This is a genomic window from Nitrobacter sp., assembly GCF_051535215.1.
Classification (GTDB): Bacteria; Pseudomonadota; Alphaproteobacteria; order Rhizobiales; family Xanthobacteraceae; genus Nitrobacter.
The window spans coordinates 1-55,709 of record NZ_JBPPLY010000003.1 but is presented as its reverse complement, the minus strand read 5'-3'; the positions used below and the strand labels follow the sequence as shown (position 1 = coordinate 55,709).

The following is a 55,709-nucleotide window of genomic DNA, read 5'->3' as shown; positions in this document are numbered from 1 at the left end:
CGCAGCCGCGCACGATCTGCATCTTCTTGAAGAACAGTGAGCGCCGCTGTCGAAACATGTCCTCGCCCTGTGACATCTTTCCCTTGAAATGGATCGGCCCGATCTGACGGCAGGATAGGGAAATATCCGAGACTTCTTCGGCCACTCCCAACCAACCCTTGATGCCGCCCTTTTCCGGCACGGTGAAATGACACGCAACGCCTTCGACTTCCGGATCGTCGACGCCGTATGTCGCAAGTTTGTCATTCGGAGTCAGCAAGTTGAATACCGTCGAGCGGCGAAAGATCAGGTCGGGTTCGTCGGCCGCATGGGCCTGCGATCCGGCAATCATCGCGATCGCAAGAACGGCGAAGGCCCGAAAGTTCCAGGCTCGGCGGTGGTTGCCATCAGTTTGACCTCGAAATGTCATCATTTGCTCCGTTTGCTGGTCCCCGCCAATGTATGATCGCAGGGTTCCCGCGGAAAGATGCCGGGCGCGTAAAACGGCGGCATTAGATTCGTGTGAACACATTCACACTAGTTTTGATCGAAGCAAGACTGCCAATTGCGCGCGAGGAACGTGACAAGCGGCGGGCGGCGCTTACGACCGAACCAGGATTCGAGGAACGACGGCGTGAACGAATATTGGTCTCAACTTTCGACGGCAGGATGGTTCCAGGCTGCCGCTGCCCGGCTTGGCTCGGCGCGCCTCGGATTTGGACTGGTCGTCGTTCTCCTGATCGGCTTGGAATCGCCCGCGCACAGCCAGATATTCTGGCAGGACGATTATGACTATCCGGACATCTATATCGAAGACTCTCCTCCACCTCCCGGCATGAGACCGCAATCGCATCGCGCCAAGCATCATCGTTCCGCAAAGCCCGAACAGGCCGCCAAAAGTGCGCGCAAGCCCAAAGGACCGATCATCATCGCCATTTCAATCCGCCGGCAAACGCTCAAGCTCTATGACGCCAACGGCCTTTTCGCCGAAACGCCGGTGTCGACAGGAATGCCAGGCCACTCGACTCCGATGGGTGTTTTCAGCGTCATCCAGAAGCAGAAGTGGCACCGCTCGAATATCTACAGCGACGCGCCGATGCCCTACATGCAACGCATTACCTGGTCCGGCATTGCGATGCACGCAGGCGTGCTTCCGGGTTATCCCGCCTCGCACGGATGTATCCGAATGCCGACGAGTTTCGCGGTGAAGATGTGGGGCTGGACCAGAACCGGCGCACGGGTGATCATCACTCCGGGCGAAGTGACGCCTGCGCCGTTCTCGCATCCGCTGCTGATGACCCATCGGCCCGAGCCCCCTCCCGCTTCTGAAATGGTCACCGCCACCGCAGATGGCGACGCGAAAAACACCGATGTCGCGTTAGCCGCTATCAAGCGTGATGCGGACACGGTCGGGAGCGACGAGGAGCAGAGAAGCGTTGGCCCCGACGCCGGGGCGCAGGATCAGCCTCAACCCTCGCTCCCCGATGCTGTGAAAACCGAGCCCGAAGCGATTCCTGCTCTCAAGCGGAGCAGTCGCATCGCGGTCCTGGTCAGCCGCAAGGATAGCAAGATTTATGTGCGGCAGAACTTTGAACCAATGTTCGATGCTCCTATCACCATCACCGCGAGCGACCGGCCGCTGGGAACACACGTCTTCACGGCCGAAGTCGACAAACATAGCGAGGGCGACTTCCGCTGGTCGGTCGTATCACTCCCGACGCTGGCGGCGCACACGGAACGGGTTCAGGCCCACGACCGGTCGCGTTCACGAACGGCCGGCGTCGACGCAACGTCGAAGCCGGCTGCCGTTTCTGACAGCGCCACCGAGGCTCTCGACCGCATTTCCATTCCCGAAAACGTGATGACGAAAATCGCCGATGCGCTATCCACCGGCGATTCCATCATCGTCTCCGATCAGGGCGTCGTCTCAAGCGGTGAGACCGGCGAAGGCACCGACTTCATCGTCAAGCTGCGCTAGATTTCCGCCACTCCGGGCGTCAGTGCGACCAGGGCACGTTGACGATGTTGCCCTTGCCGTCCGTCGCGGAGATGCCCTGCCCGCTGACTGAGAGTCCGCCGACGCCTTCGATGGAGACGGACACACCCATGAATTCGGCACTCGCTCGAAGCGTGACGCCGAAGGCGCTGACCTTGAAGCCGCCGGAAACGTCATTCAATTCGTCGACGGTCAGTTCGCGTATATTGCCAGCATTGTGAGCCGAGGTCATTGAAATCTCCATGCATTGCCGGTTAGGGGCTCATTCCCGAAACCATCGCCGCAATATTGTCGAACGACCGGCCCAAGACAGTGATAGTTGTCACATAAGGAAGGAGACGACAGATCCCCGCTGGCCGCGCTCCATGGGAACAGCTAACTGGCTGGGGGATAAATGCTATTTTCGTGGGAGGTCGGCTATTGCTACGTTAAGATGTCGACGAGGCGCGGGTGATTCAACGCGCAACGAACGTTGGGGTTATGATATGCGCATCGCGACGGGACTGATTTTTGCAGGCGCGGTTTCATTATGTGCAACGACAGCCGCTTGGTCACAGACGCCCAGGGCGGCCCAACCCGCGCCCGCGGCCGTTCCAACTCCCGCGACGGCGAGCGGACCGAAGGTTGCCTGCAACGGCAGCCCGGACGCGCTCGGCGTCGCGCGCGTGGTGCAGGTCGATACCACCGGCGGCCCGGGATTCGGCTTTGAACATTTCAAGCAGCTCGATTTCCTGCGTGACAAGGAAGTGGTGCTGACGTTCGATGACGGCCCATGGCCCGGACATACGCCCGCGGTGCTGAAGGCGCTCGCCGATCAGTGCACCACCGGCATCTTTTTCTCGATCGGCAAGCACGCGACATACCATCCGGAGATCCTCCGGCAGGTCGCCGCCGCCGGGCATACCGTCGGCGGACATACATGGTCACACGCCAATCTCAACAACAAGAAGCTGTCCGAGGCGCAGCGCAAGGACGAGATCGAGAAAGGGTTCAGCGCCGTCAAGTGGGCGCTCGAGGCGGCCCCTGCCCCGTTCTTCCGCTTTCCGGCGCTTCAGCATCCGCCGGAGATGGTGACCTACCTCGGCGAGCGCAACATCGCGATCTTCTCCTGCGACGTCGACTCGTTCGACTTCAAGGCGCGCAAGGCCGAACAGGTGGTCGACAACATCTTCAAGAAACTCGACAAGGTCGGCAAGGGCATCATTCTGATGCACGATTTCCAGAAGCATACTGCCGAAGCACTGCCGGAGATTCTGCGCAGGCTGAAGGCCGGCGGATACAAGGTCGTGCAGATGAAGGCCAAGGCCCCGGTCGAGACGCTCGCGCAATACGACGAGGAACTGAAGAAGGACACCAAGCTGCCGACCGTGAGTTCCCGTCCCGTCAACAGCGTCATCCAGACGATCTCCGAATAGCTCGCCGCGATCTGGAACGGATATGCTTCGTATCGAAGGCTACGTCATCGTGTCGGCGGAGGGAATGCTCGCCGATGCAAACCGTGTGATGCCGCAGGCGCTGAAATTCAAAGGCGATCTTGAGTTCTTCACCGCTGGGCTGGATCGCGCGGACCTCGTCGTGCATGGTCGTAATTCGTACGAAGACCAACCCAACTCACCGCTCCGCAAGCGGATCATACTGACCCATCGCGTCACGAATCTCGCCGCCGACCCCAACAACCCGAAAGCGACTTTGTGGAATCCAGCCGGTGCCTCGTTCGAGGACGCCTGCAATCGCGCCGGAGTGCGCGACGGAACGGTCGCGATTATCGGCGGGCCGTCCGTCTTCGAAATGTTTCTCGACCGATACGATACGTTCTGGCTGTCCGAAGCTCCCCATGTGACGCTGCCCGGGGGCGAAGGCTGTTTCCCGCGCGTTCCCGACGAGTCTCCGCAAGCCGTGCTGACGTCGCATGTACTGCAGCCCCGCGAGACCAGAATACTCGACGCGGCGAATGACGTTCGCGTCACTGCGTGGCGCCGCGGGCCATAGAGCTTCCGCTTCATGGACAGAAGCGGACCTGCGGCGGCGATCAGACTTCGCTGCCGGCCGTATCGGCCGTTTGCGGACGACGGCCGATCCCGGCGATGATGAACAATGCTCCGATCAGCGACAGGTTTTTCAACGCCTGAATCATGCTGTTCTTCGACTCAGGTCCGGTCTGGTTCCAGAAGTCGTGATAATAGAACGTAGCCGCGACAACGAATGCGGCCAGCACCAGTGAAAAGAATCGCGCGCCGAGGTTGAGCGCGATGAACGCGCCGCAGATGAGTTCGAGCGCGCCGACCGCGATGGCCAGCACATGAGCGGTCGGCATGCCGGTCAAGCCTTCGAGCTGTGTCGTCAAGCTCGTGAGCGCAGCCGGAATGACCACCCGGGATGCGATCCCTTCCGCTGTCCCCGCGATATCGAACAGCTTTGATACGCCCGAAACGATAAACAACGCCGAAAACAAAACTCGTCCCACAATGATGAACACCGGCATGATCGGCCCCCACAAATTCAGGTGGACGTGGATCGTCCTTCAGAAATTCAAGTATGAACGCTTCACGCGATGTTTTGAAAGGTCAAAAAAACATCGTCCGTCATATTTCAGCCGAACAAGGCAGGTTGCTGCCGACTCGTGTTTTCCTGCGCCTCGACGACCGCCACGGCCGTCATGTTGAGGATGCCACGGGCCGTCACCGACGGCGTCAGGATGTGCGCGGGCCGCGCGGGGCCGATCAGAATAGGACCGACCTGCAACCCTCCGCCTATCACCTTGATCATCTGATAGGCCGCGTTCGCCGCATCGAGATTCGGCAGGATCAGGACATTGGCGACACCGGTCAGCCGCGAATGCGGCAGGATCAATTGCCGCGCCGACTCCGACAGCGCTGTATCGCCCTGCATCTCGCCGTCGGACTCGATGTCGGGGTGACGTTCATGGAACAGATTGGCGGCGCGGCGCACCTTGCACGACGACTCTGTATGATAGCTGCCGAAATCGGAGTGCGACACGAACGCAATCTTCGGCTTGATGTTGAAGCGCTGCACATGCACCGCCGCCCGCGCCGCGATGTCGGCCAGTTCCTCCGCCGATGGGTTCGGGCGAACCTGCGTGTCCGCAATGAAATAAGCGCCCTTGCTTGTGATCATCAAGGACAGCGCGGCGAAATCGCTCGCGCCGGGCATGTATCCGATGATTTCCCGAACGTGCCGGAGGTGCCGCATGTAGCTGCCCTCGACGCCGCACAGCATGGCGTCGGCCTCGCCGCGCACCACCGCAAGCGCGGCGATCACCGTCGCGTTGGTACGGATCGTGGTGCGGGCGACGTCGGGCGTCGCGCCGAAGCGGCCGGCGGCGTCGATGTAGGACTGCACGTATGAACGGTAGCGGGGGTCGTCCTCCGGATTGATAAGGTCGAAATCCTTGCCGACCTTGATGGCGAGACGCAGACGCCTGATCCGCGTTTCCACCACCGACGGACGACCAACCAGAATCGGACGCGCCAGTCGCTCCTCGAGCACCTGCTGCGTTGCCCGCAGCACCCGCATGTCCTCGCCCTCGGCATAGATCACCCGGACCGGCTGGGTTTTCGCCTTGGTGAAGACGGGCTTCATGACGAGGCCGGAGCGAAACGCGAAGCGCTCGAGCCGCCCCTGGTATTCGTCGAAATTCGCGATCGGCCGCGTTGCGACGCCGGACGCCATGGCGGCTTTCGCAACCGCGGGCGCGATGCGCAGGATCAACCGGGGATCGAACGGACTCGGAATCAGCGAACCCGGTCCAAACCCTTCGGTCTCTCCATCGAACCGGATCGCCGCGTCCGACGGCGGCTCGCGCGCGAGCCGCGCGATGGCATCGGCGGCGGCGTGCTTCATATCCTCGTTGATCGCGGTCGCGCCGACGTCGAGCGCGCCGCGGAAAATGAAGGGAAAGCATAGGACATTGTTCACCTGATTGGGGAAGTCGGAACGACCGGTGCAGATCATGGCATCGGGGCGCACCTTGCGCGCCTCGTCCGGCATGATCTCAGGGTTGGGATTGGCCAGCGCCATCACCAGCGGCTTGTCCGCCATCTGCGCGACCATCTCCGGCTTCAGCACGCCGCCGGCCGAAACCCCGAGAAACACGTCCGCGCCCGCGATCACATCGGCCAGCGTGCGTTTGTCGGTCTTCTGCGCATAGGCCGCCTTCCACTTGTCCATCAGCCGTTCGCGGCCCTGATAGACCAGGCCGTCAATATCGCAGACCCAGATGTTCTTGCGTTGCGCGCCCATCGACACCAAAAGATCGAGGCAGGCGATGGCGGCGGCCCCTGCACCCGAGGCAACGATCTTGAGGTCCGCGAGCGCCTTGCCGTTCAGGAGCAGCCCGTTGGTGATGGCGGCTGCGACGATGATCGCGGTGCCGTGCTGATCGTCGTGGAACACCGGAATCTTCATCCGGGCCTTCAACTGCTCCTCGATCTCGAAGCACTCCGGACCCTTGATGTCCTCAAGGTTGATCCCGCCGAAAGTCGGTTCCAGCGCCGCGACCGTCTCGACCACGCGCTCGATGGTGTCGGCGGCGATTTCGATATCGAACACGTCGATGCCGGCGAACTTCTTGAACAGGACCGCCTTGCCTTCCATCACGGGCTTGGCAGCGAGTGGGCCGATATTGCCGAGGCCAAGCACGGCCGTGCCGTTCGACACCACCGCGACCAGATTGGCCCGCCCGGTGAGCGACGCCGCTTCCGCGGGATCGGCGACGATCTCCTCGCAGGCAGCGGCCACCCCCGGGGAATAGGCCAGCGCGAGATCGCGCTGGTTGGCGAGCGGCTTGGTGGCCTGGATTTCGAGTTTGCCCGGCCGCGGGTTGCGGTGGAAGGACAGCGCCGCGGAGCGGAGATCCTCGGAATACGACACGATAAACGCTCCCCGCAGCTTTTGGTCAGCCCGTTGGCGGAGCGGATTTGACAATGGCGCGCCACCGGCGCCAGTCCTGAACAAGAATGTCCAATCCGAAGTCACGCCAGCAATTTACAAGCAATTCCTTGATTCAGCATTCGCAGAAATGGCTGCAATAAAGCAGATGCAGTGCCAGAATCGAACCGCTAGTCGTGCGGCAGATTGAGCCGGATATGAAGCTCGCGCAACTGCTTCGGTGTGACGTCGGACGGCGCGCCCATCAGCAGGTCCTCGGCCCGCTGGTTCATCGGAAACAGCGAAATCTCGCGCAGGTTGGTGGTGCCGCAGAGCAGCATGACGATGCGATCCACGCCCGCGGCCATGCCGCCATGCGGCGGCGCGCCGTATTGAAACGCACGGTACATGCCGCCGAACCGCTCGACCACCTCGGCCTCACCGTAGCCTGCGATCTCGAAGGCCTTCACCATCGCTTCCGGCCTGTGATTGCGGATGCCGCCGGAAGCGATCTCGTAGCCGTTGCAGGTGATGTCGTACTGGAAAGCGTTGATGGTCAGCGGGTCCTGATTGTTCAGCGCCTCCAGCCCGCCCTGTGGCATCGAGAACGGGTTGTGGGAGAAGTCGACCTTCTTCTCTTCTTCGTTGTACTCGTACATCGGAAAGTCGACGACCCAGGCGAGTTCGAACCTGTCCTTATCGATCAGGTTCAGTTCCTCCCCGAGCCTGGTGCGCGCGAGCCCTGCGAACTTCCAGAATTTCGCTGGGTCGCCGGCGACGAAGAACGCCGCATCGCCGGCCTTCAACCCGAGTTGAACGCGGATCGCCTCGGTGCGCTCGGCTCCGATGTTGTTGGCGAGCGGCCCCGCGCCTTCATCTCCTTCACGCCACATGATGTAGCCGAGTCCCGGCTGGCCTTCGCCCTGCGCCCATGAGTTCATACGGTCGCAGAACGCCCGGCTTCCGCCACCCGGCCCCGGTATCGCCCAGACCTGATTCTTCGAATTCTCCAGCATCCGCGCGAATACCTTGAAGCCGGAGCCGCGGAAGTGCTCGGAGACGTCCTGCATGAGAAGCGGATTGCGCAGGTCCGGCTTGTCGCTGCCGTATTTGCGGATCGCTTCGGCAAACGGAATCCGCGGCCAGTTCCTGGTCACCGGCTTGCCCTTGGCAAACTCCTCGAACACGCCGGTAATGACCGGTTCAACCGCAGCAAAAACATCGTCCTGTTCGACAAAACTCATCTCGAGGTCGAGCTGGTAGAACTCGCCCGGCAGGCGGTCGGCGCGCGGATCCTCGTCCCGAAAGCACGGCGCGATCTGAAAGTAGCGGTCGAAGCCCGACATCATCAGCAGCTGCTTGTACTGCTGCGGCGCTTGCGGCAGCGCGTAGAACTTGCCGGGATGGATGCGGCTCGGCACCAGGAAGTCGCGCGCGCCCTCCGGTGAGGATGCCGTCAGGATCGGGGTCTGGAACTCGAAGAACCCCTGCTCCTTCATGCGCCTGCGCATCGAATCGACGATGGCGCCGCGGGTCATGATGTTTTGGTGCAGCTTCTCCCGACGAAGGTCGAGGAAGCGGTACTTAAGCCTTATGTCTTCTGGATATTCCTGCTCGCCGAATACCGGCAGCGGCAGCTCGCCGGCTGGGCCCAGCACCTCGATCTCAGTGACATAGATCTCGACGTCACCTGTCGGCAGCTCCGGATTCTCGGTGCCGGCCGGGCGCCGGCGCGCCTTGCCGTCGATCCGAACCACCCATTCCGAACGCAGCTTCTCGGCCTGCGCGAAGGCGGGCGAATCCGGATCGGCCACGCACTGGGTCAGCCCGTAGTGGTCACGCAGGTCGATGAACAGCACCCCACCGTGGTCGCGGATACGGTGGCACCAGCCGGACAGGCGGACCGTCTGGTCGATGTGGCTGTCGCGGAGCGCGCCGCAGGTATGGGACCGATAGCGATGCATGGAAATCCTGCAAGAATGCGTCAGAGGCGGAATCAGAGGCCCGGCCAGGTGGGAGAGCGTCAGCGGTTTACCCGAGCGGGGGGAGCGCGGCAACCGAATGACGGAACCTGCGATGGCGGCCCAGCACGTCGTTCTTGACCGGAAAAGTTGGAGAAAAACAAGATCGTGCCTGCCGAATGCGGGGCGACAAGGGCAAAAAGACGGGCTATGGAGCGCTCATGGACCTTATCACGACCAGCGCCGGATTGGCATCCGTCTGCGCTCGACTCGCCAGCCACCCGGTCATCACGGTCGATACGGAATTCCTCCGCGAGACCACCTACTATCCGCTGCTTTGCGTGCTCCAGATGGCGAGCCCCGACGAGGCCGTGGTGGTCGATGCGCTTGCCGAGGGGATCGACCTGAAGCCCTTTTTCGAGCTGATGTCGAACGAGCGTGTGCTGAAGGTATTCCACGCCGCCCGTCAGGACATCGAAATCGTCTGGCACCAGGCCAGCATCATTCCCCACCCGGTCTTCGACACGCAAGTGGCGGCCATGGTGCTCGGCTATGGCGATTCCATCGCTTACGACGCGCTGGTCGAGCGCGTCACCGGACATCGGCCGGACAAGACCCACCGCTTCACCGACTGGTCGCGCCGGCCACTGACCAGAAACCAGCTCGAATACGCCTTGGCGGACGTCACCCATCTGCGCGACGTGTTTGCCGCCCTTGACGCCGACCTCAAGAAACGCGGCCGCAGCGACTGGGTCAGCGAGGAGATGGAGGTTCTGACCTCGCCGAAAACCTATGACTTCCATCCTGAACGTGCATGGGAGCGATTGAAGACGCGGGTACGCAAGCCGAAGGATCTCGCCGTGCTGATGGAAGTGGCGGCCTGGCGCGAACAGGAAGCCCAGAGCCGCAACGTTCCGCGGTCCCGGGTCCTGAAAGACGATGCGGTCGGCGATATCGTGACCCATGCACCCGCAAGCGCGGAGCGGCTGGCGGCGCTGCGCTCGCTACCGAAAGGTTTCGAAAAATCGCAGTGGGGCGCCGATATCGTCGCGGCCGTCCAGCGCGGTCTCGCGCGAGACCCGCGCACGCTTCCGAAGATGGAAAAGCCGCGCAACAACTCCAACGGCGCCGCCACGGTAGAGCTTCTCAAGGTTCTCCTGCGCATGACGTCCGAGCGTCATGCCGTCGCCAGCAAGGTGATCGCCACCGTGGACGATCTGGAGCAGATCGCGGCGGACGACGAGGCCGATGTCGGTGCGCTGCACGGCTGGCGGCGCGAACTGTTCGGCGAAGCCGCGCTCGCGCTGAAGCATGGCCGGCTGGCATTGGCGATAGAAAAAGGTCGGGTGGTGCGCGTGGAGCGGGACTGAGGTCCCCTCGTATTCCATCAGATTTGCCGAATGCTCGCGAAATCAAAATGCGAGTTCGGCGGATTTTCTCCGATCCGGATCATATGATCATTCACAAAACGATAGGGCGGCACCGGCAGATTGTACGGCGCCGGCACGCCGCTGAACACGCGCCCTGCAAGATCGTATTTCGAACCGTGACAAGGACAGAAGTACCCGCCGAGCCAGTCGGCCGCCGGCGCGCTCGCACTTGGATCGGGATAATAAAGCGGAATGCACCCGAGATGGGTGCAGATGCCGACGAATACGCCGTAATTCGGATTAGCCGAACGGTGCCAATTTTGGGCGTATTCCGGCTGCTGCATCTCGTCGGACTGGGGATCGGAGAGCCGCTCGATCAGCTTTGAACTCTGAAGCGTCTTGAGCGCCGCGGCAGGACGGTTGATGACAAAGATCGGATGATCGCGCCAGCGGACGATGACCTGTTGGCCGGGCTGCATCTTGCTGAGATCGAGTTCGACCGGACCACCGGCTGCGAGCGTCGCTTTGTCCGGCTCCAACTGCGCCACCATCGGTACGATCGTCGCTGCAACTCCAACGGTGCCCATGGCGGCGGTGGCGACATAGAGGAAATCGCGGCGGCTTGGACGAGCGCCTGAAGGTTCTGTTATGCGCGCGTAGGGAGAGCTTTCGGTCATGGCTTGCTCCACGAAATACTGGAGCCCCCAATGCCGGCTGATGCCTCGACGACAGAACACACCGGCAACACGATAACGAGCCCGACGCGATTTCGAACAGCCGATGCGGTTCACAATGACGGGATCAGAAAAAGCGCGAGACCATCAGCGCAGCACGATCGACCCCGAGCGGCCAACAAGGCGGGCCAGTTGCTTGAACCGGCCCCCGACGCGATCCGCAACTAGATCGACCAGCCGGTGTTCGAACACAAGTTTCAGCTTGCGGCCGCTGCTTCTGAAATGCGTCGCAGACAATACACCGGGCCTGGCGGCCGAAATCAGATAAGCGACGCGGAAGGCCGCGCCGAGAATACGCGCTCTCTCGTCCATGGCAGGTGTCACCAGGTCATGCACGGACGACGGTGCGTTGATCTTGTTCGGCCCGACGTACCGGTAAAACACCGACAGTGCGATGAAAGTCCGTCCCTGATGGTCGATATCGCCAAAATTGCCGTTCATGATCAGATTGAGCGTCTGCTCACCACGATAGTCCGGATGGATGCGCCAGCCGATGTCCGAGAGCAGACAGGCGGCGTGCCGCAGCCGCCGATCCTCTTCGGTCTCCGGTAGTTTTGCAATCCGGACCAATCGATCCGTCCATCCGATCAATTCGTCAGCATGACGCGCCGAACGTGACATCAAGCCGTTCAACGTCTGCGCAGCGCAAATCAATCCATCCCTGGAGCGTTCGGCAGCGGGCAATAGCGAATAAAGCAGGCCTTCGCGGACGCCGTAGGTCGAAAACATGATGGTCTTCGGCTTCGCGATCCGGATGATGTATTCCAGCACGAGAGCGGCATAAGCCAGCAGCGGCTGTCGTGCATCGGCGACCACCTCGACGTCCGCCAGCGTTTGGGACGCCGCAAGACGTCGCAGTCGTCGAAGAAAATCGAGCGCGTCGTCGGCTGGAATGGAATAGCCGTGCATGACGCGAAGCGGATAGCCGCTCTGGATGATGTGAATCCGTGCCAGCGCCCGCCATGTTCCGCCGACGGCGTAGAAGGTACGGCTTTTACCGGACTTGAGCGGCGCAACGGTGGAAAGTGCATCTTTCACGATGCGCTCGGCGCGCTTCAACGACGTCTTGGATACGTCCTGTAATGCGAGACTGCCTAGCGGCAGCGTCACGCCGCGGTGGACGCGATGGCCGCGCACGTCGGTCAATTCCAGCGAGCCGCCACCGAGATCTCCGACGATGCCGTTCGGCTTGTGAACACTGGAAACCACGCCCAGCGCCGCCAGATGCGCTTCCCGCGGTCCTGAAAGAACGTCGATCGGCACGCGACAGATTCGTTCCGCCTGGGCGATGAAATCCGCGCCGTTCGTGGCGTCGCGGCAGGCGGCCGTTGCGATGGCATAAACGCGGCCAACCTTCATCACCTTACATAGCGCGTAAAAGCGCCGCAGCGATGTCAGCGCCTTGTTGATCGCATCGGGCGCCAACAGGCCGGTGGACTGCACTTCGCGGCCCAGCCCGCACAACGCTTTCTCGTTGAAGATCGAGACGAGGCTGCGCTCCAACGCTTCGTAAACAACGAGGCGGACGGAGTTGGACCCGATGTCGATAACGGCGACGCTCGCACCCGCCTTGCGCGACCGCGGATATTTCGGCACAGGCCCCCTACGGAGGAGGCTGCCGCTCTGCGCGACGCGTAAGGCGGCGCGGCGAAGATTCCTTGAGCGACTTTCCACGGCCGGACAGACTCGGATTGGTCATGAAATAGTTGTGCAGGTTGAAAGGCTCTTCACCCTTCGCGGCCTTCATACGCGTTGACGACCCATCCGGCAACAACCGCCAGCTCTGTTCGGTATCCTTCAGGTTCGCAACCATGATCTGCTCGAGAACCTGCTGATGCACGGTCGCATTCTGCAGCGGACACAAAATCTCGACGCGCCGGTCGAGGTTGCGCGGCATCATGTCGGCGGACGAGATATACACAGCCGCTTTCGGACCCGGCATGTTGTGCCCCATGCCGAAACAGTAAATCCGGCCGTGTTCCAGAAACCGCCCGATCACGGACTTAACACGAATGTTCTCCGACAATCCGGGAACTCCGGGCCGCAAGCAGCAAATGCCGCGTACGATCAGCTCCACAGAAACGCCGGCTTGCGATGCTTCATACAGCGCATCGATGATATCGGGGTCGACCAGCGCATTCATCTTCATCCAGATCGCAGCCGGCTTGCCTTGGCGGGCGAAAGCGGTCTCTCCACGAATGTGATCGAGAATGCGGTTGCGCAAGGTCAGCGGCGACACCGCCATCTTCTCGATGTCGCTCGGCTCGGCGTAGCCTGTGATGTAATTGAAGACGCGGGCGGCATCGCGGCCGATGGCCGGATCCGACGTGAAGTACGACAAATCAGTATAGATGCGCGCCGTCACCGGGTGATAATTGCCAGTCCCGGTGTGAACGTAGGTCGTGAGACCTCCGCCCTCCCGACGCACCACCATCGACAACTTGGCATGCGTCTTCAGTTCGATGAAACCGTAAACCACCTGCACACCGGCGCGTTCCAGATCGCGCGCCCAGCGGATGTTGGCTTCTTCATCGAACCGCGCCTTGAGTTCGACGAGCGCCGTAACCGACTTGCCCGCCTCCGCCGCCTCCGCCAAGGCCCGTACAATCGGCGAGTTGTTTGAGGTGCGATAGAGCGTCTGCTTGATCGCGACGACATCAGGATCGCGCGCGGCCTGCTGCAAGAACTGCACGACAACGTCGAACGATTCATAAGGATGATGAACGATCAGATCCTTCTGCCGGATCGCGGCGAACACGTCGCCACCGTGATCGCGCACGCGTTCCGGGTGGCGCGGGACGTAGGGCACGAATTCGAGATCGGGCCGGTCGAGCCGCGTCAGTTGCGACAGCTCGTTCATGGCCAGGACGCCGTCCACCAGCAACACTTCGTCGTCGGTGGCCGATAGCGCCCGCTGCACGAATGCGCGCAGCTCGGCCGGCATCGCGGCTTCGATCTCAAGCCGGATGACCGAGCCGCGGCGGCGGCGCTTCAATGCGGTCTCGAACAGGCGAACCAGATCTTCCGCTTCTTCCTCGATTTCCAGTTCGGAGTCCCGGATGATGCGGAACGCCCCCTGCCCCTTGACCGTGTAGCCCGGGAACAGCCGGTTGATGAACAGGCTGGTGGCGCCTTCAAGCGTGATCAGCCTGACGGGGTCGTCCTTGGCTGCCGGCGGCAGCCGCAAAAATCTGTCGATCTTGCCGGGCATGCGGATCAGCGCATTCATCGGCTTGCCGTCGGAGGAGCGCGCGAGTTGTAGCGCGATGGTGAAGCCGAGGCTCGGAATGAACGGAAACGGGTGCGCCGGATCGATGGCGAGCGGCGTCAGCAAGGGGAAGATATTGTGGAGAAAGTGATCTGCGATCCATGACCGCTCGGCCTTGGTCACGTCCTTGCCGTCGATCAGGACAATGCCAACTTCGGTCAGCACGTTGCGCAGATCCCGCCAGATCGCCTGCTGGTCGTTTGCGAGGTTGGAGACGGTCTCGTTGATGAGCGCGAGTTGTTCCGACGGGGTCAACCCGTCCGGACTGCGCTCCGTGATTCCTTCCCGCACCTGCGCCTTGATGCCGGCGACCCGGACCATAAAGAACTCGTCAAGGTTATTGGCGGAAATCGACAGGAAGCGGACGCGCTCGAGCGCGGGATGGCCCGGATTGACCGACTCCTCGAGCACCCGGCGATTGAAATGCAGCCAGGACAGCTCCCGATTAATGAACCGCTCCGGGCTGGTCCGGATCGCGGAGCCCTGCTCCGGTTCTGCTTTTTTACCTTCAACTACAATAGCTTGAACGGAATCCATGGAGGTATTGGTCCATATCGCATCGAGTCGGGCCGCAGGCCGCGCAAACAGCGCCGAACCATGGGCCAGCTCAATGACGTTTCAATGACATTGACGTTCCGGAACGCTGGCGCGTCAAGATCGTCCAACCGGGACCACATGACCGAGGATCCGGTTTTCAGTTTCGATCGCGCAGCAATTCGGCGGCGAGCGCGCGCGTCACCGGCCGGCCGAGTCGCAAGGATTCCGCATCGAGCTGGTCGACAGCGTGGCGGACCGCGGCGAACGACCGCTCGGTCCGCGTGGCGATGAAGTTGACGACGGTCTCGTCGATATTCATCTGGCGGTCCGCACAGAACTTGACGATCAGCGCCCGAAGCAAGTGATCGTCGGGCGGCTGCAGCGTAACCACAGGCACGGCGCGCAGCCGAGACCGCAGGTCCCGCAATCCGATGTCGAGCGAGGCGGGAGGCTCCCGCGCCGTCAGCAGGACGAAGGCGCCGTCCTCGCGGGCAAGATTCATCAAGTGAAACAGGGCCGGCTCGTCGAAGGCAGGCGGGTTGATATCCTCGACCACGAGCGCACCCGTCGCCAGCGCCCCCGGCACCGCCGCAGCGGTCAGGCCATGCGCGGACATCGAGCGTGCGCCCGCCTGCTCCGCCCAGATCGCGGCAAGATGGCTCTTGCCGCAGCCTTCGGGGCCGGCAAGCAGCATGATCCGGTTCGGCCATTCCGGCCAGCTCTCGATCAGCGACAGTGCCGCCGCGTTCGCTGATCCTTCAAGAAAATCGTCCCGCGAAAGGCTTTCCGCATGCGGTAGCGCGAATGCGAGCTGACGGGGTCCGGGGCGGCCTGCCACGCATCTCCTCCATGCCAAATCCAACGCACCATTGAGCGATCCTCATTTCTGCTCGATGGTGCTCATGTGGCGTCCCCACTCCACGAGATAGAGGGAGACCGAAACCAGGGTCAAGATCGCGATGGCGGCCATCAGAACGCCCTCGTAGGGCGAGGAATCGAACCCGAAACCCAGCGCGGCCAACACCAGCGCGGCGAACGCAACCTGTACTCCCGTGTTGAGCTTCGAGACCATCAGCGGCTTCATGGGTATCGGCTTGTTGAACAGCCACGACACGATCACGGCCCCGACAATCATGATATCGCGCGAAACGACGAGGATCACGAGCCAGCGGGGAACGGCGCCCAGGATGCCCAGTGTCACGAAGATCGAGACCAGCAGCGCCTTGTCGGCCAGGGGATCCAGGAGCGCACCCAGTTCGCTCGCCATGTTGAAACGCTTGGCGAGAAACCCGTCCACCGCATCGCTGACACCGGCGACCACAAAGATCGCGAAAGCGATTTCCATCTGATTGGAGGCGATAGCCCAGATAATGATCGGCACCAGCAGAATGCGACCGAGTGTAATAATATTCGGAATACTCACGCGACGCTTCCCGCCCTCCGGCCCGTTTCCGCGCAAACTGGCGCGGGGTTTGAGGTTTCCGCGGCCCGGAACTGCCTCTTGTTTACATAGTATATTCTGGGAAGACTTTGCGAGCCATTGCGCGGGTCCGCAATCCCACGTAACCAGCCGGGAAATTCTGGATACAATTGCATGACCGACCGCAAGAACGGCCTGACCTATGCCGAGGCGGGCGTCGACATCGACGCCGGCAACCGGCTGGTCGACCTCATCAAACCGATGGTGCGCGCCACCGCCCGTGCAGGCGCCGATGCCGAAATCGGCGGCTTCGGCGGACTGTTCGACCTCAAGGCGGCCGGATTTACGGACCCGGTTCTGGTCGCCGCCAATGACGGCGTGGGGACGAAGGTCAAGGTCGCGATCGAAACCGGGATACACGACACCATCGGGATCGACCTCGTCGCCATGTCCGTCAACGATCTCGTCGTGCAGGGCGCGGAGCCGCTGTTCTTCCTCGACTATTTTGCCTGCGGCAAACTCGATCCCGAAGCTGCGGCGGCGGTCGTGGCCGGTATCGCGGAAGGTTGCCGGGAAGCCGGTTGCGCTTTGATCGGCGGCGAAACGGCCGAAATGCCGGGCCTCTACAACGAAGGAGACTACGATCTGGCGGGTTTCGCGGTCGGTGCGGCCGAACGCGGCACCCTGCTGCCGGGCCGAGACATCGCCGCCGGCGACGCCGTGATCGGGCTCGCGTCGTCCGGGCTGCATTCCAACGGATATTCACTGGTCCGGAAAATTCTGGAGATTTCGGGCCTCGGTCTCGCGGCTCCCGCGCCGTTTGCGCCGGTCACGACGCTCGGCGCTGCCTTGCTTACGCCTACCCGTCTCTACGTCAAATCCTGCCTACGGGCGATCCGCGAAACCGGCGCGGTAAAGGGGCTTGCCCACATCACCGGCGGCGGCTTTACCGACAACATCCCCCGCGTGCTGCCCAAGCATCTCGGTGTGCGCATCGACCTCGCTCAGATGACGGTGCTGCCGGTATTCAAATGGCTGGCGCAGCAGGGCGGCATCGCCGAGCTTGAGCTGCTGCGAACCTTCAACTGCGGCGTCGGAATGATCGCGATCGTGCGGCGCGAGGCGGTCGACGAGGTCGCGGACGTGCTGACGCAGGCCGGCGAACGCGTTGCGCTGCTCGGTGAGGTAATCGTTGCCGGCGACGACAGCCGCGTCGCTTACGACAACCACCTCGATCTCGTGATCTGAGACGATCCGGCAGGATGAAAAGCATGAAACGCCGTGTCGCAATCCTGATTTCCGGGCGCGGGTCGAACATGACCGCGCTGGTGGAAGCCGCGAAGGCCGAAGATTTCCCGGCTGAAATTGCCCTCGTTATTTCCAACAAGGCTGCGGCGGAGGGCATCGCCAGAGCCAAGGCGGCCGGCATTCCAACGCTCGTCATCGAGAGCAAACCATTCGGCCAGGACCGCGCGGCATTTGAAGCCAAACTGCAATCGGCGCTGGACGACAACCGCATCGATCTCATCTGTCTCGGCGGTTTCATGCGGCTGTTCACCGCCGATTTCGTCCAGCGCTGGCAGGGACGAATGCTCAACATCCATCCGTCGCTGCTTCCGTCGTTTCGTGGCCTCGATCCTCACGGCCAGGCGTTGCGGGCCGGCGTGAAGATTTCCGGCGCGACTGTCCACTTCGTCATTCCGGAGACCGATGCCGGCCCCATTATCATCCAGGGCGCGGTCGCGATACGCGACGATGACACGGCGGAGACGCTAGCCGCACGCGTGCTGGAGATCGAGCACCGCATCTACCCGGATGCGCTGCGGCTCGTCGCGAGCGGCGGCACGCGACTGGAGGGCGACATCTGCAAGACGTCGGCCAACGCCAGTCCGGACGACACCCTGATCTCGCCGTCGGTGATCTGACCGGGCTCGGCCCGGAAAAGGACAAGCCCCCCGGTCGCGAATTGGAGGCACGCCGCAGCGGCTTGTGCCAACCACCCGAAACGTAATGGAGTTATGAGACCTTCAGATTTTCAGCCGAGGTCTTGCCGCGATTTTCGACCAGATCGAATTCGATCACCTGATCCTCATTGAGGGTGCTGAGGCCAGCCCGCTCTACGGCTGAGATGTGAACGAAGACGTCCTTGTCGCCGGTCGTCGGCTTGATGAACCCGTACCCCTTGGTCGGATTGAACCATTTGACGGTGCCCTTCTGCATCGTCTGTCTCCCTGTCTGGGTATAAAAAAGACGCGGCCGCGCATCGCGCCACCACGTTACAAACGACCCCTCCTGATCTCTGCTGAACCTTCGAATTCGCGAAACGCACAGACGAACGGACCAAGATCCGATTGTGCACAGATTGCAACACGAAAATTACCTCTTAGCAAGCCACGACCGATGATCGTGAAACTGACCGAGGCATCGGTTTCGAAACGTTGGCGGGAGACCGCATCCGGCTAGAGCCGGATTCAACTGCGTTGAATCAGACCTCGTCGCTTATCTTTTTGTTTGAGCATGATCTTTTCCGAAAACCGGTTTCCACTTCTCGAGATCATGCATCTAAGGATGCGCGTTTCAACGGATCATTGCGGAACGACGCGGCGGCGGCACCGACCTCGCTTTGCCGGCGATATCCCGGCTATCCACATGTTTGACCGGTGGGTGAAATGCGCGGCGCGACGGACAAATCTCGTTCTACAAGCGCTCGGCGGAGACCTGCATCCGCCTGCGCCAGAGCGAACCGGCGATCAGCACGATGATCGCTCCCAAAACGGCACAAAGAATTTCCCCTCCGGTCCCGCCATCAACGGCAAATTGCGGCGCAAGGCCGAACCGCGCCAGCATTTTATCCAGAAAGGCGCCCGCGCCAGCGTCGAACAGCGTGTGCAATCGCGGCGCGACCGCCGGATCGGTCGCGATGACTTCCCCTGCGATCCAACCCAGCAGCGCCGCTCCGGCCCACACCAGAAAAGGCAGGCGATTGAGCAGCAGCATGATCAGCGCGGCGCCGGCCACGATCAGCGGCACGCTGACGGCCAATCCAATGATCAACAGCGGCAAACTGCCATTCGCGGCCGCGGCAACCGCGATCACATTGTCGAGACTCATCACGATGTCCGCGACGACCACCACCTGGACGGCGGCCCACAGATGCCGGGCCGCCGCAACCCCCTCCTCGTCCTCCTTCTCCGGCACCAGCAATTTGGCGGCAATCACGAGCAGCGCGATGCCCCCCGCCAGCTTGAGGTAGGGCAACTCCATCAGGGTTGCGACAATCCCCGTAAAGACAATGCGGAGAACGACCGCGGCGGCGGCTCCGAGGACCATGCCCCAAAGCCGCTGTGGCGGCGCCAGCCCGCGACAGGCAAGCGCAATGACCAGCGCGTTGTCGCCGGACAACAGCACGTTGATCCAGATGATCTTGCCGACGGCAAGCCAGAACGCCGAATGATGCGACTCGCTTCGAAATTCGGCGAAGACCGATGTGATCGTCGCCAGATCGAAGATGTGCAACAGCGAATCCAATGGCGTCCTTTACCTCATCGTCCAGTGCCCTGAATCTGAAGGTCGCCTCATTGTACAGCGCCTTCCGGAACGGACTTCAGATGCGAGAGGGTAGAAAATTGTGTGGTTCAGGTTCGGACGTTCGCTTGAAGCCCTCGCAGAGAAAATGAAACGAACTTCTGAACCACTACGCTAGCCGACGATCTCGTCGTTTGAGAAAAACTGGGCGATTTCGACCGCAGCGGTCTCGGGCGCGTCCGATCCGTGAACGGAATTTTCGCCCACCGACTTCGCATGGAGCTTGCGGATCGTGCCGTCGGCTGCCTTGGACGGATCGGTTGCGCCCATGATCTCGCGATACTTGAGGACGGCGTTGTCCCCTTCCAGCACCTGCACCACGACGGGAGCGGAAATCATGAAATCGACCAACTCTCCGAAAAAGGGGCGCGCCTTGTGCACGGCATAGAACGCTTCGGCCTGCTCGCGGGTCATGCGGATGCGCTTCTGGGCCACGATCCGCAGGCCTGCCTTTTCGATCAGGGCGTTGATCGCACCGGTCAGGTTTCGCGCGGTTGCGTCCGGTTTGATAATGGAAAAGGTGCGTTCAGTCGCCATGTCGATATCCTTGATTGAGCGGCCGTGGGAATTGCGGCGCTTATATCGGCGCGCATCATTGACGGCAAGCGCGCTCGGCACGCCAACGCCAAGCCGGCAATGCAGAGAAAAACCTGCGCACGGGATCGCACTCCATTGAATCCGGTGATTTCGGCGGGCAACGCGTTTTTCTCAGCGCATGCGATGGCGAAGCTGCTATAAGCCCTCGACTTGCTATTACGACGAACGAACAGGCCTCGATAGATGAGTGGATTCAAGGAACCCGGCTTCGCTGACCGCCAAAAGGCGGCGCTTGACGCCCGGAAAAATATTCTCGACAAGTTTCGCGCCAAGCCCGGTCCCGACGATCCCGCCGTAAAGCAAAGGCAGGCTGAACGCCAAGCCCATGCGGCTGCCCGCGAAAAGACGCGGCAGGCCCGCGAGACCGAGAAGGCGGCGCGAAAAGTCCGCGAGGCGGAGGCTGCAGCAGCAGCAGCCGCACAGGTCGCCCTGGAGAAGGAAGAAGCCGCGGCCGCACAGACTGCGCTCGAGGCCGAGCGCAAGGCGGCGCGCGATGCCCGCTATGCCGCCAGAAAAGAGCGAAAGAAGTAGCCGGCGAGACGTCGGATGTTCGCGCCATTCGGTCGGCGGATAGAGATGCGGAGAAGCGCCGCAGACGGCCCGGCCGGATGCGGCGTCTCGTCGCGAACAGGGCTTACCAAAAGTCGCCAAGACGGAAATCCGGTCAGAGAAATATATCAAACGGCGGGCTCCATCTCGGCGAGTTCGACGCCCGCCTGAACAATATCGCCGACCTTGCACCTGATCGTTTTCAGTGTCCCCGCAAAGGGCGCGCGCAGCGTCTGCTCCATCTTCATCACTTCGAGCGTGAGAATGGGTGCACCCCTCTTCAGAACCGCACCCTCCTCCGCGAGCAGCGCGACCACGATGCCGGGCAGCGGCGCAATGATGCGGTCCTCATTGGCCAGTTCCTCGTCGTCACCGCCGAAGGGATCGACCCAGTGCAACGTGAACCGGCCATTGCGCGTCCGCACATACACCTCGCGGCCCTCGGCGACGGAGACGATGCGGCTGCGCATTCCATCAAGCGAGAGTGTCAGACTTCCCACCTCATCCGGCTCAAACCCGAACGCAAGGTTCGTGTCTCCGACGCGTAATTGCGCCGGCCCGTTGCCGTAGACCAGCGTGACCTCGCGTTCACTCTGCCCGTGACGAAATACAAATTTGCGCTGACGGCGACCGACCGGCATCCAGCCCGCGGTTCGCCACGGTGAGGCCGCATCCGGTCGAGCGGCTTCGCTTTCCGCCTGCATGATGCCAGCAACCGCGGCGGCAAGTTCGGTTTCGCCTGGCACCGCCGCCATTCCGGTTAGGTCTGTCAGATGCCGTTCGATGAAACCAGTGTCGATAGCATTGGCGCACACGTCGACATGCGTCACCAGCGTGGACAGGAACGGAATGTTGGTGACGACGCCGCGGACGTCGATCCCGTCCAGAGCGCGTGCGAGCCGGCCGATCGCAGCATCGCGGGTTTCCGCCCAGGCGATCACCTTGGCGAGCATGGCGTCGTAGTGCGGCGACACCGTATCGCCTTTGCGGTAGCCGGAATCGATACGCAAGCCGTCGATCTCCGGCGGCGTCTGCCAGGCGGTGATGCGGCCGACCGATGGCATGAAGTTCCTGTTCGGGTTCTCGGCGTAGACGCGCGCCTCGACGGCATGGCCCTTCATGACGATCTGGTCCTGCGTCAGCGGCAGCTTTTCGCCAAAGGCAACGCGGAACTGCCATTCGACCAGATCGATGCCGGTGATGAATTCGGTCACGGGATGCTCGACCTGCAAGCGCGTGTTCATCTCGATGAAAAACACCTCCTTGCCATCGGACACGAACTCGACCGTGCCGGCGCCGACATAGTTCACCGCGCCGGCCGCCTTGCGCGCCGCTTCACATATTGTCTCGCGCTGCGCCGCGTTCAGGGTTGGCGAAGGCGCTTCCTCGATCACCTTCTGGTGCCGTCGCTGCAAGGTGCATTCGCGCTCGAACAGCGACAGCAGATTGCCGTGCGTATCCCCGATCACCTGCACCTCGATGTGGCGCGGGTTCTCGACGTACTTCTCGATCAGCATCCGCTCGTCGCCGAACGCCGCTTTCGCCTCGCGCCGCGCGCTGACGATCGCCGGCACGAATTCCGTCGCCGATCGTACGATCCGCATGCCGCGGCCGCCGCCGCCCGCGGATGCCTTCACCAGCAGTGGATAGCCGATGCGGTCTGCCGCGCCTTGCAGCGTCGCGTCGTCCTGCGCCTCGCCGTGATAGCCGGGCACCAGCGGCACCCCCGCCTTCTCCATCAACGCCTTGGCGGGCGACTTCGAGCCCATCGCCGTCATCATCGCGGCGGTCGGGCCGACGAATACGATATCCGCATCGGCACAGGCTTGCGCGAAGGCAGCATTTTCCGACAAGAATCCATAGCCGGGATGGATGCCTTCCGCGCCGGTCCGGCGGGCAGCGGCGATCACCTTGCCGATATCGAGATAGCTGTCGCGGGCAGGCGCAGGTCCAAGCAGCACAGCCTCGTCGGCCATGGCGACATGCAGCGCCTCGCGGTCGGCCTCGGAATAAACGGCGACCGTGCGCAGCCCCATGGCGCGGGCGGAACGGATGACGCGGCAGGCGATCTCGCCGCGATTGGCGATCAGGAGCGTGTTGAAGCGGCGATAGCTTGGGCTACGCGCCATCGTCACATCCTGAACAGGCCGAACGTCGTCGGCTCAACGGTTGCGTTCGCAGCCGCCGACAATCCGAGCGCCAGCACCAAACGCGTATCCACCGGGTCGATCACGCCGTCGTCCCACAGCCGCGCGGTGGCGTAATAGGGGTTGCCCTGGTTTTCGTATTGCGCGCGGATCGGCGCCTGGAATTCGCGCTCCTCTTCGTCCGACCAGGTGCCGCCCCTCGCTTCGATGTTCTCCCGCCGCAGCGTGCTGAGAACGATCGAAGCCTGCTCGCCTCCCATCACGGAAATCCGCGCGTTCGGCCACATCCACAGAAATCGCGGCGAGAATGCACGGCCGCACATGCCGTAATTGCCCGCGCCGTAAGAGCCGCCGATCACCACGGTGAATTTCGGCACGGCGGCGGTCGCAACCGCCGTGACAAGTTTGGCGCCGTCGCGCGCGATGCCGCCGGCTTCGTATTTTTTGCCGACCATGAAGCCGGTGATGTTCTGCAGGAACACCAGCGGAATGTCGCGCTGGCAGCACAATTCGATGAAATGCGTACCTTTCAGCGAGCTTTCGCTGAACAGAATGCCGTTGTTGGCGACGATGCCGACCGGATAACCCCAGATGTGAGCGAAGCCGCACACCAGTGTCTGGCCATAGAGTTTCTTGAACTCGTCGAATTCAGATCCGTCGACGATCCGCGCGATGATGTCGCGCACGTCGAACGGTTTGCGGCCGTCCGCCGGCACCACGCCGTAAATTTCCTCTCTCGCAAACAGCGGCTCTCGCGGTTCGCGCATGTTGAGCGGCGCGCGATGCGGAGGCTTCAAGGTCGAGACGATGCGGCGTGCGATCCCGATCGCGTGAGCGTCGTTCTGCGCATAATGATCGGTGACGCCCGACTGCCGCGAATGCACGTCCGCGCCGCCGAGTTCCTCTGACGTGACGACCTCGCCGGTCGCGGCCTTCACCAGCGGCGGCCCGCCGAGAAAGATCGTGCCCTGATTGCGGACGATGATGCTCTCGTCCGACATCGCCGGCACATAGGCTCCGCCCGCGGTGCAGGATCCCATCACGATGGCGATCTGCGCAATGCCCTGCGCCGACATGTTGGCCTGGTTGTAGAAGATGCGGCCGAAGTGGCGCTCGTCGGGAAAGATCTCGTCCTGCTGCGGCAGGAAGGCGCCGCCAGAATCCACCATGTAGATGCAGGGCAGATTGTTCTGCCGCGCGATATCCTGCGCCCGCAGATGCTTCTTCACGGTCATCGGATAATAGGTGCCGCCCTTGATGGTGGCATCGTTGGCGACGATCACGCACTCGCGGTCCGAGACGCGGCCGACGCCGGTGATGATGCTCGCCGAATGCACATCGCCGCCGTACATGCCATTCGCTGCCAGCGGCGACAGTTCGAGAAACGCAGTGCCGGGATCGAGCAGCAGATCGACGCGGTCGCGGGCCAGCATCTTGCCACGCGAGGCATGGCGGGCACGCGCGGCCTCGCCGCCTCCACCCGCAGCAATCGCGAGCTTGCCACGCAACTCTGCGACGAGAGCCTTCATCGCATCGGCGTTGCGCGCAAAATCGGACGACGTGGGATCGATAGCGGAACGAAGCGCCATGGCGGCCCAGGATGGTGGCAGGCGTTGAAGCTCTCGGCTGGAGCATGTTTCTTTTATACGGAATCAGCAACCCGTCATGCCCGGCTTTATGCCGGGCGTCCACGTCTTTAGAATTTCAGCGAAAAATATGGATGGCCGGGACCATCGGCGAGCAAAGCGACGCCGTTCTTCAAACGGCTATGGCCAAGCGGAAACGGCACCGTTCTTCGAACGGCCATACCCGGCCATGCCAATTATGGGCGACGCGACCTGCGCTAGCTAATGCGTCCAGGGTTCGATGCGGCGAAACGCAAAATTGTCGGCGTAGGCTGCCTTTCTCTCCGCCTTCGGCTTCGGCTCGATCACCTGATAGGGAATGCCCTCGCGCTCGCAATAGGCGACGGCGTCCTCCTTTGTATCGAAGCGAAGGGTGATCTGCTGCTTCATGTCGCCGGAACTGGTCCAGCCCATCAAAGGCTCGATGACCTGCGGCTGCTCGGGCTCGTAGTCGAGCTGCCATTCCTTGGTCTGGGCGACCCCTGATTGCATCGCGTTTTTGGCGGGCTTGAAGATACGTGCTGTCATGGATCGCTGCGACCTGCTGCTATGCCGTCCGGTAAAGCCGGCGGGCATCTTTCCCTACGTATATTCGGTAAGCCGCGGTGTGACAATGTAGTCCACCATGGGCGTGACAGGACGGCGCATCCGGCCGGCCCTCAGCTCTGCCTGAGGTTCGACATGACGACGGCACCGACGTCAGTGTAGACGCCGACGAGCGGTCCCACGATCCTGTGCAGCCCCTTCTTGGAAATCACCGTATCGTGCAGCACGAGGTGATCGATACCCGTGGTCAGGAAGCAGCGCATCGCATCACGCGGCGTCTCCACGATCGGCTCGCCCTTGACGTTGAACGAGGTGTTGATCAGCACGGGCACGCCGGTAAGTTCCTCGAATTCCTTCAGCAGCCGATAGAGTGAGGGGTTCGTGCTCTCGCGCACGGTCTGCACCCTCGCCGTGCCGTCGACGTGAACCACCGCAGAAATCCGGTCGCGCCACTCCGGCCGGACGCTCTTCGCGATCAGCATGAACGGCGAATCTTCGTCGCCCTCGAAGATATCGGTCATGCGCTCTGCCAGCACGATGGGCGCGAACGGACGGAACGGCTGGCGATGCTTGACCCTGCTGTTGAGGATGTCCTTCATGTCGGCCTTGCGCGGGTCAGCGATCAGGCTGCGATTGCCCAGCGCGCGCGGACCGAATTCGGAACGCCCCTGAAACCAGCCGATGACTTTCTGGTCCGCCAGAAGTTTCGCGGTTTCGGCGTAGACGTTCGGGCTTTTCACCGCCGCCGTCTGGACTTTGACGATCGAGCGCTGGGTTGCAGCCTCGACCTCGGCGTCCGAATAGCTGCGGCCGACATAGGCGTGCTCCATCACAAAGCCGCGGCCCTGTTTGAGCACTTCAAGCCAGCCGTAGTAGGCGCAGCCTATGGCGATGCCGTCATCCCCTGCCGCCGGTTGAATCCAGACGCTCTCGAACCCGGCTTCCCGCGCGATGCGCCCGTTGGCGACGCAGTTCAGCGCCACGCCGCCGGCGATGCAGAGGTTCTTCGCGCCAGTGGTTTCGCGCAGCCAGTTGGCACGAGCCAGCAGCACCTTTTCGGTGTCGTCCTGAACCCGCCACGCGAGATCCTCCCAGTGCCGCATGGAAGGGCTTTTTTCCCATTTCCCGCCGCCGTCGGCGATATAGGGCTGGTTGAAGTCGGCCGACCAGCGCGGGACCGTGAGACGGTTGTCGGCGATCTCCATCAGCGGCTTGATCTTGTCGCGCCGTCCGTAGGGCGCGAGCCCCATCAGCTCGCCGCACTTGTTCCAGTCGCCGAATATGTAGGTCGAGGCGCGGCTGTAGAGCGCGCCGAGGCCGGGCATGTTATAGAACTCGTCGCTGAAAAACCCCCGGTCCGGCTCCATCCAGACCTTCTTCAGGCATTCGACCGTCTTGCCGCTGAACCGGTAGTAGCTTTCCGATTCCCGCGCGAGCGGCGTTGCGGTGTCGCTTTCCGGATAAGCCTCGTTGACGTCCGAACGGTAGCTGCCGACGCCGTCGACGATCATGATCGCGCCATCGTCGAACGGACAGGCAGCGAAGGCGCTGTAAGCGTGCGCCAGATGGTGGGAGATCGACACCACCTTATCGGAATGCGCGCGGAAATATGGATGGTCCTTCGCCTGCAGCCGCTCCTCGGCCGGGAGGAATCCCGGCATGTCCTGATAGATCAGCCGCTCCTCCATCTCGGGAACCGGAAGGATGTAGCAATTGCTGACCATCAGATCGATGTCGCCCATGCCGATGCCTTCGGCGCTCAGGCAATAGTCGATGACTTCCTTGTAGAAACCGCTGGCATGCTTCTCGCGCGTGATACGTTCCTTGGCGATGGCGACAGCGATGGCGCCGTCGCGAAGCAGGCAGGCGCTCACGTCGTGATCGTAGGTATTCAGACCAAGAACATAGGTGTGCTTTTTTGACATGAGCCTCTGCGGAGCATTCTGGAGGAGGATTCGGGCCCGGACTGCTGAGCCTGAGTGAGAGACGGTAACGTGGGCGCCGCCCGTCTACGTTATGACAGGCTTCTTATGACTGCCTTTTTGCGTCGCTTCTGCGGCACACCAAGTTCACGCGGTCTGAGCGGAAAATCGGCCGACGATCATGGGACACTCGGCGCAACCCAAGGCTACTAATTTCAATATCACAACTACTGGTTACTATTTGATACACGAGGGCATTTTCGGTTTTTCACCAACTCCGCGTGAACCTGAATACTGCGGGGGCCGACCCCTGACCGGGCAGAAGCTGAACCTGGTCTCGATTAGCGGCACACGCTCAAATTCGTTGGAAATGTTATTTTATCATGCACCGAACCACGGCAAACTAAGTGCCTTATATTCGCGACAATGGTCGTCACGAATACAGGGTCTGATTCACGACGGTGCCAAACAGAGTTGGAGATTCTCCTGATGGTTCAAAAAAGTTCGAGCACGCAACGCAGCATCATCACCCGCGTCCTTGCGGCGACGGCGATGGTTTGCGTCTACTTTATCGGCGTTGCGAGCGTTTCTTCGGTTCTGGTAGCCGGATCGACCACGTCTGCGGAAGCCCGCGGCGGAGGTCGTGGTCGCGGCGGTGGCTGGGGCCGTGGTCGCGGACGCGGCTGGGGTCGTGGTCGCGGCTGGGGCCGTGGCCGTGGCTGGGGTTTCGTCGCGCCGGGCTGCTATTACAGCCCGCGCTGGGGCCGCACGATCTGCCCGTATTGATCGCCGATTAATTCGCAAGTCGTGAAGGGTGCGCCGGTTCGCTGGCGCACCCTTTTTCTTTATGAGTCGATTAGGCGCGGATCTTTTTTAGCGTTTTCGAACGAAGCAGATACCGGTTCGCGTAAGGAAAACGCACCAAACAACACTAGACGATTTTCAAGCCGAAGCGCTTTGCGACCGATCGATCGAAGCTCGAAGGCGACCGATGACAGCGTCCCAACGACCGGATCGTGAAATATCGATGCGAAGTTGAATCAGTAGTCTGTGATGAGCGGGAGAACTGGCGAACCCGAACGGCGGCAGGATCAACTACCAGATAGATCCCACGGGATCGCCAACATCATCAGGGAGCCGCGACCATGCCAGCTCATGCCATTCTTTTCGAGAACGCCGAGTTCCAGGGTAACCACAAGCACGTGTTCGACCACATCCAGAATCTCAGCAATCAAGTCGACGAGTTCAATTTCAACGATCAAACGTCGTCGCTCGTTGTCCTTGAAGGCAACTGGCAGTTTTTCAAGGATTGGCAATGGCAGAAGCCATGGCCAAAGATCGTGGGACCCGGCGTGTACGTTACGATCACCGATGCACTCGGCGCCAACGATGCCAACGATGCCATAACCGGCATGCGCCCGGTCGACTCGCTGGGCAGAGCCATCCCCATCGCGGGAATGGCTCACGCGTCTCGACGTCAGACCGGCTAGAGTTTTCGTTTCTGATTAGTCAGAAGCGAAAATGCTCTAGTGCTTCACGTGAACTTCGGTTCCAAGCGCACTTTCCGCTACTCCGAGCGTTTCGCAAATCGCCTTCAGGCGCGCAGGCTTCGGAAACTGGATGCCGCGCATGTAGAGCGAGATGTCGCAGCGGCGGAAATCATGTGCACCGCGGTAATGCTTCGATGCTTCGCGGGCGAATTGCGCATCAGTCCAATGTTTGTCAGCGACAAGCTTTGCAAGGCGTTTCCCGAACTCTACTCGATTTGCATCAGACATCATTTTTTTCTCTTCCTGACTTCCCCATATCGCACGCATCCGCAATCGGATCGTGAGGACACGTCCGAGAAGCAGATCCGCGACGCAGCCCGCCGAAAGACCGGCGGGTTTTCTTCCGTCAAGGGGAGCTATATGTGCTACCATATATCGCTCCATTTACTTCTATCGCCAGCGGCGGAGCACCCCCGCGCATCGTGCATAGCAACTTCTGCGCGGTTCGCGCGTTGCCTCATCGAACGGTCTAGCCACCCGTTCATCCCCAGTACCGCGTGAAAACCCGCCGGTGATCTCTTCACCGACGGGTTTTTCTTGCGACCGGGAAATTTTTAAGGAGCAACCTATCGCAGCATTGCTGCTCTGCGCTGTGAGACTAGCTGGCTAGGTCAGCTCGGATGCTGTTCTCAACGAGATCGGGACGCTTTTATTTGATGGAGCGTTGGCGGGGCGTGAAGATCCCGACTCGCTATCGGTGCGCTTTCTGACAACCCGAACATCCTGGCGATCGATACGAGCAGAGCGCGAGCCCACGGAATTGGGTGCGCTGCCTTTCCGGCTGCGCTAGCCGATAAATTCGGTGCCCTCGCCCGCCAGAAGCTCTTTCAACTGGCCACGCATCAGCTCCGCCTTGTCATATCTCAGGGCGGCGACGGTGATCTTGTCGACCGATACGACGATCTGATTACCCGCGTTCACGCACGAAATCCGGCTGTACATATCGTCGACACCCGCGAGCGCGTTATCCAGCGCGGCGTCCAACCTCTCAACTTCGACACGACTCAATGTGAGCGGCGATCCGCCGTCGATCGTCAGATCAGCCGCGAAACTATCCCCGTCGGATCGGGCAACAAGCGTCCAGGTGCTCATTGCCTCATCCTCTCCGGCCAAGTCTCAACGCGGTCATCCCATGCGGACATCAATCCCGCCCTTTCTGATTTCCACCGAGGCCCCTCGAATGCCGAACCCGGTCAATGTCGTCTACCTGACTCAGCGTCTTTGATCGCTGCGCTCGATGAACGATGTAGAACTACAAGTTCGGCATGGCCGCCGCGACCGTTTAATCCTCCCGCGCGTCATTGTCGACCGGCGCCCGGCCGGTCCTGACGCATGCAGAATTTGACGGACTCGGACGGATTGCGCACCGCAGCGGACGGCCGGCGAGGTCACCTCAGCGGATGCCGAAAAGCCCCGATCGCCCGTGATAACGGCGCGCGGCTGGCGAGTTATCCCGCAAATACCGACCGGGGACGTTCAATTCGTCATCATCATGGACCCTGTGCCGCAACGGCAGAGGCAATTGGCAAGCTATCATTCGGCCGGCTATTGTCCTAGAAATCCTCGGATTAGCGTGAGCATCCATCCGGATGGTCAAAAACAGACAAAGCGGCTCGTTTCGTCGCGTGCTTTTAGAAGGCTGCCTAGAATATGCTTCCTCCCGGAAAGCCCTCCGGCGACCCAAGCCGCGGTCAAACGGCTGAACAGATCGAGCGCTACTATAGCAACGTCAAAATTGGCGATCTGGCGGCGGTCAAAACCCGCCAATATGGTCGCCTTGAAATCAAGATCACGACGGTAAGCAACGTCAGTCCAGAGATTGGACGCATACATTTGGACGACGACGCCGTCTGGGGCGGAGTGGCTTATTCCGTGGAAAGCGGAAAGAGCTATTACGCGTCCAGCGGCCAAGCATCGCTTATCATTCCAGATGAAAAGGTGACGGCTTGGGCTAAAGCAAATCCGCGCGGCACCCCGGATTATTGATGGGTTGCCGCGAAGGGCGGTGAGCGAACGCCAGAGATCGTTGAGGCATCTGCTATCCGGCGATCATCAAACCGAAAAACTGATCTCAAACAAGACGCTATATATTTGTTTTGACGCGCTTTCTTCACGCGATCCGGGTCCACCCCCGCTCAAACCCGGGCGCATGCCTCGCTCGAAAACGCCAAGCCGTTGATATGGTCGGGGCAGCTGGAGTAGAGTTGCCCCGACCAAAAATTAAGGTATATCAATATCGATTGATTTTTCAGTCCCTTATCGCGTAAGGCTGCACGACAAACTGTTACGGATCAGTCTTACGCGATTTTAGAATGGCGCTTCGAACAAACGTCCAAAGACGGCCCGGCTCCGCGATGTATTACGCGAGAGTCGCTATCCCCCGAGACCTTCAACCGCTCTATCCGACCAGTGGCGGAACCAACAAAAAGGAACTCTGGAAGTCGCTCGGAACGCGCGATCCGAAACAGGCCGCGTCCAAGGCCCAGCCAATTCTCGCGCGATGGGAAGCCGAATTTGATCGGCTCCGGACGCGCCGCCAGCCGACGCCAGCCGATTTGAGCAAGGCCGTTTGGGACCATTATGAGACCGAGCTAGAGCGGGATCGGCAGGCCCGGACCAACCTGCCCGGTCAGCAAGATATCGAACGCGCCGCCAACGAATTGCGAACCGCAGTGGAAGCCGCTGGCGAGGTCACAATCAGTGATGTTGCCGACTACCTTGTTGTCCGCGATGCCGCTCAGTCGGGCCGCGAACAACGGGAGCGGCACCTTGAAACGCTCCGACTGCATCTGGCGCGGGGCGAGACCGCCTTGATCGAATGGGCCGCTGATGACGTGATTCAGCGCGAGGGGCTGATGATCCCCAAAGGATCGTCCGTCTATCGCGACCTTTGCCAGCGATTGCAGCGGGCCGAAATTGAGAAGCTCCAGAGGACAATCGAGCGCGACCAAGGCAACTTCACCGGCACCCCTGCCGATCCGATCGTTGCGCCGCCCGACCCGACCATGGGCAAAAGGCAGGCCGCGCCCGGTGAGACGCTTGCCGAACTCTATGCCCGCTATGAGGCGGAACAAAAGGGCCGGGTCACGCAAGATACTTGGAATCAGAATGCCGGGATTGTGCCGCTGTTCTTCGAATTCATCGGAGAGAATTCCCACGTCAGCGCGGTCACGCGGAAGGCTGTTCGGGACTGGAAACACGCCCTCGCCGCTTGGCCGCGTAAGGCGACCAGCATCAAGCAATTCGACGGCATGTCCTTCCGCAAGGTCATTGAAGCCAACAAGACGGTCGGCAAGCCTGTCATCAGCGTCCGCACGACGAACCGATACATCAGCGCCCTTGCCCCGTTCTGCCAATGGCTATTTGACAGCGACTATATCGAGCAAGACGCCTGCCAACGGATGCACCTTGCCGTCGATAAGAAAAAACGGACGGTCTACCCGTGGTCCGGTGATGAGCTGAAAATGATCTTTACCTCGCCACTCTTTGGGACGTGCCGGGGTAATGGGCAGGAACACCTTCGGGGCAATATCGAGATTCGGGACTGGCGCTACTGGTTGCCGTATCTCGCGGCCTATAGCGGCGCGCGCCTTGGCGAGTTGTCGCAAATGCTGACCGGCGACGTTCGGCAACACCATGGGGTCTGGATTCTCCATGTCACGCCGGAAGGATCGTTGGACAAGTCAGTTAAGACGGATGGCAGCGCCCGCGTGGTGCCCCTGCATTCGCGGCTCATTGAACTTGGATTCCTGAAATATCACGCGCGCATGGTTGAGCGTGGCGAGAAACAGCTATTCCCGGAATTGAAGCCGGACGCGCGCGGGGCACTATTCGCGAACGCCGTCGCGGTTCTTTGCGGGCTACTTCAAAGACATCGGCGTGAAGGAAGACAAGAGCCGGAATTTTCATAGCTTCCGGCATAGCGCTGCCGACGCCTTCCGCCGTGGCGGATATATGGACGAAATCTTCGGCCCGCTGCTAGGCCATACCAAGGCCACGACGACAGGAATCTACGGTGTATTGCCGCAAGGTGTCTGAGCGAGCGGCAGAAGATCATTGAGGCGATCAGCTATCCGACAGTCTTTTAGAAGGCTACTTTGCGACGGTGTGTAACCGCGCCGATTCAGACAGTGCTATCTGGGGAAAGGGGATTTTCTGATGGACGATTTGAAACTTCACACCCCTGATTTCATTTTTGAGGCTTCGGGGACGGGCGTTATCATGACGCGCGTTGCCGATGGCCGATGGGTAGCGGGCATAAGTGCAGTTGCGGCGGTGTATTCGAAAATGTTGAAGGTCGCTGACCTTACTTTTTGTCGGGGTCCAGATCGGGATAGATGTTTGCAATATACAGTTGCAACACCGCTACAGCGCCCATCACCTCACCCAGCGACCGCCTGAATTCCTTTTGTAATTCGTCGCCGGAGATATGGGTATGAATCAGTTCGTGCAGGCGGTTCATGTGGGTGCCCGCAGAGGTTAACTCATCCATGAAGCTTTTGGCCAGTTCACGTTCCATGGCGGCTTCTAACTCAAATCAAACCACGTCCAAAATGGAATTAGGACACTCCCAAAATCAAACTAGGTCACTGAGGGTCGAAGTAGGCTATGACCCTTGACTCTAAGAGAACAAAATAGGAACATGATGCCTACCCGGTCAAGTCGAAACAGCGAGGCCAGCCATGACCACGGAAAATGTGAGTGTGAATTTCAAATGCCCGAAGTGCGGCTGCACTTCTATCAACTTGCCTGACCATCACACCGACGAGTCGCACGCCACCTGCAAGGATTGCGGTGCAGACTTTGGACCGTATGGTGACATCAAGAAGCGCGCCGTTGAGCTTGTGAGGGATAAAGCTCAAGAGAAGCTTCGTAATGCGTTCAAGGGTGTTAAGGGATTCAAGATCACGTAAGCTGACGAAAACGGCGCGCCGCCCCATAATTTAAGACATCAAAAAAAGGCGCGGTTGCCCGCGCCCTTCTTGTTAGACGGTCAAGCTCGCCGCTTTCTTTCCCTAGCGACTTGCCGCTTTATCTTTTCGAAATTGGCATCAACGAACTCACTACAGGCCGCACGAAAGAGACGTGGATCATTGGAGACCGTCTCACAGAATTCGCGATGACCCTCTTCAGGGTCATCCTCATATTCTTCGGCGAGACGTTCTCTCAATGCTTCAAGGTCAGCGATAGCCGCCGCCCTGTATGCAGGAGATTCTTTCCACTTGAGCTTGACGGCGGCCTGCTCGATTTCTGCCTCCGTCATTCTTTGCTCGCCACCGACCAGCAAATTTTGGACCGCGATGATATCGCTCATAGGCATTGCTCGCGCTCCCGCCAACGCTCTAACTCATCACGCATTTCATCGCCAGCTTCGCGGATGTCGATGGCGAACCTGAGGGTGGCACCCCTATGCCCGAAGGTCATTGTCGCGACGATCTTCTTTGTTTTTGGATCGTATCCATCGACGCGATACCCTGTTTTCATGCAAATAATGTCAAGGCGACCGCCGTCCTCAAGAGCGACGCCATTGAGCCTTGGATCATTACCTCCCATAACTACATCCGCAGCAAATTTAGCGACCGCGTTAGTGTCGTCGATCGACATTGGGAATCTACACCCATCAAAATCCAGAATGACACGCGATGTTTCCACTCTATCCCTGTATTCCATGATGATGCAGTAAGGGTCATTGACTCCAGCGGCGGCTTTCTTTTTAGTCATAGACGACTCCTATTGAATGGCGCTGAGCCGGTGCAAGGTCATCAGCGCAAAGGTTTCCTGTCCGCAGAAATGCGGAATGCACGTCTCCGGTAGTCACGTCAGGGCGAGCGAAAGCCTTCCGCGCCAACGGATGGTTTGATGCTCGCCTTATTCGTTTTTTATGTTTCTATTTTTTAGTTCCCCAAGTTGCCCAGCTCCCCCTCCCCTTAATTGCGCTTTCCCAATGCTCGTCAATTTGTTCGTCGGCAAAACTCACGATATGCCGACGCAGCGTCTCCGAGTATTCCGCGTTCTTACCCTGTTTCGGGTCAAAGCGCCGCCATTCCCGTCCAATCATCGCTTGTAGTTCGCGGATCACGTTAAAGCGCTCCTTCGAGGAATAACTACTTTCTGGGCGAGTCAGAAAATCCAAGCCAAACACAAGGTTGCCGAACAGATTCTTGAGCTGGTCATCTTCCTCAAGACACCGCTCGACACATCGCATCGACCAGACGTTGCCCGAAATCCCATCGTCCTTTGCTGCCTCGTCGACAGCGCGCTTCAATGAAGCTGGCACCCGAATATAGATCGTCGCTCCCGGCTCAGCTTCCGCCGCCGCTTCCGGTGGATCGTCAAACGGATTGCGAAAGATTTCAACCTCGCCGGTCATGATCCACTTATGAGCATCTTCCGGACTTTGGGGCTTGAAGGTGTGGACCGTCGCTAGGTGTTTCGACCGATCTTCCTCGTTCCAAACCTCGCTGACCGTTTCCCGGTGCAGAAAGAAAGCACCACCCCTCGTCTGGTAAAGCGTTTCGGTGATGTTGCCGTCGTCGTCCCATCTGGACATGCCGAGCCGGGTTGATGTGTCGGTGTTGTAGGTCACGCCGTTGACAATCCGCTTCATTTAAAAAACCTCACATGCTTGCTATTGATATATTTCAGTTGCAAGCATGTGATACTCAGAATGCCACCTAAAGTCAATCCACATGCAAGCATGTGATAAGACTTTATGTGATTGCATGTAATTACAGCGGTTTTAGCGATCGGTGCGGGATGGTCTTAACCGGTAAACTCAGTGCCGCTGCCCGCCAGAAGCTCTTTCAACTGGCTGCGCATCAGCTCTGCCTTGTCATGCGTGAGGGAAGCTACTGTCGCCTTGTCGACTGAAATGACGATTTGAACGCCCACGTTCACGCACGAAATCCGGCCGGACGCATCGTTGATGCTGGTAAGCGCATTGCCCAATGCGGATTCCAACCCCTCAGCTTCGACTAAGCTCAGGGTGAGCGGATCACCGCCATCGATCGTAAGATCGACGGCGACGACGCCCCTTTCGGGTGGCTTATCGGGAAATCGAGCAACAAGCGTCCAACTGCTCATTGCTAGTCTTCCTCTTCCTCATCCAATTTGCGAATGCTCTCGGGCCAGATGTCGAGTTTCTCGCCCAAGAAGTTCAACTTGATCTCATCCTCTGTGATGGTGCCGGTCCAAGCCGATGGCGCGACGCTCAAGAGCGGCGCAACACTCATGAGCGTCGCCACGAGCCGGTTGTATTTGGTCTTCGGAAGATAGGTCGCGGCCATCGAAAGCTCCTGTTGGTTGGTTGCGATGACGCAAGCAATCATATTCGCTGAATCGGCGCAAGAATTTTATTTAACGATTTCAATTAGTTAGTCAATATTGACTTATATCTTCAAGCAAGCTGACCGCGAAGCGAAAATTCCGGCGCTAGTCGTCGCGGCCGATGCGCCGGAGGCGCGCATGGCCGGAAGGCTCAACCTCAACCTTGGCGAGATCATCCGATCTGGTTCTTTACTCCGGTGGGAAAGCCCGGCGCAGCCGGGCGCATCCGGAGGGTATCCTATTCATTCAAACAGGATGATTCTCCGGCCGAGAGTTATCAAAAAGCTGGGCGCGAAGCGCCCGGCCGAGCGAAGCGAGGCTCTTGCCTTGGAGCGCAACGACCGCGCGAAGCGCGGGAGGCCGCGAGCTTCGGCTTTTTTTGGTAACGCTCCCACTCTCTTAAACACCCAAACACCCACATACATAGAAACGTTACATCGCCGGAATTCGAAAAGAGCTTTTCTATCAATGGCTTACTCGAATCAGGGTGATACAAGCTCCGGCTGGTTTTGTATCACCCTGCTCCGAATCTTGTATCACCCTGTATTTGTAACCTATTGAAATAAAATAGCTTTTTAGACAGCGTTACATGGGCTTTCAGTGATCACAGGCTATGCCAAGGTCCGCCTTGAGCCTGTAATCTCACGATCCGCTTCCGGTTTCGATCCACCTGTAGCCGGGTGATCTTGTCACCAGTCACCCGTTCATAATTCGCCGCAAGGTCGGCTGCGGATATAGGTCCGGACTTGGCTCTCACGACGCTCGCCACATAGCAGAACATGGCGAGCGCCTGCTCTTTGCCGCGTAACTGCTCCAGTAGTTTATCGCCGCGCGGATTCGCCGTGGCCTTCCGGAGCTTGGCGACGAGCGTGGCGTAGCTCGTTACGGATGATCTCGCGCGGTGCAGGCGAACGCGATTGCGAGTATATCTGCGCTTCTTCTCCGCCCGCGCGTTGCGGATCATTTCGTTACGTTCGGAGAGAGCCGCCCGTTTATCCGGTGTGGCGCTAGGTGCAGCACATATGGCTGGTGCCGGCTGTAGATGATCCTGCTCATCGTCGGACGACGCTTCGACTGGATCGTCGTCAAACTCGCTCAGCAGTTGATCGATTTCCGCCTGCCTACTTCGCGCGATTTGATCTTCGTCTATCAGCGCGTCCAGTGCGTCGTTTGCAGGCTGGTCGTCCGAATAAATTCCAACAGCACGCTTAAGAAAGGCGTGCAATTCAGATTCGGTTCGTCTATATTCTAAGTCGTGATCGCGGCTCATGCGATCTCCTTTCTTAGACGCCGCTGTTTTGCCGACAGCGGCGTCTTTCATTTCAATTTGGAATCTTAGACGAGCATTGACGCTTGAGCAACTCGCGCGCTGATCTTTGAAAAAAGATTCAAGAGAGTCAGTAAAAGTTCGTCGAAACTGCTATACTGACTAATATCGGGTCGGCTTTGCAACGGCACGGCTCGATACTCCTTGAAAGACCGACGGCGGGATCGTCGGGGCAGGGCCGTCCGTGCCAACGATCGGCGCATGATCGGTTGAACGATGGTCATCTTGATGACCATTTCTTCAATCGACCGAACAACCGTCTTGGCGAGGTCAGAGAATCCTTGTCCGACCGATTTAGTGCCATCGAGCATGTCGGCAAGGCCGGTCACAAGGCTACTGCTGATCGTGCTGGACGTTTGCTTGAGTGCCTCGTTGAAACGCATCGCCGCCGCTTCCGAACTCGCGAGCGCAGCCGGAACATCGCTGCCGTAAATGCCTTTCAGCTTTTCAGCAATCGCTGCATCTTCCGGAGATAACAACGAGGTCTGACGATCAAACTTGATCTCGCTAGCGACTTTGGCCTTAGCGAGATTGTCGCCCGCCTCGCCCGCCGCCTTCGCCAATTGATTGATCTTCGCGATCAAGGCGTCATTGACCGGCAAGCCCGCCTGTTGTGCGGCGGTCAGAAGCTGAGCCTTGGCCCGCAATTGCTCAACAGCCGACGAACTAAGCCCCACGGCCTGAGCATCGGCCTGCATCTTCGCGGTGTGCTTTTCGAGGGCTTCCGTTGCGCGGTCGAATTGATCCTTTTCCGCCGCCTTGTCGGCAACCGGATTCTTAGACGTGTCGCCACGAACGGCGGACTGAACGTCTGTCGCCTCCCTCATTCCCTTGGCGACGTTGGCGTGATTCTGTAGCGCGGCCCGAAGTTTCGCATTGGCCGAGAATTGCCCACTATCCTCCGTAAGCCCCATGGCCTCGGGAGTGGAGTTCAACCCCATCGCACCGGTGGCGTTCGCCAGGGAGGTCCAGATTGAAGCGCCGCCGATACGATTAGCGAACCAGTCGGGCACCTGTTTAAGGGCCGAATAGAGTTGAGTGGCGTAGCCGACCGCTGCGGCAAGGTCTTCTGTGATCGATACCCAAGACTCATGGTAGTTCATACCCGCGCTGGCGAGGTCGTCCTGAATCGGCTTCCACTTCTCAGCGAGAATCTTCTGGGCGGCTTCCATCCGCTCTTTCAGCTCAACGGCGCGGCCGATGTCTTCCGACGAAATGATCTGAGCCTTGTTGATCGCGTCGGCGCTGGCGAGCATCCGATCCAGATAGCCGCTGTCAGACCGCAGGGCGTTGGTGATCTGCGGTCCAAATGCCCGCCCGACAAGGTCCAGCGCGGCAAGTCGCTCGCCGTGTTCCATCATCTGGTTGATCAGAGAGACAACAGCCCGAAGCCGGGTCTCCGCGTTGGTTGCGCTCGCGAGCGCCGCAATACCGGTGTTGCCGGTCAGGTTGCCCGCGTCCTTTAGCTCGTTGATCCGCTTCTCAAGGTCGCTACCGCCTAATTTCGGAGCGCTGGCGTTATTGAACTGCACGAGGGCCGCAGATAGGTCCGCGATTTTGTCGCGCGCCTCGCCGCTGGATTTCGTAATGCGCTGGAAGAACTCAGTCGAGAAGCCGGAAGCATTGGCCTTATCGGCGATGTCGTTCCACTCTGCTACCTTCTTTTTAGCTAGATCGACCGCGTAACCCATGAGCTTGAACGCATCGCTTACGGCAGTAATTCCGAGTGCGATCGGTCCCAAGACGCCAAGCACCCGACCAAAGGCGAGCGCTGCGCCGCCGGCAACGCCCTGCGAAGCCAGCCAGCCCGCGTTCATGGCGATGACTTGCTTCGTTACGGTAAGAGTCGTCGCGCGAACCAGCGACGACGTTTCGTTCATCTTCCGCTTGAAGTCGTCTGTTCCGGTGACGCGGATCGGGATATTAAGCTGCGGCGTCGGCACGGGATGCCCCCATAAACAGCGCAACCAGGAGGCCAGCGGCAACGCCCACATTGTCGACAATCGGCTTGGTGCGGACATGCTGATTCAAGAGCGCATCAGCCTCCCGTTCGGACATGCCAGCGCCGATCAGGCCAAGCTCTAGGACGCGCTCCACATCTTCAAGCGAATAGCTGCCGGTCTCAAATCGGTTCATGACCGATGCAAGGGACGATCCGTTGTCGCCGGGAATGCCCCGGTAGCTCAGGACATTGCGGACCCAAGGGTGATTCAGGGTCAGGCTATATTCCGTCTCGCCCCACTTCACGGTGCGGGCGCATTCGTCAATCACTTGATTACCTCGTTCGCTGCTTCATCGATCGCTTGCTGGATCTCATCTTTACGGGCTTGGTAGGTCGACCAAAAGAACGGCCGCGCCGATTGCCGCGAAGTTCCGAATTCGAAAGCGAGCGCGTAATCGTAGTCGACGCCACTGCCTTCCCGGACTTCTTTAGTCGTCAAGTCCCCTCCCGCCTGCACGGCATATTCGAGCGGACTACTACCCGGCACGACGACGCACGATACTTCGAGGTCGCCGGTCTCTTCCGGCGACTGCTCCAGCGCCTGCAATGCGGCGCGCTGGGCATCGGACAGAGCTTCCGCCTGCTCACGGATCACGTCGGCAAGTTCAGCCGTCAATTTGTCGGGCAGGCTTTCGAGGTATGCTTGGAGGTCTTGGTTATCGTCGCTCAAACCCAGTCCTCAACGCTGAAATTCGGATCGTCATAGACGGATCGTTGCTCGCCACCGGCAGCGGCGCGGGAAACGGCCATCCAGGTAGCAACGGCTCCGTCTATTCGATCGGTAGACTTGCCCTTGTGCATGACGCGATTGCCGGCGCTGTCTGTATGGATCGCAACGTTCGAAAAACACCAGCGCAACACCGGATGCCCGCCGTGGCGGAATTTGCCGCCGACGATGGCCCGCTCTAATTCGTTGAGCGCCGGAGATTGCGTGACCCAACCCTGTCTGACCGTGACGACGGGCAGGTCTTCATCTGCTAAAGGCGACATGACGGCCTGTGCGTAAGCGATGTCGAAGGCGATCTCGCGAACGTCATAGCGATCGTTAAGGTCGCGGATATAGTTCGCGACGGCCTTGTTATCGATCACGTTACCGGGTGTTGCCGTCAGGAAGCCCTCTTTCGACCACGACACATAGTCGACGCCGTCTAGGTCGCCACGTTTGCGGATATCCTCTGCAGGGCAGAAGAACATCGGCAACACGATGTAGCTGTCATCCTCACCTCGGAAACACGCGACCACGGCGCTTAGGTCGGTCGTTTTGCTCATGTCGACGCCGATCCAACACGGCGCGCCCCGCAATGCCTGCACGTCAATCGGATCGGAGCCGCGATCATAGGTCGCCATGTCCACAAACGGCGACGTGGAGTGATCCAGCCATATATTGAGCTTGTATTGCTTCAGGCTGTCGCGTTCGGTTGGGCTGTCCTTGGCGCGGGCGACATGCCGCCGGAAACCCTTGAGCGACGGATAGCCGTGAGCGCTACCGGGATTGACGCGCCGCCAAACGTCTTCACTGGTGTAGTCACAGCCGGATCGGCCTCGAATAGAACTGGAAGCCAAGTCGGATCGATCACTTCACCGCGCGCGATCTTGCGGGCGCGCTCGATTACCTCATGGGCAATGTTGTCCTGACCCCTGCCCGCTGTCGTCGCGACGACTAGAAGGCTATTGTCCGTCTTGTCGAGCCCGTTGGTCAGCACCTTCCAGAGATCAGCGCCGCGCCAGACGTGGATTTCGTCGGCAAGCACGAACGCGGGCGTCCGCCCTTCCTGCCCCGGCGCATCCGACGAAACAACCTCTAGCTCCGATCCTTCGCGCGGATAGGCGATGCGTTTGGCGGAATTGAAGGCGTCATAGACCTTGGTGACCGGAACAAGGTGCTTCGGATCGGCATGAATGATGCCACGCGCTTCTTTGAAGGCGATGCCAGCCTGCTTTCGGTCGGACGCGGCGAAGATCGCTTCACCACCCGGCACCAATTCCGGGCCGATGGTGTGGAGCAACGCCAGCGCTGCCGAGAGCGATGTCTTTCTATTCCCACGCGGGACCAAGATCACGACAACGCTGACGATCCGGGAGCCGTCAGGATTGCGCGGACCATAGATGCGCCGAACGATCCTCTCTTGCCACGGATCAAGCTGGAATGCCCGCTTCGGCAGGGTGGACTTGGGATGTTTAAGACGGCGCAGGAAGGTCACCGCCCGCTTGCCATAGCCGAACGGGTCGGGAATCTCGGAGCCGTCATAAATCCATTCCGGGAAGGTGCTGGCAGGCTTAGACGGCAAGGGGATTATCCCCGTCGTCATCGTCGCCGGTGTCACGGATTGCGGGCCGGGATCGGCTTACCGGCGTTAAACCAAGCTCATTCGCAGCAAGGCGCGCGGTCGTCTGGGCCGCATTCAAGGTGCCGATGGCCGGGTGTTTCTTGCCATTGAGCACCAGGCCGTCACGGTTCAAGAGCCTTTGCGCCTCCCGCATGGTGCCGATGGCAGTGCAGTAGCTTTCCAGAATGCCAAGATCGCCGGTCGTGATCGTCATGCGCTCGTTGAGGATCGGTGCGATCCGTCGCCATTCCCGCTTGCCCTCTTTGCCGAGCCAAGACGGCGGATTGCCGATCTCAACCGGTGACTGCGGTTTGATGACTTGGGGTTTCACGCCGCGCGTCACTGCCCTACCCGCTCACACATTATATCGAGCCCGACGCGGCGACCGATTTCCTTGATTGCGGTGATTTTAAAGGTTTGCCCCTCGAATACGACACGATGCTCAAGGGTGATGCCGGGATAGAAATAAGCCCGAAAGGTTGCGGTGCTGTCGGTGACGGCGTGTTGCCCTTGCCGGTCATCAAGGGACCGCATGATAAGCTGGGCGCGAAGGCTAACAACCGGTGCCCATGATGCGACCGGTGTGCGGTATTCGTCATAGGTAACGGTCGCCGCTTCAATGACGATCACGCGGTCAAGGTTTCCGGCTCGCATCAAGCAACCTCCCGCATGATCGCTTGCACATTCACGATGCCATGGCTCCATTGATCGGGATCAGCAATAAACCGGGTGTCGTTTACGCTGATATCGGCAATCGTGAAGTCGTCGGCATCGATATACTGCCGCGCGATCTGGGCATCAAACTGACGGCGTCTACAACCGCACCGACAACTTCCTTTGCAAGTCGCAAGCCGGGTTCCTTAATCCACACATGCAAGGTGGAATAGACGGTCGCAATCTCGCCGCGATAGACCGCTTGCGATTGTCCGATCAGGATGCAGCGTTCACGCTCCGGCCGTCCGATAGTATCAAGAATGCCGTCCGGTCCGATGGTGTCCATGATCATTGCCGAGCAAGCGATCGGCAATGACTTTCTGTAAGGCGAGCGACGGTTCAGGCATCAGAAACACCACGCCCGGAACGGTTCCAGCAGATCGAGGAAACCCATGGGCAGCGACTGCCCTACGACTCCCACGAGGGTCGCTTCCCGGTTCGCGTATAGATGCGCCGTAAGCTGCAAAATGGCTTCGTTCACAGCCTTTGGGGTGCTGTCTGTAATTTCCGCGCCGGTATAGGACGCAACCCAATCGCTCGCAGCAGCCAGTTTCGCCGTAATCAGGGCGTCATCTGTGTCGAAAGTAACGTTTAGATGCGCCTTGGCGTCGTCTAGCGTGAGCATGTGAAAAACCTAATTAGATGCTGTCTTGCGTTGAGGGGGACATACGGTCAGAACGACTTTCTGAGAAGTCTGCCGCCTCCCCCGGTCCCAGATCGGCTCTTTAAGTGTTGCTTTCATGCGAAGCTGGAATGTTCTGAGGGCATGGTCCACATCATGGATCAGCTTATTGAAAGCGACGTTCAAGCGTTCTGCTTGGCGCTTTTCCCTCTCAGAGAAAGCAGGTTGGCCGCGACCAGTGCGCGGCCTATACAATGCATCTGCGATCGGCCATCCCAACTTAATGCGAGCACGCAGACAAGCATCCGACTGGCCTGTCCGCTTGGCCCATTCAACTAATGGAAGCGTCACGCCGTCATGCGTGAGCGTCGTCAAACCCTTCTTAAATGGCATTCGCTCTGTTCCTTGGTATTCTCGCTCTGTCCTACGCATTGCGAGCCTCATTGATGGTGTCCCGCGCATTGCAGCGTCGACAACCTGGCTTCCAGTTAGAACGAACCATGCGAAGATCGGGACGTTGCCTGATACTGATGACATGCCGAACAAGCGTCGCGGGTGCGCCGCATTCGCAGTATTGGTTCGCAGGCTCAGCCAGATAGGCCGATGCAGCCTTTTGCCATTCGTGGTCATAGCCGCGCTGGGATGCAGCCGGACGACGCTTATCAGCTTCGGCTTTCCGACGCTGGACGCAAAGGCAAACGACGTTCGCGGGAACGATCTTGCCGCAAGAGCAAACTTTCGGAGGGCGAGACGGCATCACGGCACCTGCACGTTGGCTAGGTTGCCGATCGCATCGAGCTTAGCGCGCGTTGCGGAATCAATCTTGCCGTTGAGGGCATCGACTGTTTCATCGTCTTTGCCGCCAAAGATCTCCCGCAGAAGTTCGATGCGGCCTTTCTTGGCTTCGATGATCTCTGCCGGTGTGGCCTCCCATGCGACGTTCGGAGGCCAGCCAAGCCAGCCGGTGGCAATGCGGAACAAGGTCGCGAAATATTCGTCATAGGGCATCAGCTTGCCGGTCGCTGCCGGTTCGCCATCTGCATCATCATGACCGGACAGCTTAAGGACGAATGCCTGTAGCTGTTCCCGAATGGACCAGATGCTGTTGGCAAGACCGTGCTGGTCGCTCTCATACGCCAGCAAAACAGCTAGGCGAGGATCGGCGCAAGCGGCGCTGATAGACCAAGAGAAGCAGAAACACTGCCACTACCAAGAGCGGCATAGAGGTTTTGTAGGCCATCATAATCCCTGTGAAGACGGACAGCGGCCCGCAACGTCGGGCGCAAGGTGAACGTCTTGCTCCCTACGGTGATCTTCGTTTCGTCTGCGAGCCGCTGCATTGTCATTACGCCACCGGACGAACGGAAGCGTTACCGAGAACGGCAATCGCACCGGCTGCAATCGATGTGCCGCTGTTCAACGTGAGAACAACGCGGACATACTGCTTATGACCGATGTAGGACTGCTTGTAGACGCTGGACGCTGCCAGAGCGGCCGGAAGCTCGCCAACGAGGTCGGACGCTGCCACGTCCGCAAAGTCGCCGTCCGTCGAGGTGTCAGACTCTTGCAGCTTGGCCGTGAAGTTTCCGGAGCCAGCAATCGCACCGGTATTGATGACGATTGCAGCCGAGCCAAATCCGGTCGTATCGACCGCAACGCCCTTGACGGTCGCGGTCTGCACCGCTGGCGCAAGAGCCAGGACGGTGCCGATGTTCGAAGCGATATCACGCATAGAAGTAGTTTTCCTTTTTAATGCCAGCCGACGACTGTTGCCGTCGTGCCTGTTGCCAAAATACGAACGGCTCTAAAGCCGAACGATTGCCCAGCGCTCATGGGATAAGTGATGTCTGTTCCGGTCTCATCGCGGATGACAACGTTGCCATCCGCTAGACAGAAGATGCCGCGCGGTCGGATCGGAAGGTCTTCCGTATCTGACGGGGTGATAGCGAAGTGCCGATAGACCAAACTATCGTGGCTTCGCTCCCGAGTCTCCCAAAGGTCGACTTGCGTCATCCGCTACACTGCGCACTTGATCTTGCGAAGCGCAGCAGCCTGCACCACGCCACCGCCAACACGGCGGGTTGCGTGAATGCGGGTCGTGCTATTGGTCGCCAGCAGATACGGGTTGACCATGATGGACAGCGCCAAGCGGTCGATGATGCGATATGCCGTGGCGAAGTCGCCGAACAAGATCGGCACGGTGCCCGCGCCAACGTCGTCCATGTCGGGACATTCGACGACCGGACGGCCAAGGATTGTCTCGGGCTGGCCTACCTGATAGCTGGGCTGCCAAAGGTAGTTGCCCTGTCCGTCCTTCAACTTGCGCATAGCGGCAAGCGTCCGGCTGTTCATCAGCCAAGTGGCGTTGCCCCGATACGGCGTCGGAAGGTCATACATGACATCGATCAGCAGATCGGCGGGAGACGTGCCCAACGTCGAAGCGTTGCCGGTCGCCTTCACCGTAACGTTCGCGTTGGTCAGAACGCCTTCCGGCTGCAACGGACCAGCGCCCTTAAGGAAGGCTGTTCCTTCCTTGAGGCCGAAGTCTTCCGAAAGCGCCATCCGAACTTCGGCTTCCGCAGCGCCGGCACTGTCAGCCAGAAGCTGGTTCGAAATGTCGATGTAGGTCGTGATTTCCTTCGGCGCGATCTCGACTTGCCCGAATGTCGGCTCGCCGGTCCCTTGCGCTTGTGCTTCGCCGGTCCACTTGGCATCGCTGCGACCGGTGCGGCTCGGATAGATCACGCTGGACAACGCCGTTTGCCGCACGCTGGCAAGGCCACGGATCGGAGAATATTGCAGAAGGTCGCGGATGAACTCGCTCGAAAACTCTGCCGGAGCCAGATAGCCGCCCTGCGGGTCGCCGGAAACGATCAGGCTTTTCAGTTCGAGCGGACTAACGCCCTGCTTACCGTTCCGCAGATACGTCCCGAACGCCGCCTTAGCAGCCTTGGTCTCTTCCGGCTCGTTATCGTTGTCATGCCGGACGCCCGGTCGATTCAACTTCGCTTCGAGCTTATCGAGCCGATCCGCCAGCTTGTTATCGTTCGCGGACTTGGTCTCGATATCTTTCAAGCGAGCATCAACGGACGTTTTCAGTTCGTCCAGCGCCTTGGTGACGGTCTCAGCCGGATCAGCGTCATTGCCGTCCTTCAATTCGAGAGCGAGAGAGGAATTCATTCAGTTACTTCCTTTGAAATGGGCCGCAGCCCGTAAAATGGCTGCGGCGATCGCCTGAGCCGAGTTGAGAGATTTCGCGCTGGTGATTTGCGCTCGCGGGTGCGAGGGGTTGCGAACGATGGAAACTTCGAAGAGGTCCAGAGCGCTAATGATGCGATTGCGACCCTGCTTAGTGGACGCTTTCGTCTTGAAGCCGATGGACAAGCCGGAAACCAAACCGCCCTTGACCATTGCGAGAACCGAACGCGCGCGCGGGCGATCCATATGGAGCTTGCCCTTTACGATAAGGCCGTCGTCGGTTTGCTTCACTTCGTCCCATGTGCCGATCAAGTCGGATGGATCGTGCGAAAACAGGATAGGCAAATCGGACACGGCAACATTGATCGCGCCTTTCGTTACGATGTCACCGACGCTATCCGCCGATCCGAACGGCCACGCATTGCCGGTGATCTCGCCAGCGTCACTGACGTTGAGGGTTGCTTTGATTTCGAGCTTATCCATTGACGGCCTCATGGGGTGCGCCGAACCAGCGGCGTTCCAGAACCTTCGCGGCCAGCGGATAGGTTTCCGCAAGCGGACGATCCACGACATAAGCTGCGATAAGCTCAGCGGCTCGCTTAGGCGTCGTGCCGCCGCCGATCAAAGCGAGACGGATCGTTTCGGACACGTCGGCTTGTGAAAACTGCCGGTTGAACACGCGATGGCAAATTGCGCCGACAGCGCCGCACTTCTGTTCAAGTTCAAGGATCAATGCGGGTGTGAGCCGGAACGTATATTCGGCGTCACCAAAGAACGCAGTATGGGCAAGGTCGCTCATCAATAGCTCCCGGCCGGAAATACAGACTTAGTGCCGTCAAAAAGCGGGTCACTGACGCCTTGATAAGCGCCGATGTCCTCGATATCGGCGTCGAACGAAACACCGATCGAGCCAACAATGCATTCGCCGTAGGGAAGCGGAATGGCCGAGCCCTGCCGGCCCGTATTCGTCGGGCCGCTGATGGCGTAGGAATCGGTCTTTTCACCGGCCTTCGAGGCAGCGGGGTTTGACATCAGCGTCGAAACACCGGCTAACGTGATGCCAAGGCCAACGGCCGCGATGCTGCCCCATGTGAAACCAAGACTTGTTCCGCCAAGGGTAACGGCGGTGCCAAGCTGCGATAGCGGCGCGGCCAGCGTGCCCCCCGACATGAAGATCGCGCCGCCGATCAAAGCAACGCCAAGGATGGTCTTAACCACGCCCTTGCTGTTGTTCGCAGCGCCCTTGGCAACCGGAATGATGTGCAGATCGGCGCGGCCAAGATTGAACTTGTTGACCAAATCAAGATCAAAGGCCGTTCCGTTGCGCTTGTCACCACGGACGATCTTGTAAGAGCCGGTCTTCAGCGCATCAATTAACTTGCCGGGAAATGCGCAGTTCAAAGCGCGCAATGCTTCACCCGCCGTTTGCACGTCAAACTTGAATGAAGGACCGAACGTCTTTTTCAGATGTCCGTGAAGGTGAACAATTCTAAGGGTCATGTGAGGTTCGCCGTCTGGATCGCGGGATTAATGAATTCGTCGCCGCCTTCGTAACGCGGAAGGCCGAGCCGCGAGCGGGACTCGTTTGGATTCATCACGCGCGCTGCGATTGCTTTGCTGTAAGCCTCAACGCGCTTGTCAAAATCCACTTGCAGAAAGTTCTCAAAATCGAACTCGATACAGAACTTGCTGCGATCTTCCGGAGACAGGAGCTTGAGGCTCAATTCGTCCTGCCAGCGGGTGATCCAGTTAAGCAGCGAATACGTAACGAACTCTTGGCCCATTTCGGCAACGTTCGACCAAGTCGCCCGATCCATTTGGAAAAGCATGTGAACGGGCACACGGAACAGCCGAGCGATTTCCGCAATCGCATACTGGCGCTGCTCGTTGTATTGGGCATCGACCGCAGACAGAGTGACCGAAACCCAATCCGCGTCTGCCGGAAGAACAGCCGTCCCGCCGCTGTTGCCGCCGCCGTGAGCGGCGTTCCAAGCCGTGCGAACCTTGTTGAGCGCATCGACCGTAACAACGCCGTTCGCCGTCGCAGGCTTGACCTTGATGATTCCGCTGGGGCGAGCGCCCCGACCAAAAAATCTAGCGGCGAATTGCTCAAGAGCTATAGCCAAACCGATCGGCTGACGGCCTTCGTGAATCAGGCCGCGCGGACTAAGAGCCGGTGACGGAATATGGATGATATCTTTGCGCTGAATCTCGCGAGCATCTGTCCCCGCGCCGAGCGTATAGACCGGCTCAACATTGCTCCAATCGACGCTGATGGGCTGGTAGTCGGGATCGAAGCGAACAAGCTCAACCGGGTTGCCTTCGGAGTTGCGGCCGATTGAGGCAAAACCGCCTGGGTGTAGGAGTGCATCCCTTGTTACCAATTCCCGGAAGCGCGAGGCGACCTGAAAGTCATTCGGCGCGCTGCTGAGCATCGCGTTGAGAGGATGATCTGGCGCGGGGGTTTTGGAGCCGTCGGGGCCGACCCGAAGGATACGGACGGGAATTTGGCCGATACTCTCGGATATGACGCGGACGGCGCAATTGACCGCCGAACATTCCATCGCCGTTCGGGCATTGACGTTGACGCCAGCTAAGGCCGGTTGTCCGCCGAATAGATCGAAAAGCCAAGGCTCCGGGTTTGCGGTGCCGGATGATTTGGTTTCGAGACCTAGGAAGGATTTGAAGCGAGATTTGAACGACATTCCGAATTTGAGACGCAAGAGGGTCCAGCTTTTCGCCGGACCATTCGCACTCTCTCGGAATGGTCACCGCCCTATTTGGGCGCTGCGGGCCGTCTCACACTCTCTCGGAGATCGCCGCGCAATTCGAATTTGCACCAGTTTGAAATATAATTTCGCGAATTGCAACGGGGTTGAACGAAATTTCTGGCAAAAATTACGGAAAACTGCCCCGATTAACTGTTACGGATTGCAACAATTTGTGCAGCGCATATACCGTATAACTAATTGATATTATTATATAATAACGAAATGGTCGGGGCAGCTGGATTCGAACCAACGACCTGCAGTACCCAAAACTGCCGCGCTACCAGGCTGCGCTATACCCCGATCCGCTGGGAAACGATGTCGTTACATGCTTCCGGCTGGCCCAGCAAGCCGACCAGAGCCTTTCCGCTTCCAGTGGAAGCGGAGCACCGCCCTATTACGTTAAATAGACACGTTTTCTTCTCTGCGTGGGCGGTGCTGCCCCCGGGTAGCCGAACGTGGTTTGGTCGAAAACGTCTCAATGGCCGTTAAAGAGCGGGTGCGAGACCCGGTCGCCAGGCGCGATGCCGTACTTTTTCGCGGTCCCCGCAATCACCTCCAGCACACCTTTTGCCAGGCCGCCCGAGGCAATGATACGGGTCGAAAGCGGCTCGGTGTTCTCCGCAATCCGGAGAACACGGCCGTCGGGAGAGATGAAAATCATGTCGAGCGAAATGTAGGTGTTCTTCATCCACATCGACACCTGCTGGGCCGGAGAAAAATCGAACAGCATCCCCTGCCCGTCCGGCAAATGCTTCCGATACATCAGCCCCTTTTCTTTTTCTTGCTCGGTCGTCGCCATCTCTACCGAAAACATTCTCACGCCGGCGCGGGTTGCGATTTCCAATGTCTGGAATTCGGCGGCGCGGGCACCGTCAACATGTGGCGCAACGATGCCGATCCACGAGAGCAGCGCAATCCATAGACCGAGATGCAGCCGCTCAAGACCGACCTTCCGCATGCGCATCATCGGGGCAACCTGTCAGGGGAAAGTATATTCGCAGCAGCCGGAAATGGCATCACCGGCCCACGGGAGACCTGTAGCGGTCTGCCTCGACGGCGGCAAAACACGATTTCCGGAAGGTACCGCCGCAAGCCGATCGAAATCGGCACGCTGGCCACCTTCGGTGCCTGCCGTTCGCCGGCTCAGTGCGAAGAAAGACCAGGGGCGCCGGATTCCGGTTGAACTTCCGCCGCCATCATTCCCTTGGAACCCGGCCCGAACCGGACCAGGACGAACTGTCCCGGCCGAAGCTCCGTCATGCCGAAGCGTCGCAGCGTTTCCATGTGGACGAAGATATCGGGAGTTCCGTCGCCGCAGGTCAAGAATCCGAACCCGCGCAGCCGATTGAACCATTTCACCTGCGCCCGCTCCAGACCGCTGGTCGGCGTCACGCTGACATGAGTCCGCGGCGGCAGCATCTGTGCGGGGTGAATAGCCGTGGACTCGTCCATGGACGTGATCCGGAACGCTTGATAGCCCTTCGCCCGCTGCACGCATTCGCAGACCAGACGCGATCCCTCATAGGCCGTCTGGTAGCCGTCGCGGCGCAGCACGGTGACATGCAGGAGCACGTCCGGCCAGCCGTTGTCAGGGACGATGAACCCGTAGCCTTTTGAAGCGTCAAACCATTTGATGACGCCACTGATCTCGACGATGTTTGCAGGGGATTCTCCAAGTCCCGTAAACGGACCGACCCCTGACTCGCGATCCGTGGTTCCAGAAAAGTCCTTCGATCCAAGGTGATCGCTCACCGTCGGACTTCCAAACTTCCTGGATTCAAATCCGTCCGACCCCATGCCCAGGACCCCACACATCTACTACGACACTACGGCTACCATCTGGATTTATCACCGTTATTCCCAAATGAATATAGCCGCGCGAATCTTACGAATCAAAAGATAACACTATGGTTGACGTCGCAAGACAAAAAATAATTTGACCTGACGCTATGAACAGCCTTGCACATGCGCGAATCATTTCTGTCGTCCCGATGCTGATTAAGTATTTCTGTGTCGTTGATGTCGCGCAGGATGGGACAATCAGCCGTCGAATAGCTGCTTGTTGAGGATAAGCACCTTTGCGCCGGATTTTCTCGTCACGATCACCGAGGACGTAGCGCATAATAGGCCTCATGCATTGTAGGAGCGAACAGCGTCTCCGCAATTACATTCGATTGAAACGCGAGGTCTTCGTCGTTGAAATCGTTCCAGATAGGGCGCAGATGCAGGAGGCTTGAGCGTAATGCATGAGCGAGATAACAGGCCGCGAGAGACAAATCCGACGGGTAACAGGCAAGGATCAGAGCGCGCCGAAATCACACGGCGCGTGGCCAACTTCAAGGCGCATCAAATCAGGCTCCAGCGGCAGCGCGAGGAGTACTACACCTCGATCCGCGCCCGAATAAATCGAGCGCTGGACCTTCCACAGCCGACGGACGTCGCTCCGACTGAATGATGCTCGTCCCCGAGGTATCAACCTCGGGGATTTCGGCGCATCACCAATAGCGATACGGGCGATGCCAGCGGCGGTGCCAGTAGGGACCCGGTCGATAGGCGTACGACGCACCGTAATAGACGGGTGCCGCACCGTAATAGGCCGGCGGTCCGCGGTAATAAGAGTAGGCCGGAGACCATCCACCGTAATACGCCGGTCCATAATATGGCCGGTAATAACGCGGCCTATAATAACCGCCGTAATATCCGTAAGGCCCATAATAATAGGAACTGGCCGCCGCCCCGGCAGCCAATGCGCCGATGGCAAGACCCACGCCAAGGCCGGGCCCCATGCGATAGGCCTGAGCCGGCGCTGGTGCAACGGCAGTACCGATCGTCGCCGCTGTCGCAATCATGATCGCCGTCTTTTTCATGCTCTATCCTCCTGCGAGGTACCGGCAAACAACGCGGGTCCCCAAGGTTTGGTTTCAGGAAGCAAAGCGGCAGGAACCAGTCCACGTGAACTGGTTTGTGCCATTCCGGGAACCGGTCAGCGGAATTCTTAGAGAGGTTCTTGATTTATTGAAGGAAACTCGTCGACGCGGAACGCGCGAGGAATAAAAACTAACGAGCGAAAAAGACTATCAGAAATCCGACCCGCACAGCCCTGCCGGCCCCGCGATGAAAATAACCTTGCGGGTTGTCGTTCGTAGAATGATTTCGCCGCCCCGCGTCCGCGGTCGAAATTATTCTTTCCCGCGCGAAAATCGGTCTTGCAGGTCACGCCCCACGCAGCTTTGTTGCTATCGGCAGCCGGAATCCGCCGTTGGTCCGAAGTCGCGACTGGATCGCCGGCGCTGCCGTCCAAAGCAAAATTATTGTCGGCAGGAGACACGGAACATGCGTTACCTTCACACCATGTTGCGCGTGCGCAATCTCGATACCGCACTGAAATTTTATCGCGATGCGCTCGGGCTGAAGGAAGTTCGTCGCGTCGACAACGAGAAGGCGAAATTCACGCTGGTGTTCCTTTGCGCGCCGCAGGACGAGAACCTCGTTAAAGAGTCACGGGGACGCGGCGCGCCGCTGGTCGAACTGACCTACAATTGGGACGAGGAGACCTACGGCGAGGACCGCTATTTCGGTCATCTCGCCTATGAGGTCGACGACATCTATGCCACGTGCGAGCGCCTGATGAAGCTCGGGGTTACGATCAATCGGCCGCCCCGCGACGGCCAGATGGCGTTTGTCCGCTCGCCGGATCGGCATTCGATCGAGCTGTTACAGAAGGGCGAGGCCCGGCCACCGGCCGAGCCGTGGAGTTCGATGCCGAACACGGGTCATTGGTGAGACCACCGGAGGCCGCCGCTTCCTTTCTCTGCAAAGCACTGAGCGGCGGAACGATTCCGCTCGCACGATGTTCACCTTGCAAATATCGACTTTCGAGGAGAGCAGAATGGGACGTGGAATTTTGCTTTGGCTGCTTGGCGTGCCGATACCGGTGATCATTCTTTTGTGGCTGTTCTTCGGTCGTTGACGACCGCATCCAGCCTCAACAAGGGCCTCGCTTCAGCGAGGCCTTTTTACGTTCCTCCTTTACCCGCCGCTCTCAGAGCGCAGCGTTGCGTCAGCGGCCGATGCCGCCATCCATGCTGATGCCTCCACCGACCCGCACGCAAGTCGACGCGCCTTTAAGCCTGACAAAGCCCGGTCCATATTCCGGACAGGATTTTCGCGCTGAGGGTGCCTGTTTGGTCCCGATCTTGATATCGCGACCGGAATTAGGCGTACCGCGTGTCTGCGCCCAGGCGGGCGCACCAGCGACCGTCAGCACCACGAGCATTCCGCGCAACGATCGCCATATCATGTCAGCTTCCATGAGGGGCGCTTGACCTCGCCCAAGACCTCTTTTGCATCGTTTTGCGGCCCAAGCGAGGCCCCGCGCCGCTTGGGGCTTGCATCGGGAGAATGCTTGCCCCTCCGGGCAAACGCCACTATACGTTCCGCCGCTGCCGCCGGTCAGGTTCACTTGCTGACCGGAGACGCCGTATGATCAGTCCGATGCAGGATATTGATTAAACGGCATTATCACAGCGGATTTGAGACTGAAACGACGGCGCGATTCATCGCTGAAAAGTTCAGCTCCCTTCGTCTATCGGTTAGGACGCCACCCTTTCACGGTGGAGAGAGCGGTTCGATTCCGCTAGGGAGCGCCAGCTCTAATCTAAGCCATTGAAAAGCTGAAATCTCTGAGCGATCATGAGCTTAGGGAAGCCGCCCTGCTACACAAACGTAGCCCACAAGGGTGGTCCACAGATGGCGGTGATGAGCTACATCCAGCGACGACGTTCCGGGGTCTATGAGTTTCGCAGGCGAATGCCGCAAGCATTGGCTGGCAAGGCAGTCCCGGCGCATATGCGGGGGCAATTCCCCGACCTCATCAACTCCAAGGCGGGATGCTTCAAGCGTGAATATGTGCGGTCACTCGACACAAAGGACTGCGCCAACGCCAACGTAAGGCTCACCGGTTGGCATCGTGGTGGATCGACCTCACCGAGAATGCGGTGGCTGCGCTGCAATCCCCGCCAACGTCATCGACCTCCCCGGTTGACCCACAGGAAATTGGCGAGGCGGTCTATCGGCAATTGTTGGCGGACGATGAGGCGGAGCGGATTGAGGGTGATGACCGGCGCTATATGCATGACCCTCGGGGCCGTGACAATGATTGGCCTGACCTTGTGCCCGTCCGGCCGTCGCCAGCGGTGGGCATGGAGTTGGACCATGCGGAGGTCTATGGCTCGGAGGTTGCCGACCTCGCGCGGGAATACCGTGCAGCCTACGCTCGACGTGACCCGACGATTGTCTCTGCGGAGACGGCCATTGAGCTAAAGCGGCGTGGTACCTCTTACGACAAGTCCTCTCCCGAGTTTCAGGCCGTCGCTCTTGAAGTCCTGAGGGCGCATGTCCGGGCCTATGACGACATGGAGAAGCGCCAGCGCGGTGAGGATGTCCCAACATCATCGCCTGCCATTGCGGCATCGCGCGGGCCTCTTCTCTCAGAAGCCTTCAAGGTGTGGAAATCCGGTGGCGGTAAGGCGCGAGGAGCGCGGAAGCCCGGAGCTAACACGATCATTGAAGCCGAACACGTCGTCCGGTACTTCAAGGAATTGCACGGCGATATGCACCTTGCGGACATCACGCGGGGAAAGGCGCGAGAGTTTCGCGATGCCATAGCCAAGGTGCCTACACGGCTTCCTGCCAAACTCCGCAAGCTGCCACTTCCGAAGCTCTTGGAACGTGACCTCTCGGGACTACCGCTGCGCCACGCGACCACCATCAACAAGATGCTCCAAGTCCTTGGCGCTATTGTCTCAAGGGCTGCCAAAGCGGGATTGCTTGATGACGTGTCTTCAACCTTCGCCAATCCGTTTGGCAAAGACATCAAGTTTGAGGTGGATGAAGCCGCGCGAACCTCGCGAGGATGGTTCACCAAGACGGACCTGGCGGCAATCTTCACGTCACCTGTCTATGCCGAGAACTGGCGCACGGATGGTGGTGGTGGAGAAGCCGCCTTTTGGTTTCCGCTTATAGCCTTGTTCGCAGGAATGCGCCTGAATGAGATTGCACAATTGCGGATATGCGACCTCAGGCAAGATGAAGATGATGGTAACGTTTGGTTCTTTGACATCGACCGCAGTGGTGGCCGCAGCACCAAAACCAAATCATCCGTGCGCCGCGTTCCCGTTCACCCTGAGCTAGTCCGCATTGGCCTCCTCAAATACCGCTCATGGATAGTTGCACGCGCTGCTAACCCTGAGAATGCCTTGTGGCCTGACGTGAGGTCTACGGGAGACCGAACGAGGTCCGCCGCGTGGTCCAAATGGATCAACCGCTACATGCGCGATGAATGCGGCATTGCGGATGACTCCAAAGTGTTTCACTCGTTTCGACATACCTTCAAGCGCATGACGCGCGATGCTGGAATCAGCGAGGAAATGCATGATGCCCTCACCGGCCACGCCAACAGAGGGAGCGTCGGCAGAGGCTATGGCGCGGGGTTCTCCATCAAGCCGTTGGCGGATGCCGTGGCGCGACTATCTGCACCTATCGACCACCTCAGCGGCGTCACGTGGAGACAGCCGAAGGCATAGGGTTCGCTCGCTGCTCACCATCATCACCTCATGCGACAGCTTCATGCACCCAGCCTCATGCCCTTCGCTTTATGTCGCTGTCGCCCGCTCATTATGGTGGTGTGGCTTGGAGTTGGCCCGGTGTGAGAGGCATGAAGTAGGTCACTTTGAGGCTATACCCTCAGT

General features: G+C 59.6%; 60 protein-coding genes, 2 tRNA genes and 2 pseudogenes (1 of these 64 running past the window's edge). 16 read left to right on the top strand and 48 right to left on the bottom strand.

Annotated features, from left to right (window positions below):
* On the bottom strand, positions 1-331 hold the 5' portion of the coding sequence (locus ACS3WB_RS04760; protein ID WP_438274697.1) for a CreA family protein. It extends 149 nt beyond the left edge of the window; 331 of the gene's 480 nt are visible here — the first part of the coding sequence; the start codon lies at positions 329-331; its stop codon lies beyond the left edge, outside the window.
* 282 nt (positions 332-613) lie between these two features.
* On the opposite strand from ACS3WB_RS04760, the gene ACS3WB_RS04755 reads away from it, so the two are divergent.
* Positions 614-1,957, top strand: coding sequence for a L,D-transpeptidase (locus ACS3WB_RS04755; protein ID WP_438274425.1), 1,344 nt, complete (start codon positions 614-616; stop codon positions 1,955-1,957).
* Between the two features lie 19 nt (positions 1,958-1,976).
* Here ACS3WB_RS04755 and ACS3WB_RS04750 read toward each other — a convergent pair whose 3' ends face one another.
* A complete protein-coding gene (locus ACS3WB_RS04750; RefSeq protein ID WP_438274424.1) occupies positions 1,977-2,207 on the bottom strand; it encodes a hypothetical protein in 231 nt (76 codons plus the stop codon).
* 253 nt (positions 2,208-2,460) lie between these two features.
* Here ACS3WB_RS04750 and ACS3WB_RS04745 point away from each other — a divergent pair, with 253 nt between their 5' ends.
* Positions 2,461-3,390 (top strand): polysaccharide deacetylase family protein, encoded by a 930-nt coding sequence (locus ACS3WB_RS04745; RefSeq protein WP_438274423.1) that lies wholly within the window; start codon positions 2,461-2,463, stop codon positions 3,388-3,390.
* 22 nt (positions 3,391-3,412) lie between these two features.
* Positions 3,413-3,964, top strand: coding sequence for a dihydrofolate reductase family protein (locus ACS3WB_RS04740; RefSeq protein WP_438274422.1), 552 nt, complete (start codon positions 3,413-3,415; stop codon positions 3,962-3,964).
* Between the two features lie 40 nt (positions 3,965-4,004).
* Here the strand turns inward: ACS3WB_RS04740 and ACS3WB_RS04735 are convergent, their stop codons facing one another.
* The 3 genes from ACS3WB_RS04735 to aspS form a co-directional block, all read right to left on the bottom strand.
* A complete protein-coding gene (locus ACS3WB_RS04735) occupies positions 4,005-4,457 on the bottom strand; it encodes a DoxX family protein (RefSeq protein WP_438274421.1) in 453 nt (150 codons plus the stop codon).
* Positions 4,458-4,564: 107 nt separating this feature from the next.
* Entirely contained in the window at positions 4,565-6,868 is a 2,304-nt protein-coding gene (locus ACS3WB_RS04730) for an NADP-dependent malic enzyme (protein ID WP_438274696.1), read from the bottom strand.
* A 185-nt stretch (positions 6,869-7,053) separates the two neighbouring features.
* Positions 7,054-8,826 carry an aspartate--tRNA ligase gene (gene aspS, locus ACS3WB_RS04725; RefSeq protein WP_438274420.1) on the bottom strand — a complete coding sequence of 591 codons (1,773 nt, stop codon included), beginning with the start codon at positions 8,824-8,826 and terminating at the stop codon, positions 7,054-7,056.
* A 218-nt stretch (positions 8,827-9,044) separates the two neighbouring features.
* On the opposite strand from aspS, the gene rnd reads away from it, so the two are divergent.
* Positions 9,045-10,193 (top strand): ribonuclease D, encoded by a 1,149-nt coding sequence (rnd, locus tag ACS3WB_RS04720; RefSeq protein ID WP_438274419.1) that lies wholly within the window; start codon positions 9,045-9,047, stop codon positions 10,191-10,193.
* A gap of 17 nt (positions 10,194-10,210) precedes the next feature.
* Here the strand turns inward: rnd and petA are convergent, their stop codons facing one another.
* From petA to ACS3WB_RS04695, 5 genes are all read right to left on the bottom strand, one after another.
* Positions 10,211-10,870, bottom strand: a complete 660-nt coding sequence (petA, locus tag ACS3WB_RS04715; RefSeq protein ID WP_438274418.1) for a ubiquinol-cytochrome c reductase iron-sulfur subunit — start codon at positions 10,868-10,870, stop codon at positions 10,211-10,213.
* Positions 10,871-11,014: 144 nt separating this feature from the next.
* Positions 11,015-12,523, bottom strand: coding sequence for an exopolyphosphatase (ppx, locus tag ACS3WB_RS04710; protein ID WP_438274417.1), 1,509 nt, complete (start codon positions 12,521-12,523; stop codon positions 11,015-11,017).
* Between the two features lie 7 nt (positions 12,524-12,530).
* Positions 12,531-14,732 (bottom strand): RNA degradosome polyphosphate kinase, encoded by a 2,202-nt coding sequence (locus ACS3WB_RS04705; protein WP_438274416.1) that lies wholly within the window; start codon positions 14,730-14,732, stop codon positions 12,531-12,533.
* Positions 14,733-14,889: 157 nt separating this feature from the next.
* The gene (locus ACS3WB_RS04700; protein ID WP_438274415.1) at positions 14,890-15,570 is read right to left on the bottom strand and encodes an HdaA/DnaA family protein; all 681 of its coding nucleotides are present in this window, start codon (positions 15,568-15,570) and stop codon (positions 14,890-14,892) included.
* A 42-nt stretch (positions 15,571-15,612) separates the two neighbouring features.
* Positions 15,613-16,155, bottom strand: coding sequence for a CDP-alcohol phosphatidyltransferase family protein (locus tag ACS3WB_RS04695; protein WP_438274414.1), 543 nt, complete (start codon positions 16,153-16,155; stop codon positions 15,613-15,615).
* A gap of 171 nt (positions 16,156-16,326) precedes the next feature.
* Here ACS3WB_RS04695 and purM point away from each other — a divergent pair, with 171 nt between their 5' ends.
* Together purM and purN are read left to right on the top strand one after the other, a co-directional pair.
* Positions 16,327-17,400 (top strand): phosphoribosylformylglycinamidine cyclo-ligase, encoded by a 1,074-nt coding sequence (gene purM, locus ACS3WB_RS04690; RefSeq protein WP_438274413.1) that lies wholly within the window; start codon positions 16,327-16,329, stop codon positions 17,398-17,400.
* Between the two features lie 23 nt (positions 17,401-17,423).
* Positions 17,424-18,077, top strand: a complete 654-nt coding sequence (gene purN, locus ACS3WB_RS04685; RefSeq protein WP_438274412.1) for a phosphoribosylglycinamide formyltransferase — start codon at positions 17,424-17,426, stop codon at positions 18,075-18,077.
* 91 nt (positions 18,078-18,168) lie between these two features.
* Here purN and ACS3WB_RS04680 read toward each other — a convergent pair whose 3' ends face one another.
* The 3 genes from ACS3WB_RS04680 to ndk form a co-directional block, all read right to left on the bottom strand.
* Entirely contained in the window at positions 18,169-18,372 is a 204-nt protein-coding gene (locus ACS3WB_RS04680) for a cold-shock protein (RefSeq protein ID WP_412772927.1), read from the bottom strand.
* A gap of 477 nt (positions 18,373-18,849) precedes the next feature.
* Positions 18,850-19,680 carry a TerC family protein gene (locus ACS3WB_RS04675; RefSeq protein WP_438274411.1) on the bottom strand — a complete coding sequence of 277 codons (831 nt, stop codon included), beginning with the start codon at positions 19,678-19,680 and terminating at the stop codon, positions 18,850-18,852.
* Positions 19,681-19,851: 171 nt separating this feature from the next.
* Positions 19,852-20,274, bottom strand: coding sequence for a nucleoside-diphosphate kinase (ndk, locus tag ACS3WB_RS04670; protein WP_438274410.1), 423 nt, complete (start codon positions 20,272-20,274; stop codon positions 19,852-19,854).
* A 243-nt stretch (positions 20,275-20,517) separates the two neighbouring features.
* On the opposite strand from ndk, the gene ACS3WB_RS04665 reads away from it, so the two are divergent.
* Entirely contained in the window at positions 20,518-20,865 is a 348-nt protein-coding gene (locus tag ACS3WB_RS04665) for a DUF6481 family protein (protein WP_438274409.1), read from the top strand.
* Positions 20,866-21,011: 146 nt separating this feature from the next.
* Here the strand turns inward: ACS3WB_RS04665 and ACS3WB_RS04660 are convergent, their stop codons facing one another.
* The 4 genes from ACS3WB_RS04660 to ACS3WB_RS04645 form a co-directional block, all read right to left on the bottom strand.
* On the bottom strand, positions 21,012-23,012 hold the full coding sequence (locus ACS3WB_RS04660; RefSeq protein WP_438274408.1) for an acetyl/propionyl/methylcrotonyl-CoA carboxylase subunit alpha: 2,001 nt from the start codon (positions 23,010-23,012) through the stop codon (positions 21,012-21,014).
* Positions 23,013-23,014: 2 nt separating this feature from the next.
* Positions 23,015-24,619: a carboxyl transferase domain-containing protein gene (locus ACS3WB_RS04655; protein WP_438274407.1), complete on the bottom strand. Its 1,605-nt coding sequence runs from the start codon at positions 24,617-24,619 to the stop codon at positions 23,015-23,017.
* Between the two features lie 258 nt (positions 24,620-24,877).
* Entirely contained in the window at positions 24,878-25,183 is a 306-nt protein-coding gene (locus ACS3WB_RS04650; protein ID WP_438274406.1) for an ETC complex I subunit, read from the bottom strand.
* A gap of 131 nt (positions 25,184-25,314) precedes the next feature.
* The gene (locus ACS3WB_RS04645) at positions 25,315-27,126 is read right to left on the bottom strand and encodes a carbamoyltransferase family protein (RefSeq protein ID WP_438274405.1); all 1,812 of its coding nucleotides are present in this window, start codon (positions 27,124-27,126) and stop codon (positions 25,315-25,317) included.
* A gap of 486 nt (positions 27,127-27,612) precedes the next feature.
* Here ACS3WB_RS04645 and ACS3WB_RS04640 point away from each other — a divergent pair, with 486 nt between their 5' ends.
* Together ACS3WB_RS04640 and ACS3WB_RS04635 are read left to right on the top strand one after the other, a co-directional pair.
* Positions 27,613-27,909, top strand: coding sequence for a hypothetical protein (locus ACS3WB_RS04640; protein WP_438274404.1), 297 nt, complete (start codon positions 27,613-27,615; stop codon positions 27,907-27,909).
* 359 nt (positions 27,910-28,268) lie between these two features.
* Entirely contained in the window at positions 28,269-28,613 is a 345-nt protein-coding gene (locus ACS3WB_RS04635; protein ID WP_438274403.1) for a beta/gamma crystallin-related protein, read from the top strand.
* Between the two features lie 36 nt (positions 28,614-28,649).
* Here the strand turns inward: ACS3WB_RS04635 and ACS3WB_RS04630 are convergent, their stop codons facing one another.
* Both ACS3WB_RS04630 and ACS3WB_RS04625 read right to left on the bottom strand, forming a co-directional pair.
* Positions 28,650-29,045, bottom strand: coding sequence for a hypothetical protein (locus ACS3WB_RS04630; protein ID WP_438274402.1), 396 nt, complete (start codon positions 29,043-29,045; stop codon positions 28,650-28,652).
* A 414-nt stretch (positions 29,046-29,459) separates the two neighbouring features.
* Positions 29,460-29,786, bottom strand: coding sequence for a hypothetical protein (locus ACS3WB_RS04625; RefSeq protein ID WP_438274401.1), 327 nt, complete (start codon positions 29,784-29,786; stop codon positions 29,460-29,462).
* Positions 29,787-30,323: 537 nt separating this feature from the next.
* On the opposite strand from ACS3WB_RS04625, the gene ACS3WB_RS04620 reads away from it, so the two are divergent.
* Positions 30,324-30,659: a hypothetical protein gene (locus ACS3WB_RS04620; RefSeq protein WP_438274400.1), complete on the top strand. Its 336-nt coding sequence runs from the start codon at positions 30,324-30,326 to the stop codon at positions 30,657-30,659.
* A 326-nt stretch (positions 30,660-30,985) separates the two neighbouring features.
* The gene (locus ACS3WB_RS04615) at positions 30,986-32,584 is read left to right on the top strand and encodes a DUF6538 domain-containing protein (protein WP_438274399.1); all 1,599 of its coding nucleotides are present in this window, start codon (positions 30,986-30,988) and stop codon (positions 32,582-32,584) included.
* Between the two features lie 395 nt (positions 32,585-32,979).
* On the opposite strand, the gene ACS3WB_RS04610 is transcribed toward ACS3WB_RS04615, so the two are convergent.
* Positions 32,980-33,192 carry a hypothetical protein gene (locus tag ACS3WB_RS04610; RefSeq protein WP_438274398.1) on the bottom strand — a complete coding sequence of 71 codons (213 nt, stop codon included), beginning with the start codon at positions 33,190-33,192 and terminating at the stop codon, positions 32,980-32,982.
* Between the two features lie 163 nt (positions 33,193-33,355).
* Here ACS3WB_RS04610 and ACS3WB_RS04605 point away from each other — a divergent pair, with 163 nt between their 5' ends.
* Positions 33,356-33,586, top strand: a complete 231-nt coding sequence (locus tag ACS3WB_RS04605; RefSeq protein WP_438274397.1) for an ECs_2282 family putative zinc-binding protein — start codon at positions 33,356-33,358, stop codon at positions 33,584-33,586.
* Positions 33,587-33,666: 80 nt separating this feature from the next.
* On the opposite strand, the gene ACS3WB_RS04600 is transcribed toward ACS3WB_RS04605, so the two are convergent.
* From ACS3WB_RS04600 to ACS3WB_RS04470, 27 genes and pseudogenes are all read right to left on the bottom strand, one after another.
* Entirely contained in the window at positions 33,667-33,987 is a 321-nt protein-coding gene (locus ACS3WB_RS04600) for a hypothetical protein (RefSeq protein WP_438274396.1), read from the bottom strand.
* A complete protein-coding gene (locus ACS3WB_RS04595; protein WP_438274395.1) occupies positions 33,984-34,394 on the bottom strand; it encodes a hypothetical protein in 411 nt (136 codons plus the stop codon). Before ACS3WB_RS04595 ends, ACS3WB_RS04600 begins: the two co-directional genes overlap by 4 nt.
* Before the next feature lie 166 nt (positions 34,395-34,560).
* A complete protein-coding gene (locus tag ACS3WB_RS04590; RefSeq protein ID WP_438274394.1) occupies positions 34,561-35,280 on the bottom strand; it encodes a hypothetical protein in 720 nt (239 codons plus the stop codon).
* 155 nt (positions 35,281-35,435) lie between these two features.
* Positions 35,436-35,756 carry a hypothetical protein gene (locus ACS3WB_RS04585; protein WP_438274393.1) on the bottom strand — a complete coding sequence of 107 codons (321 nt, stop codon included), beginning with the start codon at positions 35,754-35,756 and terminating at the stop codon, positions 35,436-35,438.
* A gap of 2 nt (positions 35,757-35,758) precedes the next feature.
* Entirely contained in the window at positions 35,759-35,959 is a 201-nt protein-coding gene (locus tag ACS3WB_RS04580) for a hypothetical protein (protein ID WP_438274392.1), read from the bottom strand.
* Between the two features lie 644 nt (positions 35,960-36,603).
* Positions 36,604-37,269 (bottom strand): hypothetical protein, encoded by a 666-nt coding sequence (locus ACS3WB_RS04575; protein WP_438274391.1) that lies wholly within the window; start codon positions 37,267-37,269, stop codon positions 36,604-36,606.
* Between the two features lie 65 nt (positions 37,270-37,334).
* Entirely contained in the window at positions 37,335-39,269 is a 1,935-nt protein-coding gene (locus tag ACS3WB_RS04570) for a hypothetical protein (RefSeq protein WP_438274390.1), read from the bottom strand.
* Positions 39,250-39,597 carry a gene transfer agent family protein gene (locus ACS3WB_RS04565; RefSeq protein WP_438274389.1) on the bottom strand — a complete coding sequence of 116 codons (348 nt, stop codon included), beginning with the start codon at positions 39,595-39,597 and terminating at the stop codon, positions 39,250-39,252. The genes ACS3WB_RS04570 and ACS3WB_RS04565 overlap by 20 nt, the downstream gene beginning before the upstream one ends.
* Positions 39,594-39,998, bottom strand: coding sequence for an HK97-gp10 family putative phage morphogenesis protein (locus tag ACS3WB_RS04560; RefSeq protein ID WP_438274388.1), 405 nt, complete (start codon positions 39,996-39,998; stop codon positions 39,594-39,596). The genes ACS3WB_RS04565 and ACS3WB_RS04560 overlap by 4 nt, the downstream gene beginning before the upstream one ends.
* The gene (locus ACS3WB_RS04555; RefSeq protein WP_438274387.1) at positions 39,995-40,891 is read right to left on the bottom strand and encodes a terminase TerL endonuclease subunit; all 897 of its coding nucleotides are present in this window, start codon (positions 40,889-40,891) and stop codon (positions 39,995-39,997) included. Before ACS3WB_RS04555 ends, ACS3WB_RS04560 begins: the two co-directional genes overlap by 4 nt.
* Before the next feature lie 107 nt (positions 40,892-40,998).
* A pseudogene (locus tag ACS3WB_RS04550) lies at positions 40,999-41,637 on the bottom strand (terminase large subunit domain-containing protein); the annotation flags it as partial.
* Entirely contained in the window at positions 41,606-41,998 is a 393-nt protein-coding gene (locus ACS3WB_RS04545; protein WP_438274386.1) for a phage terminase small subunit P27 family, read from the bottom strand. The gene ACS3WB_RS04545 and the pseudogene ACS3WB_RS04550, both read right to left, overlap by 32 nt.
* Positions 41,995-42,309, bottom strand: coding sequence for a head-tail adaptor protein (locus ACS3WB_RS04540; RefSeq protein ID WP_438274385.1), 315 nt, complete (start codon positions 42,307-42,309; stop codon positions 41,995-41,997). The genes ACS3WB_RS04545 and ACS3WB_RS04540 overlap by 4 nt, the downstream gene beginning before the upstream one ends.
* Positions 42,310-42,391: 82 nt before the next feature.
* Positions 42,392-42,655, bottom strand: a complete 264-nt coding sequence (locus ACS3WB_RS04535; protein WP_438274384.1) for a DUF3168 domain-containing protein — start codon at positions 42,653-42,655, stop codon at positions 42,392-42,394.
* Positions 42,656-42,715: 60 nt separating this feature from the next.
* A complete protein-coding gene (locus tag ACS3WB_RS04530) occupies positions 42,716-42,994 on the bottom strand; it encodes a head-tail connector protein (protein ID WP_438274383.1) in 279 nt (92 codons plus the stop codon).
* 753 nt (positions 42,995-43,747) lie between these two features.
* A complete protein-coding gene (locus tag ACS3WB_RS04525; RefSeq protein ID WP_438274382.1) occupies positions 43,748-44,134 on the bottom strand; it encodes a hypothetical protein in 387 nt (128 codons plus the stop codon).
* Positions 44,135-44,336: 202 nt separating this feature from the next.
* The gene (locus tag ACS3WB_RS04520) at positions 44,337-44,723 is read right to left on the bottom strand and encodes a hypothetical protein (protein ID WP_438274381.1); all 387 of its coding nucleotides are present in this window, start codon (positions 44,721-44,723) and stop codon (positions 44,337-44,339) included.
* 17 nt (positions 44,724-44,740) lie between these two features.
* Positions 44,741-45,004, bottom strand: a complete 264-nt coding sequence (locus ACS3WB_RS04515) for a spike base protein, RCAP_Rcc01079 family (protein ID WP_438274380.1) — start codon at positions 45,002-45,004, stop codon at positions 44,741-44,743.
* Between the two features lie 3 nt (positions 45,005-45,007).
* Entirely contained in the window at positions 45,008-46,171 is a 1,164-nt protein-coding gene (locus tag ACS3WB_RS04510) for a phage major capsid protein (RefSeq protein ID WP_438274379.1), read from the bottom strand.
* Positions 46,172-46,672 carry an HK97 family phage prohead protease gene (locus ACS3WB_RS04505; protein WP_438274378.1) on the bottom strand — a complete coding sequence of 167 codons (501 nt, stop codon included), beginning with the start codon at positions 46,670-46,672 and terminating at the stop codon, positions 46,172-46,174.
* Positions 46,665-46,988 carry a gene transfer agent family protein gene (locus tag ACS3WB_RS04500; protein ID WP_438274377.1) on the bottom strand — a complete coding sequence of 108 codons (324 nt, stop codon included), beginning with the start codon at positions 46,986-46,988 and terminating at the stop codon, positions 46,665-46,667. Before ACS3WB_RS04500 ends, ACS3WB_RS04505 begins: the two co-directional genes overlap by 8 nt.
* Positions 46,988-47,689, bottom strand: coding sequence for a hypothetical protein (locus tag ACS3WB_RS04495; protein WP_438274376.1), 702 nt, complete (start codon positions 47,687-47,689; stop codon positions 46,988-46,990). The genes ACS3WB_RS04500 and ACS3WB_RS04495 overlap by 1 nt, the downstream gene beginning before the upstream one ends.
* Entirely contained in the window at positions 47,686-48,912 is a 1,227-nt protein-coding gene (locus ACS3WB_RS04490) for a phage portal protein (RefSeq protein WP_438274375.1), read from the bottom strand. Before ACS3WB_RS04490 ends, ACS3WB_RS04495 begins: the two co-directional genes overlap by 4 nt.
* A 271-nt stretch (positions 48,913-49,183) precedes the next feature.
* A tRNA-Pro gene (locus tag ACS3WB_RS04485) sits at positions 49,184-49,260 on the bottom strand.
* A gap of 175 nt (positions 49,261-49,435) precedes the next feature.
* Positions 49,436-49,927 carry a DUF192 domain-containing protein gene (locus ACS3WB_RS04480; RefSeq protein ID WP_438274374.1) on the bottom strand — a complete coding sequence of 164 codons (492 nt, stop codon included), beginning with the start codon at positions 49,925-49,927 and terminating at the stop codon, positions 49,436-49,438.
* Between the two features lie 176 nt (positions 49,928-50,103).
* Positions 50,104-50,757, bottom strand: coding sequence for a cold-shock protein (locus ACS3WB_RS04475; protein WP_438274373.1), 654 nt, complete (start codon positions 50,755-50,757; stop codon positions 50,104-50,106).
* A 698-nt stretch (positions 50,758-51,455) separates the two neighbouring features.
* Entirely contained in the window at positions 51,456-51,827 is a 372-nt protein-coding gene (locus tag ACS3WB_RS04470) for a hypothetical protein (protein ID WP_438274372.1), read from the bottom strand.
* A 466-nt stretch (positions 51,828-52,293) separates the two neighbouring features.
* Between ACS3WB_RS04470 and ACS3WB_RS04465 the strand changes: the two genes are divergently transcribed.
* Entirely contained in the window at positions 52,294-52,743 is a 450-nt protein-coding gene (locus ACS3WB_RS04465; protein ID WP_438274371.1) for a VOC family protein, read from the top strand.
* 277 nt (positions 52,744-53,020) lie between these two features.
* Here the strand turns inward: ACS3WB_RS04465 and ACS3WB_RS04460 are convergent, their stop codons facing one another.
* On the bottom strand, positions 53,021-53,260 hold the full coding sequence (locus ACS3WB_RS04460; protein ID WP_438274370.1) for a hypothetical protein: 240 nt from the start codon (positions 53,258-53,260) through the stop codon (positions 53,021-53,023).
* A 274-nt stretch (positions 53,261-53,534) separates the two neighbouring features.
* Between ACS3WB_RS04460 and ACS3WB_RS04455 the strand changes: the two genes are divergently transcribed.
* The 3 genes and pseudogenes from ACS3WB_RS04455 (at position 53,535) to ACS3WB_RS04445 (ending at position 55,544) form a co-directional block, all read left to right on the top strand.
* Positions 53,535-53,609 (top strand) — tRNA-Glu (locus ACS3WB_RS04455).
* Positions 53,610-53,652: 43 nt separating this feature from the next.
* Positions 53,653-53,904, top strand: a pseudogene (locus ACS3WB_RS04450) (DUF6538 domain-containing protein); the annotation flags it as partial.
* 17 nt (positions 53,905-53,921) lie between these two features.
* A complete protein-coding gene (locus tag ACS3WB_RS04445) occupies positions 53,922-55,544 on the top strand; it encodes a tyrosine-type recombinase/integrase (protein ID WP_438274369.1) in 1,623 nt (540 codons plus the stop codon).
* Positions 55,545-55,709 lie beyond the last annotated feature (165 nt).

Bases quoted from the DNA above. Each gene is read 5' to 3' on its own strand.
- ACS3WB_RS04750 (WP_438274424.1), bottom strand. From the start codon at position 2,207: ATGACCTCGGCTCACAATGCTGGCAATATACGCGAACTGACCGTCGAC.
- ACS3WB_RS04610 (WP_438274398.1), bottom strand. From the start codon at position 33,192: ATGGAACGTGAACTGGCCAAAAGCTTCATGGATGAGTTAACCTCTGCG.
- ACS3WB_RS04535 (WP_438274384.1), bottom strand. From the start codon at position 42,655: ATGGACACCATCGGACCGGACGGCATTCTTGATACTATCGGACGGCCG.
- purN (WP_438274412.1), top strand. From the start codon at position 17,424: ATGAAACGCCGTGTCGCAATCCTGATTTCCGGGCGCGGGTCGAACATG.
- purM (WP_438274413.1), top strand. From the start codon at position 16,327: ATGACCGACCGCAAGAACGGCCTGACCTATGCCGAGGCGGGCGTCGAC.
- ACS3WB_RS04620 (WP_438274400.1), top strand. From the start codon at position 30,324: ATGCTTCCTCCCGGAAAGCCCTCCGGCGACCCAAGCCGCGGTCAAACG.
- ACS3WB_RS04660 (WP_438274408.1), bottom strand. From the start codon at position 23,012: ATGGCGCGTAGCCCAAGCTATCGCCGCTTCAACACGCTCCTGATCGCC.
- ACS3WB_RS04500 (WP_438274377.1), bottom strand. From the start codon at position 46,988: ATGAGCGACCTTGCCCATACTGCGTTCTTTGGTGACGCCGAATATACG.
- ACS3WB_RS04740 (WP_438274422.1), top strand. From the start codon at position 3,413: ATGCTTCGTATCGAAGGCTACGTCATCGTGTCGGCGGAGGGAATGCTC.
- petA (WP_438274418.1), bottom strand. From the start codon at position 10,870: ATGACCGAAAGCTCTCCCTACGCGCGCATAACAGAACCTTCAGGCGCT.
- ACS3WB_RS04540 (WP_438274385.1), bottom strand. From the start codon at position 42,309: ATGCGAGCCGGAAACCTTGACCGCGTGATCGTCATTGAAGCGGCGACC.
- ACS3WB_RS04580 (WP_438274392.1), bottom strand. From the start codon at position 35,959: ATGGCCGCGACCTATCTTCCGAAGACCAAATACAACCGGCTCGTGGCG.
- ACS3WB_RS04615 (WP_438274399.1), top strand. From the start codon at position 30,986: ATGGCGCTTCGAACAAACGTCCAAAGACGGCCCGGCTCCGCGATGTAT.
- ACS3WB_RS04630 (WP_438274402.1), bottom strand. From the start codon at position 29,045: ATGGTAGCACATATAGCTCCCCTTGACGGAAGAAAACCCGCCGGTCTT.
- ACS3WB_RS04475 (WP_438274373.1), bottom strand. From the start codon at position 50,757: ATGGGGTCGGACGGATTTGAATCCAGGAAGTTTGGAAGTCCGACGGTG.
- ACS3WB_RS04465 (WP_438274371.1), top strand. From the start codon at position 52,294: ATGCGTTACCTTCACACCATGTTGCGCGTGCGCAATCTCGATACCGCA.
- ACS3WB_RS04520 (WP_438274381.1), bottom strand. From the start codon at position 44,723: ATGCGTGATATCGCTTCGAACATCGGCACCGTCCTGGCTCTTGCGCCA.
- ACS3WB_RS04505 (WP_438274378.1), bottom strand. From the start codon at position 46,672: ATGGATAAGCTCGAAATCAAAGCAACCCTCAACGTCAGTGACGCTGGC.
- ACS3WB_RS04605 (WP_438274397.1), top strand. From the start codon at position 33,356: ATGACCACGGAAAATGTGAGTGTGAATTTCAAATGCCCGAAGTGCGGC.
- ACS3WB_RS04460 (WP_438274370.1), bottom strand. From the start codon at position 53,260: ATGATATGGCGATCGTTGCGCGGAATGCTCGTGGTGCTGACGGTCGCT.
- ACS3WB_RS04480 (WP_438274374.1), bottom strand. From the start codon at position 49,927: ATGATGCGCATGCGGAAGGTCGGTCTTGAGCGGCTGCATCTCGGTCTA.
- ACS3WB_RS04585 (WP_438274393.1), bottom strand. From the start codon at position 35,756: ATGAGCAGTTGGACGCTTGTTGCTCGATTTCCCGATAAGCCACCCGAA.
- ACS3WB_RS04680 (WP_412772927.1), bottom strand. From the start codon at position 18,372: ATGCAGAAGGGCACCGTCAAATGGTTCAATCCGACCAAGGGGTACGGG.
- ACS3WB_RS04595 (WP_438274395.1), bottom strand. From the start codon at position 34,394: ATGACTAAAAAGAAAGCCGCCGCTGGAGTCAATGACCCTTACTGCATC.
- ACS3WB_RS04655 (WP_438274407.1), bottom strand. From the start codon at position 24,619: ATGGCGCTTCGTTCCGCTATCGATCCCACGTCGTCCGATTTTGCGCGC.
- ACS3WB_RS04665 (WP_438274409.1), top strand. From the start codon at position 20,518: ATGAGTGGATTCAAGGAACCCGGCTTCGCTGACCGCCAAAAGGCGGCG.
- ACS3WB_RS04590 (WP_438274394.1), bottom strand. From the start codon at position 35,280: ATGAAGCGGATTGTCAACGGCGTGACCTACAACACCGACACATCAACC.
- ACS3WB_RS04600 (WP_438274396.1), bottom strand. From the start codon at position 33,987: ATGAGCGATATCATCGCGGTCCAAAATTTGCTGGTCGGTGGCGAGCAA.
- ACS3WB_RS04650 (WP_438274406.1), bottom strand. From the start codon at position 25,183: ATGACAGCACGTATCTTCAAGCCCGCCAAAAACGCGATGCAATCAGGG.
- ACS3WB_RS04530 (WP_438274383.1), bottom strand. From the start codon at position 42,994: ATGCTCACGCTAGACGACGCCAAGGCGCATCTAAACGTTACTTTCGAC.
- ACS3WB_RS04640 (WP_438274404.1), top strand. From the start codon at position 27,613: ATGGTTCAAAAAAGTTCGAGCACGCAACGCAGCATCATCACCCGCGTC.
- ACS3WB_RS04735 (WP_438274421.1), bottom strand. From the start codon at position 4,457: ATGCCGGTGTTCATCATTGTGGGACGAGTTTTGTTTTCGGCGTTGTTT.
- ACS3WB_RS04470 (WP_438274372.1), bottom strand. From the start codon at position 51,827: ATGAAAAAGACGGCGATCATGATTGCGACAGCGGCGACGATCGGTACT.
- ACS3WB_RS04495 (WP_438274376.1), bottom strand. From the start codon at position 47,689: ATGACCCTTAGAATTGTTCACCTTCACGGACATCTGAAAAAGACGTTC.
- ACS3WB_RS04635 (WP_438274403.1), top strand. From the start codon at position 28,269: ATGCCAGCTCATGCCATTCTTTTCGAGAACGCCGAGTTCCAGGGTAAC.
- aspS (WP_438274420.1), bottom strand. From the start codon at position 8,826: ATGCATCGCTATCGGTCCCATACCTGCGGCGCGCTCCGCGACAGCCAC.
- rnd (WP_438274419.1), top strand. From the start codon at position 9,045: ATGGACCTTATCACGACCAGCGCCGGATTGGCATCCGTCTGCGCTCGA.
- ACS3WB_RS04745 (WP_438274423.1), top strand. From the start codon at position 2,461: ATGCGCATCGCGACGGGACTGATTTTTGCAGGCGCGGTTTCATTATGT.
- ACS3WB_RS04515 (WP_438274380.1), bottom strand. From the start codon at position 45,004: ATGACGCAAGTCGACCTTTGGGAGACTCGGGAGCGAAGCCACGATAGT.
- ACS3WB_RS04705 (WP_438274416.1), bottom strand. From the start codon at position 14,732: ATGGATTCCGTTCAAGCTATTGTAGTTGAAGGTAAAAAAGCAGAACCG.
- ndk (WP_438274410.1), bottom strand. From the start codon at position 20,274: ATGGCGACTGAACGCACCTTTTCCATTATCAAACCGGACGCAACCGCG.
- ACS3WB_RS04575 (WP_438274391.1), bottom strand. From the start codon at position 37,269: ATGAGCCGCGATCACGACTTAGAATATAGACGAACCGAATCTGAATTG.
- ACS3WB_RS04645 (WP_438274405.1), bottom strand. From the start codon at position 27,126: ATGTCAAAAAAGCACACCTATGTTCTTGGTCTGAATACCTACGATCAC.
- ACS3WB_RS04510 (WP_438274379.1), bottom strand. From the start codon at position 46,171: ATGAATTCCTCTCTCGCTCTCGAATTGAAGGACGGCAATGACGCTGAT.